General features: G+C 62.8%; 64 protein-coding genes, 1 tRNA gene and 1 pseudogene (2 of these 66 cut by a window edge). 29 read left to right on the top strand and 37 right to left on the bottom strand.

What is annotated here, in order from left to right:
• The 4 genes in view from phaC to ACEWFR_RS17000 are tightly spaced (at most 44 nt apart) and all read right to left on the bottom strand, a layout consistent with a single transcriptional unit that may run on beyond the window.
• Positions 1-897, bottom strand: the 5' portion of a protein-coding gene (gene phaC, locus ACEWFR_RS17015) for a class III poly(R)-hydroxyalkanoic acid synthase subunit PhaC (RefSeq protein ID WP_374062174.1). It extends 591 nt beyond the left edge of the window; the window shows 897 of its 1,488 coding nt (coding positions 1-897); it begins with the start codon at positions 895-897; its stop codon lies off the left edge, out of view.
• Positions 894-1,442, bottom strand: coding sequence for a poly(R)-hydroxyalkanoic acid synthase subunit (locus ACEWFR_RS17010; RefSeq protein ID WP_374062173.1), 549 nt, complete (start codon positions 1,440-1,442; stop codon positions 894-896). The genes phaC and ACEWFR_RS17010 overlap by 4 nt, the downstream gene beginning before the upstream one ends.
• 44 nt (positions 1,443-1,486) lie before the next feature.
• Positions 1,487-1,972 carry a hypothetical protein gene (locus tag ACEWFR_RS17005; protein WP_374062172.1) on the bottom strand — a complete coding sequence of 162 codons (486 nt, stop codon included), beginning with the start codon at positions 1,970-1,972 and terminating at the stop codon, positions 1,487-1,489.
• Positions 1,969-2,298 (bottom strand): AbrB/MazE/SpoVT family DNA-binding domain-containing protein, encoded by a 330-nt coding sequence (locus ACEWFR_RS17000; protein WP_374062171.1) that lies wholly within the window; start codon positions 2,296-2,298, stop codon positions 1,969-1,971. Before ACEWFR_RS17000 ends, ACEWFR_RS17005 begins: the two co-directional genes overlap by 4 nt.
• A gap of 347 nt (positions 2,299-2,645) precedes the next feature.
• On the opposite strand from ACEWFR_RS17000, the gene ACEWFR_RS16995 reads away from it, so the two are divergent.
• The 3 genes from ACEWFR_RS16995 (at position 2,646) to cdd (ending at position 5,283) form a co-directional block, all read left to right on the top strand.
• Positions 2,646-3,284: a MaoC family dehydratase gene (locus ACEWFR_RS16995; RefSeq protein WP_374062170.1), complete on the top strand. Its 639-nt coding sequence runs from the start codon at positions 2,646-2,648 to the stop codon at positions 3,282-3,284.
• A gap of 166 nt (positions 3,285-3,450) precedes the next feature.
• Complete coding sequence (locus tag ACEWFR_RS16990; RefSeq protein ID WP_374062169.1) at positions 3,451-4,848, top strand: phosphomannomutase; 1,398 nt, start codon at positions 3,451-3,453, stop codon at positions 4,846-4,848.
• Between the two features lie 42 nt (positions 4,849-4,890).
• Positions 4,891-5,283, top strand: a complete 393-nt coding sequence (gene cdd / locus ACEWFR_RS16985; RefSeq protein ID WP_374062168.1) for a cytidine deaminase — start codon at positions 4,891-4,893, stop codon at positions 5,281-5,283.
• Positions 5,284-5,301: 18 nt separating this feature from the next.
• On the opposite strand, the gene ACEWFR_RS16980 is transcribed toward cdd, so the two are convergent.
• Both ACEWFR_RS16980 and ACEWFR_RS16975 read right to left on the bottom strand, forming a co-directional pair.
• Positions 5,302-5,895 carry a flavin reductase family protein gene (locus ACEWFR_RS16980; RefSeq protein ID WP_374062167.1) on the bottom strand — a complete coding sequence of 198 codons (594 nt, stop codon included), beginning with the start codon at positions 5,893-5,895 and terminating at the stop codon, positions 5,302-5,304.
• A gap of 27 nt (positions 5,896-5,922) precedes the next feature.
• The gene (locus ACEWFR_RS16975) at positions 5,923-6,354 is read right to left on the bottom strand and encodes a DUF488 family protein (protein ID WP_374062166.1); all 432 of its coding nucleotides are present in this window, start codon (positions 6,352-6,354) and stop codon (positions 5,923-5,925) included.
• Between the two features lie 61 nt (positions 6,355-6,415).
• On the opposite strand from ACEWFR_RS16975, the gene ACEWFR_RS16970 reads away from it, so the two are divergent.
• Positions 6,416-7,237 carry a nucleoside phosphorylase gene (locus ACEWFR_RS16970; protein ID WP_374062165.1) on the top strand — a complete coding sequence of 274 codons (822 nt, stop codon included), beginning with the start codon at positions 6,416-6,418 and terminating at the stop codon, positions 7,235-7,237.
• Between the two features lie 45 nt (positions 7,238-7,282).
• Here ACEWFR_RS16970 and ACEWFR_RS16965 read toward each other — a convergent pair whose 3' ends face one another.
• The 4 genes from ACEWFR_RS16965 to ACEWFR_RS16950 all read right to left on the bottom strand — a co-directional run bounded on the left by ACEWFR_RS16965 (position 7,283) and on the right by ACEWFR_RS16950 (position 9,922).
• Positions 7,283-8,050 carry a mechanosensitive ion channel family protein gene (locus ACEWFR_RS16965; protein WP_374062164.1) on the bottom strand — a complete coding sequence of 256 codons (768 nt, stop codon included), beginning with the start codon at positions 8,048-8,050 and terminating at the stop codon, positions 7,283-7,285.
• A 1-nt stretch (position 8,051) separates the two neighbouring features.
• Positions 8,052-8,864 carry a diadenylate cyclase DacZ gene (gene dacZ / locus ACEWFR_RS16960; RefSeq protein WP_374062163.1) on the bottom strand — a complete coding sequence of 271 codons (813 nt, stop codon included), beginning with the start codon at positions 8,862-8,864 and terminating at the stop codon, positions 8,052-8,054.
• A gap of 753 nt (positions 8,865-9,617) precedes the next feature.
• Positions 9,618-9,702 (bottom strand) — tRNA-Leu (locus ACEWFR_RS16955).
• Positions 9,703-9,748: 46 nt separating this feature from the next.
• The gene (locus ACEWFR_RS16950) at positions 9,749-9,922 is read right to left on the bottom strand and encodes a hypothetical protein (protein ID WP_176548193.1); all 174 of its coding nucleotides are present in this window, start codon (positions 9,920-9,922) and stop codon (positions 9,749-9,751) included.
• Between the two features lie 247 nt (positions 9,923-10,169).
• Between ACEWFR_RS16950 and ACEWFR_RS16945 the strand changes: the two genes are divergently transcribed.
• A complete protein-coding gene (locus ACEWFR_RS16945) occupies positions 10,170-10,478 on the top strand; it encodes a cyclin (protein ID WP_098727410.1) in 309 nt (102 codons plus the stop codon).
• A gap of 176 nt (positions 10,479-10,654) precedes the next feature.
• On the opposite strand, the gene ACEWFR_RS16940 is transcribed toward ACEWFR_RS16945, so the two are convergent.
• The gene (locus tag ACEWFR_RS16940; RefSeq protein ID WP_374062162.1) at positions 10,655-11,119 is read right to left on the bottom strand and encodes a phosphopantetheine adenylyltransferase; all 465 of its coding nucleotides are present in this window, start codon (positions 11,117-11,119) and stop codon (positions 10,655-10,657) included.
• 150 nt (positions 11,120-11,269) lie between these two features.
• Between ACEWFR_RS16940 and ACEWFR_RS16935 the strand changes: the two genes are divergently transcribed.
• Positions 11,270-13,525 carry an NADP-dependent malic enzyme gene (locus ACEWFR_RS16935; RefSeq protein ID WP_374062161.1) on the top strand — a complete coding sequence of 752 codons (2,256 nt, stop codon included), beginning with the start codon at positions 11,270-11,272 and terminating at the stop codon, positions 13,523-13,525.
• Between the two features lie 94 nt (positions 13,526-13,619).
• The gene (locus ACEWFR_RS16930; RefSeq protein WP_374062186.1) at positions 13,620-15,062 is read left to right on the top strand and encodes a PQQ-binding-like beta-propeller repeat protein; all 1,443 of its coding nucleotides are present in this window, start codon (positions 13,620-13,622) and stop codon (positions 15,060-15,062) included.
• Positions 15,063-15,151: 89 nt separating this feature from the next.
• On the opposite strand, the gene ACEWFR_RS16925 is transcribed toward ACEWFR_RS16930, so the two are convergent.
• Both ACEWFR_RS16925 and ACEWFR_RS16920 read right to left on the bottom strand, forming a co-directional pair.
• Positions 15,152-15,619: a hypothetical protein gene (locus ACEWFR_RS16925; protein ID WP_374062160.1), complete on the bottom strand. Its 468-nt coding sequence runs from the start codon at positions 15,617-15,619 to the stop codon at positions 15,152-15,154.
• On the bottom strand, positions 15,612-15,896 hold the full coding sequence (locus ACEWFR_RS16920) for an AbrB/MazE/SpoVT family DNA-binding domain-containing protein (RefSeq protein ID WP_374062159.1): 285 nt from the start codon (positions 15,894-15,896) through the stop codon (positions 15,612-15,614). The genes ACEWFR_RS16925 and ACEWFR_RS16920 overlap by 8 nt, the downstream gene beginning before the upstream one ends.
• Positions 15,897-16,086: 190 nt before the next feature.
• Between ACEWFR_RS16920 and ACEWFR_RS16915 the strand changes: the two genes are divergently transcribed.
• A complete protein-coding gene (locus ACEWFR_RS16915) occupies positions 16,087-16,461 on the top strand; it encodes a 30S ribosomal protein S8e (protein ID WP_374062158.1) in 375 nt (124 codons plus the stop codon).
• 58 nt (positions 16,462-16,519) lie between these two features.
• Here ACEWFR_RS16915 and ACEWFR_RS16910 read toward each other — a convergent pair whose 3' ends face one another.
• Together ACEWFR_RS16910 and ACEWFR_RS16905 are read right to left on the bottom strand one after the other, a co-directional pair.
• The gene (locus tag ACEWFR_RS16910; protein ID WP_374062157.1) at positions 16,520-17,515 is read right to left on the bottom strand and encodes a PhoU domain-containing protein; all 996 of its coding nucleotides are present in this window, start codon (positions 17,513-17,515) and stop codon (positions 16,520-16,522) included.
• Between the two features lie 261 nt (positions 17,516-17,776).
• Positions 17,777-18,004 carry a hypothetical protein gene (locus ACEWFR_RS16905; protein WP_374062156.1) on the bottom strand — a complete coding sequence of 76 codons (228 nt, stop codon included), beginning with the start codon at positions 18,002-18,004 and terminating at the stop codon, positions 17,777-17,779.
• A 186-nt stretch (positions 18,005-18,190) separates the two neighbouring features.
• On the opposite strand from ACEWFR_RS16905, the gene ACEWFR_RS16900 reads away from it, so the two are divergent.
• Positions 18,191-18,868, top strand: a complete 678-nt coding sequence (locus tag ACEWFR_RS16900) for a 2,5-diamino-6-(ribosylamino)-4(3H)-pyrimidinone 5'-phosphate reductase (RefSeq protein WP_374062155.1) — start codon at positions 18,191-18,193, stop codon at positions 18,866-18,868.
• Positions 18,869-18,949: 81 nt separating this feature from the next.
• On the opposite strand, the gene ACEWFR_RS16895 is transcribed toward ACEWFR_RS16900, so the two are convergent.
• Positions 18,950-19,720: an enoyl-CoA hydratase/isomerase family protein gene (locus tag ACEWFR_RS16895; RefSeq protein ID WP_098726168.1), complete on the bottom strand. Its 771-nt coding sequence runs from the start codon at positions 19,718-19,720 to the stop codon at positions 18,950-18,952.
• A 115-nt stretch (positions 19,721-19,835) separates the two neighbouring features.
• Between ACEWFR_RS16895 and msrA the strand changes: the two genes are divergently transcribed.
• The 3 genes from msrA to ACEWFR_RS16880 all read left to right on the top strand — a co-directional run bounded on the left by msrA (position 19,836) and on the right by ACEWFR_RS16880 (position 23,007).
• On the top strand, positions 19,836-20,375 hold the full coding sequence (msrA, locus tag ACEWFR_RS16890) for a peptide-methionine (S)-S-oxide reductase MsrA (RefSeq protein ID WP_374062154.1): 540 nt from the start codon (positions 19,836-19,838) through the stop codon (positions 20,373-20,375).
• Positions 20,376-20,553: 178 nt separating this feature from the next.
• On the top strand, positions 20,554-21,573 hold the full coding sequence (locus ACEWFR_RS16885; RefSeq protein ID WP_374062153.1) for a hypothetical protein: 1,020 nt from the start codon (positions 20,554-20,556) through the stop codon (positions 21,571-21,573).
• Between the two features lie 213 nt (positions 21,574-21,786).
• Positions 21,787-23,007 (top strand): FAD-dependent oxidoreductase, encoded by a 1,221-nt coding sequence (locus ACEWFR_RS16880; protein ID WP_374062152.1) that lies wholly within the window; start codon positions 21,787-21,789, stop codon positions 23,005-23,007.
• A gap of 98 nt (positions 23,008-23,105) precedes the next feature.
• Here ACEWFR_RS16880 and ACEWFR_RS16875 read toward each other — a convergent pair whose 3' ends face one another.
• Entirely contained in the window at positions 23,106-23,465 is a 360-nt protein-coding gene (locus ACEWFR_RS16875) for a helix-turn-helix domain-containing protein (protein WP_374062151.1), read from the bottom strand.
• A 114-nt stretch (positions 23,466-23,579) separates the two neighbouring features.
• Between ACEWFR_RS16875 and ACEWFR_RS16870 the strand changes: the two genes are divergently transcribed.
• The 4 genes from ACEWFR_RS16870 to ACEWFR_RS16855 all read left to right on the top strand — a co-directional run bounded on the left by ACEWFR_RS16870 (position 23,580) and on the right by ACEWFR_RS16855 (position 25,067).
• Entirely contained in the window at positions 23,580-24,269 is a 690-nt protein-coding gene (locus ACEWFR_RS16870) for a cob(I)yrinic acid a,c-diamide adenosyltransferase (protein WP_374062150.1), read from the top strand.
• Between the two features lie 91 nt (positions 24,270-24,360).
• Positions 24,361-24,639 (top strand): acylphosphatase, encoded by a 279-nt coding sequence (locus tag ACEWFR_RS16865; RefSeq protein WP_374062148.1) that lies wholly within the window; start codon positions 24,361-24,363, stop codon positions 24,637-24,639.
• Between the two features lie 12 nt (positions 24,640-24,651).
• Positions 24,652-24,819 carry a hypothetical protein gene (locus ACEWFR_RS16860; protein ID WP_374062146.1) on the top strand — a complete coding sequence of 56 codons (168 nt, stop codon included), beginning with the start codon at positions 24,652-24,654 and terminating at the stop codon, positions 24,817-24,819.
• Positions 24,819-25,067, top strand: coding sequence for a hypothetical protein (locus ACEWFR_RS16855; RefSeq protein WP_374062145.1), 249 nt, complete (start codon positions 24,819-24,821; stop codon positions 25,065-25,067). Before ACEWFR_RS16860 ends, ACEWFR_RS16855 begins: the two co-directional genes overlap by 1 nt.
• A 33-nt stretch (positions 25,068-25,100) precedes the next feature.
• On the opposite strand, the gene ACEWFR_RS16850 is transcribed toward ACEWFR_RS16855, so the two are convergent.
• On the bottom strand, positions 25,101-25,418 hold the full coding sequence (locus tag ACEWFR_RS16850; RefSeq protein ID WP_374062144.1) for a DUF3784 domain-containing protein: 318 nt from the start codon (positions 25,416-25,418) through the stop codon (positions 25,101-25,103).
• A 60-nt stretch (positions 25,419-25,478) separates the two neighbouring features.
• Positions 25,479-26,405, bottom strand: a complete 927-nt coding sequence (locus ACEWFR_RS16845) for a DNA-3-methyladenine glycosylase (protein ID WP_374062143.1) — start codon at positions 26,403-26,405, stop codon at positions 25,479-25,481.
• 146 nt (positions 26,406-26,551) lie between these two features.
• Here ACEWFR_RS16845 and ACEWFR_RS16840 point away from each other — a divergent pair, with 146 nt between their 5' ends.
• Entirely contained in the window at positions 26,552-27,043 is a 492-nt protein-coding gene (locus ACEWFR_RS16840; protein ID WP_374062142.1) for a DUF555 domain-containing protein, read from the top strand.
• Positions 27,044-27,192: 149 nt separating this feature from the next.
• Here the strand turns inward: ACEWFR_RS16840 and ACEWFR_RS16835 are convergent, their stop codons facing one another.
• The 4 genes from ACEWFR_RS16835 to ACEWFR_RS16820 form a co-directional block, all read right to left on the bottom strand.
• Complete coding sequence (locus ACEWFR_RS16835; RefSeq protein ID WP_098726157.1) at positions 27,193-27,432, bottom strand: UPF0058 family protein; 240 nt, start codon at positions 27,430-27,432, stop codon at positions 27,193-27,195.
• Between the two features lie 263 nt (positions 27,433-27,695).
• Positions 27,696-27,875, bottom strand: coding sequence for a hypothetical protein (locus ACEWFR_RS16830; RefSeq protein ID WP_098726156.1), 180 nt, complete (start codon positions 27,873-27,875; stop codon positions 27,696-27,698).
• Between the two features lie 127 nt (positions 27,876-28,002).
• Positions 28,003-28,986, bottom strand: a complete 984-nt coding sequence (locus ACEWFR_RS16825; RefSeq protein WP_374062141.1) for a transcription initiation factor IIB family protein — start codon at positions 28,984-28,986, stop codon at positions 28,003-28,005.
• Positions 28,987-29,202: 216 nt separating this feature from the next.
• On the bottom strand, positions 29,203-29,490 hold the full coding sequence (locus tag ACEWFR_RS16820) for a DUF357 domain-containing protein (RefSeq protein WP_374062140.1): 288 nt from the start codon (positions 29,488-29,490) through the stop codon (positions 29,203-29,205).
• Between the two features lie 107 nt (positions 29,491-29,597).
• Here ACEWFR_RS16820 and ACEWFR_RS16815 point away from each other — a divergent pair, with 107 nt between their 5' ends.
• Both ACEWFR_RS16815 and ACEWFR_RS16810 read left to right on the top strand, forming a co-directional pair.
• On the top strand, positions 29,598-30,914 hold the full coding sequence (locus ACEWFR_RS16815) for a TIGR00341 family protein (protein WP_374062139.1): 1,317 nt from the start codon (positions 29,598-29,600) through the stop codon (positions 30,912-30,914).
• Between the two features lie 57 nt (positions 30,915-30,971).
• A complete protein-coding gene (locus ACEWFR_RS16810; RefSeq protein WP_374062138.1) occupies positions 30,972-32,297 on the top strand; it encodes an FAD-dependent oxidoreductase in 1,326 nt (441 codons plus the stop codon).
• Positions 32,298-32,359: 62 nt separating this feature from the next.
• Here ACEWFR_RS16810 and ACEWFR_RS16805 read toward each other — a convergent pair whose 3' ends face one another.
• The 5 genes and pseudogenes from ACEWFR_RS16805 to ACEWFR_RS16785 all read right to left on the bottom strand — a co-directional run.
• Positions 32,360-32,695: a type II toxin-antitoxin system PemK/MazF family toxin gene (locus ACEWFR_RS16805; RefSeq protein ID WP_374062137.1), complete on the bottom strand. Its 336-nt coding sequence runs from the start codon at positions 32,693-32,695 to the stop codon at positions 32,360-32,362.
• Entirely contained in the window at positions 32,692-33,045 is a 354-nt protein-coding gene (locus tag ACEWFR_RS16800; protein WP_374062136.1) for a MarR family transcriptional regulator, read from the bottom strand. The genes ACEWFR_RS16805 and ACEWFR_RS16800 overlap by 4 nt, the downstream gene beginning before the upstream one ends.
• Before the next feature lie 318 nt (positions 33,046-33,363).
• Complete coding sequence (locus tag ACEWFR_RS16795; RefSeq protein WP_374062135.1) at positions 33,364-33,531, bottom strand: hypothetical protein; 168 nt, start codon at positions 33,529-33,531, stop codon at positions 33,364-33,366.
• Between the two features lie 149 nt (positions 33,532-33,680).
• The gene (locus ACEWFR_RS16790; RefSeq protein WP_374062185.1) at positions 33,681-35,831 is read right to left on the bottom strand and encodes a BGTF surface domain-containing protein; all 2,151 of its coding nucleotides are present in this window, start codon (positions 35,829-35,831) and stop codon (positions 33,681-33,683) included.
• Between the two features lie 144 nt (positions 35,832-35,975).
• Positions 35,976-36,080: pseudogene (locus tag ACEWFR_RS16785) on the bottom strand (surface glycoprotein); the annotation flags it as partial.
• 489 nt (positions 36,081-36,569) lie between these two features.
• Between ACEWFR_RS16785 and ACEWFR_RS16780 the strand changes: the two are divergent.
• The 5 genes from ACEWFR_RS16780 (at position 36,570) to ACEWFR_RS16760 (ending at position 40,818) form a co-directional block, all read left to right on the top strand.
• Positions 36,570-37,250, top strand: coding sequence for a carbonic anhydrase (locus ACEWFR_RS16780; RefSeq protein WP_374062134.1), 681 nt, complete (start codon positions 36,570-36,572; stop codon positions 37,248-37,250).
• A gap of 194 nt (positions 37,251-37,444) precedes the next feature.
• Positions 37,445-37,690: an AbrB/MazE/SpoVT family DNA-binding domain-containing protein gene (locus ACEWFR_RS16775; RefSeq protein ID WP_374062133.1), complete on the top strand. Its 246-nt coding sequence runs from the start codon at positions 37,445-37,447 to the stop codon at positions 37,688-37,690.
• On the top strand, positions 37,687-38,073 hold the full coding sequence (locus ACEWFR_RS16770; protein ID WP_374062132.1) for a PIN domain-containing protein: 387 nt from the start codon (positions 37,687-37,689) through the stop codon (positions 38,071-38,073). The genes ACEWFR_RS16775 and ACEWFR_RS16770 overlap by 4 nt, the downstream gene beginning before the upstream one ends.
• A gap of 846 nt (positions 38,074-38,919) precedes the next feature.
• Complete coding sequence (locus ACEWFR_RS16765; protein WP_374062131.1) at positions 38,920-40,266, top strand: APC family permease; 1,347 nt, start codon at positions 38,920-38,922, stop codon at positions 40,264-40,266.
• 306 nt (positions 40,267-40,572) lie between these two features.
• Positions 40,573-40,818 carry a type II toxin-antitoxin system RelE/ParE family toxin gene (locus ACEWFR_RS16760; protein WP_374062130.1) on the top strand — a complete coding sequence of 82 codons (246 nt, stop codon included), beginning with the start codon at positions 40,573-40,575 and terminating at the stop codon, positions 40,816-40,818.
• Positions 40,819-41,201: 383 nt separating this feature from the next.
• Here the strand turns inward: ACEWFR_RS16760 and ACEWFR_RS16755 are convergent, their stop codons facing one another.
• From ACEWFR_RS16755 to ACEWFR_RS16740, 4 genes are all read right to left on the bottom strand, one after another.
• Positions 41,202-41,618 carry a PIN domain-containing protein gene (locus ACEWFR_RS16755; RefSeq protein WP_374062129.1) on the bottom strand — a complete coding sequence of 139 codons (417 nt, stop codon included), beginning with the start codon at positions 41,616-41,618 and terminating at the stop codon, positions 41,202-41,204.
• A 9-nt stretch (positions 41,619-41,627) separates the two neighbouring features.
• The gene (locus tag ACEWFR_RS16750) at positions 41,628-41,858 is read right to left on the bottom strand and encodes a hypothetical protein (RefSeq protein ID WP_374062128.1); all 231 of its coding nucleotides are present in this window, start codon (positions 41,856-41,858) and stop codon (positions 41,628-41,630) included.
• Positions 41,859-42,113: 255 nt separating this feature from the next.
• Positions 42,114-42,449: a chorismate mutase gene (locus tag ACEWFR_RS16745; protein WP_374062127.1), complete on the bottom strand. Its 336-nt coding sequence runs from the start codon at positions 42,447-42,449 to the stop codon at positions 42,114-42,116.
• On the bottom strand, positions 42,446-43,318 hold the full coding sequence (locus ACEWFR_RS16740) for a shikimate kinase (RefSeq protein WP_374062125.1): 873 nt from the start codon (positions 43,316-43,318) through the stop codon (positions 42,446-42,448). The genes ACEWFR_RS16745 and ACEWFR_RS16740 overlap by 4 nt, the downstream gene beginning before the upstream one ends.
• A 132-nt stretch (positions 43,319-43,450) precedes the next feature.
• On the opposite strand from ACEWFR_RS16740, the gene ACEWFR_RS16735 reads away from it, so the two are divergent.
• Positions 43,451-43,882, top strand: a complete 432-nt coding sequence (locus tag ACEWFR_RS16735; protein WP_374062124.1) for a DUF5796 family protein — start codon at positions 43,451-43,453, stop codon at positions 43,880-43,882.
• On the top strand, positions 43,882-44,127 hold the full coding sequence (locus ACEWFR_RS16730) for a hypothetical protein (protein ID WP_374062123.1): 246 nt from the start codon (positions 43,882-43,884) through the stop codon (positions 44,125-44,127). The genes ACEWFR_RS16735 and ACEWFR_RS16730 overlap by 1 nt, the downstream gene beginning before the upstream one ends.
• A 22-nt stretch (positions 44,128-44,149) precedes the next feature.
• On the opposite strand, the gene ACEWFR_RS16725 is transcribed toward ACEWFR_RS16730, so the two are convergent.
• Positions 44,150-44,284, bottom strand: coding sequence for a hypothetical protein (locus ACEWFR_RS16725; protein ID WP_374062122.1), 135 nt, complete (start codon positions 44,282-44,284; stop codon positions 44,150-44,152).
• A gap of 273 nt (positions 44,285-44,557) precedes the next feature.
• Entirely contained in the window at positions 44,558-45,457 is a 900-nt protein-coding gene (locus tag ACEWFR_RS16720) for a ribonucleotide-diphosphate reductase subunit beta (RefSeq protein ID WP_374062120.1), read from the bottom strand.
• Between the two features lie 86 nt (positions 45,458-45,543).
• Here ACEWFR_RS16720 and ACEWFR_RS16715 point away from each other — a divergent pair, with 86 nt between their 5' ends.
• The gene (locus ACEWFR_RS16715; protein WP_374062119.1) at positions 45,544-46,179 is read left to right on the top strand and encodes a helix-turn-helix domain-containing protein; all 636 of its coding nucleotides are present in this window, start codon (positions 45,544-45,546) and stop codon (positions 46,177-46,179) included.
• Positions 46,180-46,294: 115 nt separating this feature from the next.
• Positions 46,295-48,529: an AAA family ATPase gene (locus ACEWFR_RS16710; RefSeq protein ID WP_374062118.1), complete on the top strand. Its 2,235-nt coding sequence runs from the start codon at positions 46,295-46,297 to the stop codon at positions 48,527-48,529.
• Between the two features lie 42 nt (positions 48,530-48,571).
• On the opposite strand, the gene ACEWFR_RS16705 is transcribed toward ACEWFR_RS16710, so the two are convergent.
• Genes ACEWFR_RS16705 through ACEWFR_RS16695 form a run of 3 tightly spaced genes read right to left on the bottom strand, consistent with a single transcriptional unit; the run spans position 48,572 to position 51,658 of the window.
• Complete coding sequence (locus tag ACEWFR_RS16705; RefSeq protein ID WP_374062117.1) at positions 48,572-49,729, bottom strand: TrkA C-terminal domain-containing protein; 1,158 nt, start codon at positions 49,727-49,729, stop codon at positions 48,572-48,574.
• Entirely contained in the window at positions 49,726-51,108 is a 1,383-nt protein-coding gene (locus ACEWFR_RS16700; RefSeq protein WP_374062116.1) for a hypothetical protein, read from the bottom strand. The genes ACEWFR_RS16705 and ACEWFR_RS16700 overlap by 4 nt, the downstream gene beginning before the upstream one ends.
• A gap of 34 nt (positions 51,109-51,142) precedes the next feature.
• On the bottom strand, positions 51,143-51,658 hold the full coding sequence (locus ACEWFR_RS16695; RefSeq protein WP_374062115.1) for a hypothetical protein: 516 nt from the start codon (positions 51,656-51,658) through the stop codon (positions 51,143-51,145).
• A gap of 74 nt (positions 51,659-51,732) precedes the next feature.
• On the opposite strand from ACEWFR_RS16695, the gene ACEWFR_RS16690 reads away from it, so the two are divergent.
• Positions 51,733-52,556, top strand: partial view of an ATP-binding protein gene (locus tag ACEWFR_RS16690; protein ID WP_374062114.1) — the 5' portion only. The gene runs 256 nt beyond the window's last position; only the first 824 of its 1,080 coding nucleotides appear in the window; it begins with the start codon at positions 51,733-51,735; the stop codon falls past the right edge of the window.

The raw sequence follows: 52,556 nt of genomic DNA, 5'->3' as shown, positions 1-52,556 counted from the left end.
GAGGACGGGCATGTCGATATTCGTGATATCGACGTGTTCGCCGCCCAGCTCGAGTTCGTTCTCGTAGAGCTTGTTCTCCTGGTAGATATCCCGGATGAACTCCTCGTAGGCGACGCCGGCCATGTCGATACCCTCGTCGAGCCAGCGCTCCATGCGAGCGAAGTTCTCGACGAAGTCCTCGTCGTCCATGTTGTCGTAGAACCGGACGTACTTCGTCACGTTGTTCGCGACGGGATCCATCAGTGCGAACCCGATATCGAGGAACTCCGCGGGAACGTTGCCGAAGGTATCGGTGACCCGTTCGGGGTCGTAGTAGTCCTCGCCACCCCAGAGTTCGAGGACGCCGCCGTCGCCGTCGAAACAGAGGCCGGCGGCCATCAGCGCAAGGTTCTCGACTTTCTCGGGGTACAGCGAGGCGTACATGGCCGACTTCGTGCCGCCCATGCAGTAGCCGAGGATATTGATCGAATCCCGCCCGGAGCGCTCGCGGACGACGTCGACGCAGTTGTCGATGTAGCGGTTGACGTAGTCGTCGATGGACAGCGAGCGATCCAGCTTGGAGGGCTCGCCCCAGTCGATCAGGTAGACATCGAAGCCGGCCTCGAGCAGCGTCTGGACCACGGAGCGGTCGGGCTGGAGATCGAGGATGTACGGCTTGTTGATCAGCGCGTAGACGATGAGGATGGGAACGCCGTGTTGCTCATCCGTCATCGGCTCGTAGTGGAGGAGCTCGAGTTTGTTCTCCTCGTAAACGACCTCGCTGGGCGTCTGCCCGACGTCGATGTTCTCGACGGTTTCGGTGCGCTCGGGCACGACCTTCGTCTTCTCGGCCAGATTGGCGGTCGCCTCCCAGGCCTGCCGTTGCACGTTCAGTGCGGTTGCGAAGGGGTTGTTCATTGCTTGTCTTCGACGTGCTCGAGCACGCGGTCGAGTTTCTGCTCGACGGCGTGCTGGCGGCGCTCGAGTTCGACGAGGCGGTCACCGATTTCGACGACATCGCCTTCGGTCGCAAAGCCCAGCGAGTTGAGCGTCTCCTGGGCGGCCTCGTCGGCCTGTTCCTGAAGCTCGAGGACGTCGCCGACGGTCTCGCCGGTCATCTTGGCGAAGGCGGTCGTCGACATGACCTCCTTGAACGCCTCGTTCGCCGTGTTGAGCCAGATGTCGCGGAACTCCTCGATATCGACGTCCTCGCCCTCGAGCTGATCGTTCGCCCGCTCGACCATCTGCTGGGAGGCGGTCATCCACGTCTCGTAGGCGCGAGCGTAGCCCTCGACGCCGTCGGAGATCTCGGTGTCGTCGCTGGCCTCGCCGACGGTCTCCGACCAGCTCTCGACGAACTGCGCCTGCGCTTCCATATTGTCCTCGAGGGCCTCGAGGAACTGCTCGTTCCACTGTTCCGCGAACGCGTTCCAGTCTTGCATCGGGGGTTGTGAGTCTGACATGGGGTGAAAATTGACGGTTGTACGGTAAAAAACTGCGCCCGGATCTACGCCGAGACGTCGAACTCGTCGGCGGCCTCTTCGACGTTTTCGGCGACGGCACCGACGTTCTCCTCGACCTGCTCGTGGGCCTCGAGGTAGGCGTCGAACGACGTGTCGACGACCTCGGAGTAGCTCTGGGCGAACTCCTCGTAGGCGACCTCGGACTCCTCGAGCGCTTCGAGGTAGGCGTCGATCGACTGCGACTGGGCCTCGGTGGCCGAGTCGAAGCCGTCGTCGACGAGTTCGCGGAGTTCGCCGAAGTCGGCGGCCTCCTCGGGCAGCGACGCCTCGAGGGCGTCGAAGTAGGCGTGAATTGCGCCCTTGGTCAGTTCGGCGTTGGACTCGGCGAGCGAACTCGAGGTCTCAACGGCGTCGGCGAAGGCGCTGATCGAGGTCTTCTGGGCCTCGAGGGCGTCGTGGGTGAGGGACTGGCTCTGTTCGATTGCGGTGCGCTGTGCGTCGAAGACTGCGGTGAATGGGTTCTGTGTCATGATTGATCCTCTCGGTTGCGTTTGACGGGAACGACGATCGTCTGGACGATATCGCCCTCTTTGATGTCGAGGGCTTCCCGTTCAGGGCCGGGAATGCTGATCCGACCGCCGCTCTGGACGCGGGCCTTGAACGTCGCCGTGCCCATGTTCATGGGACCGAACGCCGAGGCGTTCTCGAGCGGGTTCGCTGACGTGGCCTGCAACAACTGTTTCATCATCTCCTGCTGGGATTCGGCGACCTGCTCGCCGGCTTCCTGCATCTCCTGCATTCCCTCCGTAAACATCGCGGGTGGGAACCAGGGCGATCGGTCGGAGTCGTCCGTCATCAACAGTATATTGGATCGCAGACACCATAAGGCTTTCCACTAGATACCATCTAATGGTAGAGAGTGGTTTTGGCTGGATTGGTCCACCGATTACTGACTCGAACGAGCGACGGCCGCGATCAGAACCAGACCGTAGCGATCCAACTCAAACACCGAAATCGGACGGAATCGCGCCATCAAGAAAGGGTTACTGCAGATTCAAGTCAGTAAAACGGTGGTCAACGACCCCACCCTACTTCGCTCACCCTGACGGGTTCGCTCGTTCCTTGAGGAAGGGGACTCCGCGCTACCGCTTCAGTTGAAACAGCCAAAGAAGTCATATATGCGCCACGCCTAGCCGCCCGTAGATGTCACACCAGAACGCTGGCGAAGACAACCTCGCTGCCATGACGAACGCGTGGTCGGCGATGACGCGAGGGTTTCTTCGAACTGCGACTGCGGCGAATCGTGCCGCCGTCTCCGCGATGCTTCCAACCATCGACGGCGAGAGCGGCTCGGAAACGAACAGGACCGCCCCGCCGATCCCGTCGGTCGAGTACTCCGATCTCGACTGGCAGTTCGATCGCACCGTCGACGATCCCGATCACATCAGCGTCGGCGACACCGTCACGTTCGAGAAGGCGCTCACCGACGCGGATGTCCGCGCGTTCGCCGCGGTCAGCGGCGACACGAACCGCCTCCACCTCGACGACGAGTTCGCCGCCGATACCCGCTTCGGCGAGCGCATCGTCCACGGAACACTCGTCTCCGGGCTCATCAGCGCCGCCCTCGCTCGGCTCCCCGGACTCACCATCTACCTCTCACAGGACCTCGAGTTCAGCGGCCCCGTCGGCGTCGGCGACCGGGTGTCAGCCCGCGTCGAGATCGTCGAAGACCTGGGGAACGAGCAGTACCGCCTCGAGACGGTCGTCCGCGACGAGGACGACGACGCGACCGTGATCGACGGCGAGGCCGTCGTGCTGATTGACGACCTGCCCGCGGAGTAGCGTTTTTCATCGGTTCGAGCCAGCGTTTTCTGCGATACACTGAGACGGACTCCTGTCAGTCAGTTCCGGCGTACCCGCGACCCGCCATGCGGGTGTGCCGGGACACAGTGACAGCAAACCGGCTGACAGCAGTGCTGCTAAGTAGCTCCTCGCGGAACGGCCGGGCATGAGCCTCTTCGGAACTGCAGGAATTCGCGGCCCGGTCGAGGACGTTTCGCCCTCGCTCGCGCTCGCCGTCGGTCAGGCTGCCGGTGACCCCGGCGAAACGTTCGTCGTCGGTCGCGACGGCCGGGAGACGGGACCCGCGCTCGCGGCGGCGATGGAGGCCGGCCTCGAGAGCGCCGGGGCCGATGTTCGCCGGCTCGGACAGGTACCGACCCCGACGCTCGCCTTCGCCTCGCGCGGGCGACGCGGCGTGATGCTCACGGCGAGTCACAACCCGCCCGCCGACAACGGCATCAAACTCTTCGCCGACGGTGTCGAGTACGACGGCGACGCGGAGCGGACAGTCGACGACCGCGTCGCGAGCGAGGGCACGCGACTCGCTCGCTGGGACGAGTGGGGCGAATCCGAACGCCTCGCCGTGCTCGATCGGTATCTCGATGCCGTCGAGGGCTACATCCGCGAGCGCTTCGGTGACCGGACTCCGAACGCCGAGGACGCACCGCCGGACGAACCGCTCGCGGGGCTTCGGATCGCCGTCGACTGCGGCAACGGCGTGGGCGCGCTCGCGACGCCACAGGTCCTCGAGCGACTCGGCGCGGATATCGTCGCGATCAACGCGTCCGTCGACGGCCACTTCCCGGGCCGCGAGAGCAAACCCACGCCGGAGACGCTCTCGGAGTTTACCGCGTTTCTCGACGATGGCAGCTTCGATCTCGGACTTGCTCACGACGGCGACGCCGACCGCCTCGTCGTCCTCGGTCCCGACGGGTCGGTGATTCACGAGGACACCGTCCTCGCCGTCGTCGCAGCACGCTACACGGCCGACAGCGACGCCGATGATCCCGTCGTCGTCACCACGCCCAACGCCTCCGCGCGCATCGATGAACGGGTTCGCGCGGCCGGCGGCAGGGTCGAACGCGTCCGACTGGGGTCGCTCCACGAGGGAATCGCGCGCGAACGCTCTCGAGGAGGCGAGGACACCGAGCTCGTCTTCGCCGCCGAACCCTGGAAACACATCCACACCGCCTTCGGCGGCTGGATCGACGGCGTGGTCAGTGCCGCGGTCGTCGCGGCGCTCGTCGCCGACGCCGGCGATACCGATCGACTCCGGGACCCCGTTACCGAACGCCCCTACCGAAAGGTCAGCATCGAGTGCCCGGACGCGGCCAAAGCCGACGTGATGACCGCCCTCGAGACCGAGCTCCCCGCGGCGTTTCCGGAGGCGACGGTCGACACGGACTACGGCGTCCGCCTCGAGTTCGCGGACGCGTCGTGGCTGCTCGTTCGACCGAGCGGAACGGAGCCGTACGTCCGCCTCTACGCGGAGAGCGATTCCGTCGACGCCCTCGTCGACGACGCGCGTTCGGTCATCGAAACGGCCGTCGAGAAGCGCCGGTAACCGGTCGACATTTTTTGGTAGCCGCCCGCCGAACCCGTCGGCATGGACGAGCTTATCACCGCCGCTCGCGACGTCCAAGACCGAGCACACGTTCCCTACTCCGAGTACCGGGTCGGTGCTGCCCTCGAGACGGCCGCCGGCGAGATATTCGTGGGCTGCAACCTCGAGAACGCAAACTTCAGCAACAGCCTCCACGCGGAAGAGGTCGCGATCGCGGAAGCGGTCAAGAACGGCCATCGGGAGTTCGCCCGGCTGGCCGTGAGTTCGGGCCGCCGCGACGGCGTCACGCCCTGCGGAATGTGCCGGCAGACGCTTACAGAGTTCTGCGACGACGACCTCGTCGTCTACTGCGACGAGGGCGAGGGGGAGGAGCCGACCGAGTACACGCTCGGCGAACTGCTGCCGAACACGATCAGTCAGGAAACGCTCGAGTAGCGGCGATCTGTTCGTTGCTCAGTACTGCCGTTCGAACGCCAGCGGACCGGAGACAGTGTAGTACGGCCCGCCGAGCCGTCCGACGGTATCGAGATCGCGCATATCGATCTGGCTGTCGGTCAGGAGGTCGTCGTCGACGTGGACGTACTGAACGTCGCCGAGAATCATCAGCTTGTCGTGGACCTCGATCGAATCGTGGAGTCGACACTCCATCGAGACGGTCGCGTCCGCGACGCGCGGCGCTGAAACCGTTCGCGACTCGCCGCGTTCGATATCGACGAGACCGAACTCGCTCTCGTCTTCCGGAAGGGCCGCGGAGGTGTGGTCCATCCGCTCGATATCGGCTTCGGTGACGATGTTGACGACGAATTCGCCGCTCTCGAGAGCATTGCGAGCCGTATCCTTCAGTTCGCTTCGCTCTCCGTTCGGCGTGTTGAACAGCACAGTGGGCTCCTTCAGTGAGACGTAGTTGTAGGAACTGAACGGCGCGAGGGTATCGACGCCCGCGTCGCTCACCGTACTGATCCAGGCGATCGGTCGCGGGGTGACGACGGTTTTGACGAGCCGTGCGATCTCGCCGTCCGTTCGGTTCGCGGGCGCGAATTCGTGCATCGACTCGTCGATACGCGGCCCGGCTACTCAAGTCTGCGTCTCGAGGAACTCCCCGAGAATCGTCCGGTGACACCGCTTCTTCTCGGTGTTCTCGTAACAGACCAGCGCCAGCGACTCGCCGGACGCCAGCCGGTCGTCCAGCGCTGTGAGCGCTGCTCGCGCGTCGTCGTCGGTCTCGAGGTACTCGCGATACGCCTCACCGAACCCGACCTGGTCCCACGCGGCGTTGTGAGCCCCTTCCTCACAGAGGCCCTGCATTTTCATGTCCTCCTCGGCGTCGTGCATGGACTCGAGCAGGTCGACCGGTGGGCCGAGTTCGGGCCGATTCTCGTCGACGGTCGCGTGAAACCACGACGTCGGCCGTCGAACGACGCCCACGCGCGTCGCGTCCGGCGGCAACTCGACCAGTTTGTGCTGGATCGCAGCGACGTAGGTGTCCGTCAGCGTCCCTCGGACCATGCCGGACCGGTACGCGCGCCCCGCATTTATATACAGCGTCGCCTCGAATCGAGGCTATTCAATGTCTCACGACAGCGAAGACCCGAACGCCGACGTTCAGTATCACCTCGAGGTCGGTCCCGACGACGTGGCCGAGACCGTGCTCCTCCCGGGAAACCCCGAGCGCCTCGAGAAGATCGTCGCGTTCTGGGACGACTACGAGATGCGGGCCCACCACCGCGAGTACCGAACGGCGACGGGTGAGGCCGACGGAACGCCCATCTCGGTCACCTCGACCGGCATCGGCAGCCCCTCCGCTGCGATCGCCGTCGAGGAACTGGCTCGAGTCGGCGTCGAGACGTTCATCCGGGTCGGCTCCTGCGGTGCGATCCAGCCCGAGATGGCCGTCGGCGACCTGGTGATCACGACCGGCGCGGTCCGCCAGGAGGGGACCAGCGACGAGTACGTGCGCGAGGACTACCCGGCCGCCGCGGATTACGAGGTGGTCTCCGCACTCGTCGCCGCCGCCGAACGGCTGGGCTACGAGTATCACACCGGCGTGACGATGAGCGCGGACTCGTTCTACGCCGGCCAGGGCCGGCCGGGGTTCGACGGCTTCGAAGCCGCCGGCGCCGACGACCTGGTCGATGAACTCAAAGCGGCGAACGTCACCAACATCGAGATGGAGGCCAGCGCCATCCTCACGCTCGCGAGTCTGTACGGGCTCCGGGCCGGCGCCGTCTGTACCGTCTACGCCAACCGCGAAACCGGCGAGTTCCGGACCGAAGGAGAGTCCCGCGCCGCCGAAACCGCGACGCTCGCGACCCATCTGCTGGCGAAAATGGATGCCGTCAAACGGGAGAAAGGCGTCGACCGCTGGCACGCCGGCCTCTCGCTCGAGTAGCACTTCGGAATCGAATAGCCGTCCGGAATCGACGAGTTCACCGTGTCAATCTCGCATCCGGATGATGCCGTTCTCGAAGATCTTGCGGTTCGGGACGATGTACTCCTCCGAGTCGTCCTCGATCTTGGTGACGAACAGGTCGACCTCCTGAACGATGCCCGTCTGGTCGCCGATTCGGACCTCGTCGCCGATCCCGTAGGGCTGGTTGAGAAGGAGATAGATACCGGCGGCGCTCGAGACGAGGAAGTCTTTGAAGGCGACGGTACCGACGATGACGATCCCAATGGCGTACACCGTCAGCAGGATCAACAGCGCCAGCACGTGAACGCCGATCTGGCCGAGCGCGATGATGAACGTGACGTACAGCACGGAGTACTTGACCAGTTTCGGGATGACCGACACCTCGGGGAGCTTGACGCCCCGCAGATACTCGCTGACGATCAGTTCCGACTTGTCCGCGACGATGAATCCCAGAATGAGCACGAGCACGGCGATGAACAGCTGCGGGATGAACTCGGTGACGCGGAGCCAGAACGCATCGGTGTCCAGCAACTGTGCGATGTGGATCGCGGTGAGCACCGCGATACCGTAGATGAACCAGGAACTCAACCGGGCGACGATCTCGACCGTCGAGGTCCCGATCGACTGGGCCGTCCGCTCGAACGGTGTTCCTTCGACGGCTTCCGGGACGCCCGAGGCCGAGAGCAACTCCTCGTTGAGCCTGCCGACGAGATAGCCGACGACGAGCCCGAGCGCGAGCACCGCCGCGGCGATGACGGCCGGCTCGTTGACGAACGGCTGCCAGTCCACCATATCAGTACGCCTCCGGATCGACCTCCAGAATGAGTTCACCGCCCTTGAACGCCCGGACAAGCCCGTCGCTTTCGGACAGCACGATCGCGATCGCGTTGGTGTCCCGCGTGATCGCGCCGCCGGCCATGTGCCGTGCGCCCAGTCCTTTCGGAATGTCGACCCCCTCTGCCGACGGCTCGAGGTAGCGATACGCCGAAACGATCTTGCCCGCATCAGAGATGATAAACGCCCCGTCGAGCCGCGAGAACTCCTTTAACATGACGTTCACGATTGGATCGCCGACGTGGACGTGAGATTTCTCGAAGGGGTTGTATGAAAGCGGGCGGGACTTGTTCATCACCTTCCCCGCGTCGCCGACGATGAACAGCGCGCCGACGGGTTTCCCCTTCTGGCCCTTCTGCCCCAGTTCGATCGCCAGCTCGAGGACCGCCTTGACCACTTCGGGGTCCGCGCGGGACTTGGCGAAGATGTCGTAGATCCCGGTGTGGTTTTCCACGTCAGCACGGACGCGAGAGACCGTATCGATTCCGTCCCCGAAGACGCTCGTCGCACAGGCGAGTTCGTCACCGTCTTCGATCACGCCCTGTTCGAGCGCACCCTCGAGTCCGAATCGGATCCGCTCGGAGATGTCCTCGAACTCGAGGGGGAGTTCGACGAACGTCTCCGCACTCACGGCGTTTTCGGTGCCGACGACGACCACATCGAGGTCTTCGACGGCCACGAACCGCTCGTAGTACGAACCGCTCGGTGAAAAGAGTACGACGGCATCGACACTCGCGAAGAGATCCCCGAACACGTCGTCTATCCCGGCCATTGATACTACAACTCGGTCCTGCGCGAATAAGCGTTATGGGGCGTCTGACGCTCGTCTGCCGATTCTATCCGAATCCTGCCGAATTCAAAACATCTGTCATTACTTCGCCATTCGATTCGGGACAGCCCACGGGAGGCGACTGATCGCACCCCGTCGTCGTCCTTCACCCGGTTCTCGGTTCGCGAGAAGAGTTTCGATCGATATCAGCGTCGGCTCACCTCGCCGAATTCGGCCTCGAGCAACGGTATCAACCGTCACGGTCTCCGTGTTCCCACTCCGCTCCACGATCCGTTCAGTGCGCACGGCTCGCTTCGGTCACTGGTCGCGAACTCGAGACCTCACTGTGCTCGCGTCTCGCAGTGCGCGAGACCGGATCGGACCACGGTCGCAGCAAAGCTGCTCCCTGATTTGAATCGTCGTCGCGATGCGTCTCCTCGCGAAATTGCTCGGAGAAGCATTCGCGAGACCGGATTCGAACCGCGAGGACTTCGCTTCGCTCGTCCCCTGGGCCACGAATCCGCTGGCTGCATTCTCCGCTCACGAAGTTGTTCGCGGAGAATGCGCGGGACCGGATTCGAACCGGAGCAAGACGATCGCTCTCGCTTCGCTCGAGCGCTGCGACTTGCAGGATTCGAATCCGCTCCTGCTCCCTCACTCGTTTTCTCACTTCGTTCGAAAACTCGTTCAGTGCTCACGGCTCACTTCGCTCACCGTTCGCAAAACCGAGACGCTCACTACGATCGCGTCTCGCAGTGCGCGGGACCGGATTCGAACCGGCGGACCCCTACGGGACAGCGTCCTAAGCGCTGCGCCGTTGGCCTAGCTTGGCTACCCGCGCCCGGTCCCGACTTTTCTCGAGTCGAGTAAGTAGCTGTCGGTCCACGTCAAGGGCGCTTCACCGGCTCTTCCGGCGACCAGTCCGGCGGGACGATAAACGTCACGTGCTCCGGATCCCGAAGCTGGTGGAGCTCCGCGGCCTGCTCGGCCAGCGACCGCTCCCGATACGGCATCTCGAGTCCGCAACCGGTACAGACGAGTTTGCAGGTTGGCTCTTTCATGGGGCGTCGTGAACCGACACCGACGGCTGGCGTCGAGTACCGCTTCGGTTGACGGCTGGTTTAGTAGTTGTCACCTAGTGAAAACGTCTGAGAACGGCCGGTTTTCCGGGATATTCGTAGCGAACCGTTGCCATCCGTAGTACTCCATTGGGCGGCGACGGGGATCGTGCCGGGATCGTATCGGCCGGCCGGCGAAATCGCGCGGTCGGACCACACGTTTATCCCGTCCGATCCGATACTCCGACGTATGCACAGCGCCCGGGATCGCATCGAATACGAACCGTGGCTCGAGGAACTCGAGACCGTTGCCGACCGGCTCGAGCTGACGACGGAGGCCCGTTCGTGTGCCGCCGATCTCTTCCTCGCAGACGTTCCAGACGCCGATCGCTCAAAGCGAGCGGTGCTCGCTGCCAGTCTCTACGCCGGCTCGCTCGTCGCCGGTGACGGTCGCACTCAGGGCGCAGTCGCCGACGCTGCCGATGTCTCCCGACTGTCGATCCAGTCCCGCTGGAAGGAACTGCTCGAGTCGGCCGGGCTCGAACCGCCCCGCTGGTAGCGCTCTCGTACAATCACCGTTTCCCGGCGCAGTGGTGGACTGATTCGGCATAAGCTGATACTACGAGCGCGATCCGACGCGGGTTTTCCGGACAATCGGTTCACGTGACAGGAGACGGTTCACGTGACAGGAGACAATTCGTCCGCTCGCTCAACGGGAGCCGATAATCGGGCCACTCAGTCGTCGATGACGGTCCCGTGCTCGTCGATCTCGCCCGTGACGATCCGGGTGCTCGAGATGATGTCGCCGTCGTCCGCGACGAGGTGTGGAACGACGACCACCTCGAGCGGGTCGTGCCCGTTCTCGCGGCGGATCTCGTTGATCCGTTTGCCGCCCTCGCGGGTTTCGGGGGAGACAACGAGATAATCGAACTGCGGTTCGGTCGCGATTCCCGTCGGGGACTCGAGCATTCGAATCTCGAACTCGCGGTTGTGGTCAGCCGCGATCGAATCGAGTTCGGCAGCGAGTGCGTCCTTGCGTTCGTCGAACGATCGGACGTGTCGATCGACATCTCGCGACTTCGGTGCGAGTTCGTCGCTGGTCAATCCGACCGTCACGTCCCCGAGTTCGAACGCCCGTTCGAACAGCCGTCGATGGCCGTCATGAACGGGGTCGAAGGTCCCACCAAGCGCGACGTCCATACCCCACCTCACTTGCGCGGTGCGTATAAAACGGTCGAATCAGCGCATCTGCTTGCGAGGAATTTATGTCCCCCGCACAACCGGGGGTTTCGACAGCTGTCGAAACTCGCCTTCGCATTGTTTTTAGTAGTCCCCCGCAGTGTCCCCGGTATGGGATTAGATGAGGATTCACTGGAGTATCACCGCACCGATCCACCCGGAAAAATAGAGATTTCGACCACGAAACCGACGAATACGCAGCGCGATCTCTCGCTCGCGTACTCGCCGGGCGTCGCCGCGCCGTGTCTCGAGATCGACGCGGACGAAACCGACGCGTACCAGTACACGGCCAAGGGCAATCTCGTCGGCGTCGTCTCGAACGGCTCCGCCGTGCTCGGACTGGGCGACATCGGCGCGCAAGCGTCGAAACCGGTCATGGAAGGGAAGGGCGTCCTGTTCAAGCGCTTCGCCGACATCGACGTCTTCGACATCGAACTCGACGAAGCCGATCCCGACAAACTCGTCGAGGCCGTCAAGATGATGGAACCCACCTTCGGTGGCGTCAATCTCGAGGACATCAAAGCGCCCGAGTGTTTCACCGTCGAGGAGCGCCTGCGCGAGGAGATCGACATCCCGGTCTTCCACGACGACCAGCACGGCACCGCCATCATCTCCGGCGCGGCGCTCATCAATGCCGCCGACGTCGCGGGGAAGTCGCTCGAGGAACTCGAGATCGTGTTCTCGGGAGCCGGCGCGAGCGCGATCGCGACGGCGCGGTTCTACGTCTCGCTGGGCTGTAAGAAGGAGAACATCACGATGTGTGATTCCTCGGGGATCATCACCGAGGAGCGCGCGGCGGCGGGCGACGTCAACGAGTACAAACAACAGTTCGCCCGCGACGTGCCCGAAGGGGGGCTCGCGGACGCGATGGAGGAGGCAGACGTCTTCGTCGGCCTCTCGATCGGCGGGATCGTCTCCCAGGAGATGGTCCAGTCCATGGCCGACAACCCGATCGTCTTCGCGATGGCCAACCCCGATCCGGAGATCGGTTACGAGGACGCCAAAGACGCCCGCGACGACACCGTCATCATGGCGACCGGCCGCTCCGACTATCCGAATCAGGTCAACAACGTCCTCGGGTTCCCCTTCATCTTCCGCGGCGCGCTCGACGTACGTGCGACCGAGATCAACGAGGAAATGAAGGTTGCCTGCGCCGAGGCGCTGGCCGAACTCGCTCGTCAGGACGTTCCCGACGCGGTCGTCAAGGCCTACGGCGACGAGGCGATTCAGTACGGCCCGAACTACATCATTCCCAAACCCGTCGACCCGCGGGTGCTCTTCCGCGTCGCACCGGCGATCGCTGAGGCCGCGATGGAGTCCGGTGCCGCGCGCACCGAGATCGACCTCGAGGCGTACGAGGAGGAACTCGAGGCCCGCCTCGGGAAATCGCGCGAGATGATGCGCGTCGTCCTCAACAAGGCCAAGAGCGACCCCAAGACGGTCGCGCTCGCGGAGGGCGAAAACGAGAAGATGATCCGGGCGGCCTACCAGATCCAGGAGCAAGGGATCGCCCTCCCGATCCTCATCGGGGACGAGGACGAGATCAAACAGACGTCCGCGAACCTGGGTCTCGACTTCGATCCGACCGTGGCCGATCCGACCGTCGGCGACTACGAGGAGTACGCCGACCGGCTTCACGAACTCCGCGCGCGCAAGGGGATCACGCGGAGCGAAGCCGGCGAACTCATCGAACACGATACCAACTACTTCGGCAGCGTGATGGTCGAGCAGGGCGACGCTGACGCGCTCCTGACCGGCCTGTCCCATCACTATCCGTCGGCGCTCCGACCGCCACTGCAGGTGATCGGCACCGCCGACGACGTCGACTACGCCGCCGGTGTCTACCTGCTCACGTTCAAGAACCGCGTCATCTTCGTGGCCGACGCAACGGTCAACCAGGCTCCCAACGAGGACGTCCTCGCGGAGGTTACCAAACAGACCGGGAAACTCGCGCGGCGGTTCAACGTCGAACCGCGCGCCGCCTTGCTCTCGTACTCGAACTTCGGCAGCGTCGACAACGAAGGGACACGTAAACCTCGAAAGGCGGCCTCGATGCTGCAAGACGACCCTGACGTCGACTTCCCCGTCGACGGGGAGATGCAGGCCGACACCGCCGTCGTCGAGGACATCCTCGAGGGGACCTACGGCTTTTCGGACCTCGAGCAGCCCGCGAACGTACTGGTCTTCCCGAACCTCGAGTCGGGCAACATCGGCTACAAACTGCTGCAGCGCCTCGGCGGCGCGGACGCCATCGGGCCGATGCTGGTTGGCATGGACGAGCCGGTTCACGTCCTCCAGCGGGGCGACGAGGTCAAGGACATCGTGAACCTCGCCGGCGTTGCGGTCGTTGACGCCCAGCAGGAGTGAGACGGTGAGCGAGCACGCGGCTGACCCACGGGACAACGCCGGTCGGAACGGAGACGCCAATCAGGCGATCCATAGGCCTGACTCCAATCAGGCGATCCACGAGGCCGAATCTGATCGGGCGGTCCCCGGAGCCGACTCCGATCGGAGCACCCCCGAGGCCGGCGGTGCTCGATTCACCAGACGACAGCTTCTCAGTACCGCGGGAACTGCCGGAGCAGTCGGTCTCGCCGGTTGTGTCGGCCGACAGTACCGGTCGCCACCCGACTGCTCCGCCGTCGCCAGCGCCGCCGGCAACGCGGACGGCTACGTGCCGCTGCCGGCGGACGACGACGTGTCGATGTTCCGTCGCGGACTACGACGGTACGGCTACTACCCCGAGGAAACCGTTCCGTCATCGGTAACCGTCGACTGGTCGTTCCCGGTCAACCGTATCGGTCATACCGCGGCCAAATCGACGCCCCGGCCGACGCCCGACGGTGAGACAGTGCTGATCGCCGGCGACGACGGTCGGATTCACGCCGTCAGACCAACCGGGGAACACCGCTGGAAGCGCGAGACCGGGGCCGGCAGAAGCCTCGGCTTCCACGGGACGCCGGCGATCGCCGACGGCACCGCCTACATCGGCGGCTACGACGGCGAACTCTACGCCGTCGACATCGACTCCGGACGCACGATCTGGCACACCCGAATGCGCGAGTTCGGCGATGCGATCGCGATCGGCTCGAGCCCCGCGTACGTCGACGGCTCGCTCTATCTGCTCACCGAACACAAAAACCCCGCCAGCGGCGCGCTGTGGGAGGTCGACGCCGCGACCGGGAATCCGACCTGGAGCGACGACCGCATCTGGGGAATGCCCCATCCCTCGCCCGCGATCGACTGCGAGGCGGGCCGCCTCGTCACCGGCTCCAACGACGGCGTCGTCTACTGCTGGGAGTTTCCCTCCCTCGAGTTCGCCTGGTCGTTCCAGGCGGGCGGTGAGGGTGGCCCCGACGGGGAATCGATGGCGGGCGGTCGATTCAATCTCGGTGCGCAGATCAAGGGGACGATCCCGACGTACGACGGCGCGGCGTTCGTCGGCTCCTGGGACGGCCGGTTCTACCGCCTCGATCTCGCCGACGGCAGCGAGGAGTGGTCGTTCGACACTGGCGACGTCGTCATGTCGAATCCGGCGATCGATCCCGACCGCGGAGTCGTCTACGTCGGTAGCGATAGCCACTACGTCTACGCGCTCGAGGCCGCGACAGGCGACGAACTGTGGTCGACCGACGTCGACGGCCACGTCATCGGCTCGATCACTGCCACGGCCGAAACGATACTCGTCGGCTCCTACGACACCCACCTGTACGCACTCGACAGAGAAACCGGAAACCGGCGCTGGCGAGTCGAAAACCGCGGCCACGTGACCAGCGGCGCGATCCCCCGCGACGGCCGGATTTACTACGCCGAGCGCGGCGTCTTCTCGAACTACTACGACGATGACGAGGAGACGGTGCTCGAGAAGCCCGGCCGTGCGTACTGTCTGGTTCCGGACGACTGACGACCGTCGCTTCTCAGTACGTGGGGGAATCAAGGAGAAAGCCCTGCCCTGAAGATCCGGGAGGAGACCGATTACAGTGAAGAACGAAATCAGGTTTCGAGAAATCTATTCAATTCGTTAAATTCGTCGGATGAGAGAATGACTTCGGTAGCGAACGCATCGAACCGCTCGAAGTCATAGTCAATTGTCAGAACGGTGTCCACTTCTTCTTCGATCGCCACCTGGGCAGAGTATCCGTCCCAGCCACCGATATTCGCACTGCACGCTCGAGCGAATCCACCGCGTACGATCTCGTCGGGCATTCGGTCGTACCAGTGAATTCGCTTTGCATCCATGAAATTCTCTAGAAGTCGAGATGCATCCTCGTTCGATTGTCCGTAGTACGTCGTCAGGACAGTGTGTGCTCCGAATAGCGCAGGATACGGCACAACGGCTTCTATGTCACCGGCGATGGCATCTCGGATATACGAGAGCGCAGCATCACGAACCGGGGTCTCCGTGTGTGCGAGAGCGATCACTCCGACATCGAACAGATAGGGGCCACCTGCGTCACTCATCGCTGTCTTTCTGTGCCCCTCGCTGAACAGCGTCTCTGTGCTTCTGGGCGACCGGATCGGAGCCTTCGTCGAGCGGAGTCGTCTCCCCACCGTGAGAAGACGTTTCCTCGACGAGTTGTTCCATACGGTCGATAATCCGTTCGGGATCGTCTTCGGGCTTGACGACCGCTTTCCCGTCTTCCTCGCGGATCTCGACTTCGGTACCGGGAGTGATACCGAGGCGCTCTCGAACCTCCTGTGGAAGGACGATTCGTCCCTTTGAATCCACTTTCGCCATATTCCCACATAGAGTGGGACCGATGATAACCGTTCTGGTGAGAGCACCGATTCCGTTCCTGACTCCAAATAGAGAAACCGTCCCACCACCGATGATCGCCAGAAAGGTGGGAGTCGACATCCTCGTGGCGCGCTCACAGCGGGAATTTCGTAGCAGTGCATTCAAGTAGACGCCAAGATTTTGATTGGGTATGCAAGATCAGGGACGCTCTACGCGCAAGCGAACCGGTGGCCGACTGAAGAACGTTCGAAATCGCCGCAAGGACGAACTCGGTCGACTGCCGACTGAGACCGAGGTCGGCGAGCCGCGATTCCGGACCGTCGACGTCCGCGGTAACGGGACGAAGACGCGAGCGCTCGCCACGAACGTCGCGAGCGTCAACAAGGGCGACGAGACGGTGCCCGCGGATATCGAGGACGTCGTCGAGAACGACGCTAACCCGAACTACATCCGTCGTAACATCATCACCAAGGGAGCCGTCATCGAGACGAGCGAGGGTCGAGCCCGCGTCCGGTCCCGGCCCGGTCAGACCGGTCAGGTCACCGCCGTTCTCCTCGAGGAGTAGCGATCAACGGGTTTCGGTCGGTTTTTGCACACTGTGCTCGAGCGGCGCTGCCGCGGATTTAGGGCCGCGGTGCCGCCTTCTGTAACGCCGTCTCGGCAATGTTGCCGCCGTAGTCGGCGCTTCTGGACAGCGAGTCGACGATCAGCCCTAGCGACTGGGCCTGTGCTGGCTCGAGATCGCGGAGCTTGTCGTCGATCTGGCGGGTGTGTTCGTCGATCTCGAGGACGGCCGCGAGCGCGTCGTGGCCCAGCCGGGTGGCCTCTTCGGACTCGTCGGCGAACAGCGCGTCCATCGACTGGTCGAAGACGCTTGTGGCTTCGGCGTGGAGTCCGTGGAGGGCGTCGGCCACGTCGGCGGGAAGCTCGTCGAGTTTGAGCGCGATGTCGCTGATCTTGACGGCGTGGTCGGCGATCCGCTCGAGCTGGCGGGCGCTCGAGTGAAAGTCGAAACAGGCCTCGCGCGAGACGCCCAGTTCCTCGACGGCGCGGGGCGATCGCAGCGTCGCACGGAAGATCCGCGAGACGACGAGCCAGAGCCGGTCGACGTCGTCGTCGCGCTCGATCACGTCGCGAGCGATGTCGTCGTCGTTCTCGATCAGTGCGGTCACCGCGTCCTCGAGCATCGATTTGGCGATCAGGCGCATCCGCGTGATGGCGTTGACGATCGACAGCTCCGAGGAGTCGAGGAGGTCCTGGATGACCACGCTATCGCTGGTTTCCTCGAGCACCTCGACACCGACGAGTCGCTGGGTCGCATCGCGGATCGCGCTGCGCTGATCGGTCGTGATCCGGCCCGCCTCCAGCGAGATGACGTCAAAACCGCTGACGTACATCGTCATCACCGCCCGCATGAGCTGTTCGTCCGCGAGCCCGGAGACATCCAGCGTCCCCTCTTGGCGGCGTGTTTCGCGTTCGGGAGTGAGAAGTAGTTCGTCGTCCTCGGGATAGAACTCGACCGTCGTCCCGCTGCTCACGTCGTTGGCCGTCGCCCACGTTTTCGGCAGCGAAACGGTGTACGTCGACCCGCCAGTCACCTGGACTTTTCGCGTCTCCATACGCAGCCGTTTCTACTGCAACAATATAAATCTAACAGTCTATAGAGAAATATGGATAGTGAGGATACCGGCGCATTGGCCGCCCTATACTGTATTTTTGCTCCCCATCAGATTGTATGGCTCCATCGAAGATAGTTGACAAACGTAGGTCTATATAGACCACATATCGGATTGTATCCTCCGGAACCGACGGGTAAACGCTGATCTCGGCGACGCAAACCGAGCGAGCGATACGCGGGGCAGATCCAGGACGATTCGTCGCTATCGCACGTCGGCGAGGTCGACGAACGCCCGAACGTTCGCCGATATCCACGTCGTCAACTGGTCGGCCTCGGAGCACTCGCGCGGCGCGATCGTACACCGGTCGGGACGGCCCTCGTATCGGACGACGATCGACTCGAGTGCAGGCGCGTCGCTCTCGTGCTGTGCGACCGCGGCGAGTCTCCGTCGGGCGGACCGGTCGTCGTGACCGCTGGTGGATCCGTTCATGGGTTCGAGGGATCGTGTATGCGATCCGAGCGACGACACAAAGCCACTGCTAGTTGTGGTATTGAGGGATCTATAGGGGTATCCGAAGGCGGGGAGAAGGGTGGCTCTCGGGAGGCGGCCATCGTGACGCGGCCCAGAGATCGTCGAGACACGAGATTTCTTTACGATCGACCGCCCACCACGGGTATGCACGTCGTCGTCAACGCCGCCGCGAGTGCGGACGGCAAACTCTCCTCGCGCCGGCGCGAACAGATCGCGATCAGCGGCGAGGCGGACTTCGCACGCGTCGATCGGCTCCGGGCAGCGAGCGACGCCGTCGTGGTCGGCGTCGGAACCGTCCTCGCGGACGATCCGCACCTGACCGTCAAGGACGAGGAGTTGCGCTCCCAGCGCCGAGAGGACGGCCGCCCCGCGAATCCCGCGCGGGTGGTCGTCGACTCGAGCGGTCGAACCCCGGCAGACGCGGCGATCCTCGACGACGCGGCGACGACCTACGTCTGTCTGAGCGAGGCGGCACCCGTCGATCGCCGCATGGCCCTCGCCGACCACGCCGAGTTGGTTACGGCGGGTGAGAAGCGTGTCGACCTCCTGCGAGCGTTCGCGACGCTGCAAGAGCAGGGTCTCGAGCGGATCATGGTCGAGGGTGGCGGCGAACTCATCTTCTCGCTGTTCGAGGCCGGACTGGTCGACGAGCTACGGATGTTCGTCGGCCCGACGATCATCGGCGGCCGCGACGCCCCGACGCTGGCCGACGGCGAGGGGTTCGTCGCCGACTTTCCGACGCTCGAGCTCGCGGACGTCGACCGGCTCGACGACGGTGTCGTGCTGACCTGGCGAGTCGACGAACGCGATAGTAGCCACTGAAAGTCAATGCACACATGATCGCACGACGACGTTGCGATCAGTGTGTAAATCGTTTCAGTGGCTACTATAGAGAGACTCGAGTCACTCGAACTCGGGATCGCGATCCTCGACAAACGCCGCCATTCCCTCGCGCTGATCGTGCGTGCCAAAGAGGCTCGCAAAGGCGCGTTTCTCGTACGCGAGCCCGCTCTCCTGGGAGCCCTCGAGCCCCTGATTAAGTGCCTGTTTTGCGGTTCGCATGGCGAACGCTGGCTGTGCAGCGAGCCGGTCGGCCAGTTCGCCGACGACGCTCTCGAGGTCGTCATCGGGGACGACCTCGCCGAACAGCCCCGCCTCTGCCGCGGAGTCGGCGTCGAGCCGTTCGCCGAGGAAGATCATCCGGCGCGCGGTCTCGTCGCCGACCAGCCGCGGCAGCCGCTGGGTCGCTCCCCAGCCCGGAATGATACCGAGATCGATTTCGGTGTTGCCGATCAGCGCCGATTCGGCCGCGACCCGCAGGTCGCAGGCCAGCGCCATCTCGCAGCCGCCGCCGAACGCGTAGCCGTTGACCGCGGCGACCGTCGGCGCGGGAAACGCCTCGAGCGCGTCGGCGACGTCGTGGCCGAGTTCGCCCCACTCCTGTGCCGCTTCGGCGGAGAGATCCCGCATGTATTTGATGTCCGCGCCGGCGATGAACGCGTCGCCGGCCCCCGTCAGGACGAGAACGCGCGCGTCTTCGTCCGCGGCCGTCTCGAGCGCCTCGCCCATCGCCTCGAGCGTTTCGACGTTCAAGGCGTTGAGCGCGTCGGGGCGGTCGACGGTCAGTGTTGCAACGTCTCCGTCCCACTCGAGTCGGACTGTGTCCCAGGACATACCGCGGCGTTCGACTGCCACCGGCATATCGTTTCGCACGGCCGGGGCGATCGAACGCTGCCCGCGACCGCAGTCCCCCGTCACACCTTTCCTCGCTCGCACTCTACTGGGAGGTATGGAACGAGCCACGTTCGGCGGCGGTTGCTTCTGGTGTACCGAGGCGGCGATGAAGGAACTCGAGGGCGTCGAGTCAGTCACGTCCGGCTACGCCGGCGGGCACGTCGAGGATCCGTCGTACCGCGAGGTCTGCTCCGGAAACACCGGCCACGCGGAGGTCGTGCAGGTGGAGTACGATCCCGACGCGATCGGCTACGACGAACTGCTCGAGGTATTCTTCGCCACCCACGATCCGACCCAGCTGAACAGACAGGGACCTGACGTCGGAACCCAGTACCGCTCTATCGTGCTGTCTCACGACGAAGACCAGCGGCGGCAGGCCGAAGCCTACATCGAGGCGCTCGACGAGGAGTACGACGACGACGTTGTGACCGAACTCGAGTCCCTCGAGACGTTCTATCGCGCCGAGGAGAAACACCAGGACTACTTCGAGAAGAATCCGAACGACGCCTACTGTACGATGCACGCAGCCCCGAAAGTCGAGAAGGTTCGCGAAAAGTTCGAACGGAAGACGAAATCGGCGGGCGAAGCGCGCTAACGGCGCGCGCCGCGGGCTGTTGTCGAGTTATTACGAGCACGCTGCTGTCGGGCTCTCACGAGCACACTGTCGCCGAATTCTCACGAGCGCACGGATTCCGAGCGACCCCGAGTATTCTCACAGGCAGCCGACCACCCCGGCGTTATTTGAGACTTTTCAGCAACGCTCTAGAGTGGGAATGCCGTTCACAAAATACTCGATACAGAGCGTCCGCAGGGGGATCCGGAACCCGGAACTCGTCTGGACGGAACTCTGCAAGTACCTCTGGTCGGCCCACCGGACCGTCTTCGAGCTTCGTCACGGGAGCGGTATCGATATCATGGCCGAAGACTGGGACACGCTCATCGTCCTCGACGCCTGCCGGTACGACGCCTTCGCCGCCCGGAATCGACTCGACGGGACCCTCGAGTCCCGGCTGTCCGCCGGCTCGAGCAGCCCGGGGTGGATCGACGCGAACTTCGCGGGAAAGACCCACCACGACACCGTCTACGTGAGCGGGAACGCCTTCACGGCCGATATCGGAGACGACGTGTTTCATGCGATCTATCCGGTACCGCCGGAGCCGGTCGCGGAGTCGTCGGCCGTCGACGCGAGCGACGTCCTGGATCCCGAGTTGCTGGAAGACAGTTACGCGATCGCTCCGGAAACGGTCGTCGAGCGAGCGCTCGAGGCCCACGAAAAACACCCGAATAAGCGGTTGATCGTCCATTTCCTCCAGCCCCACGTCCCGCTCATCGGTGAGACCGGCCTCGAGATCTACCAGCGGATCGCCGCCGAGGGCGATCTCTCGGCGCTTTCGCGCGGCGGCCGAGGCGACCGCTTCGGTGCGTTGAACGTCCAACTGTACGACATCATCGAGAGCGACGAGTTCGATATCGACGTCGCCGATCTGCGTCGCGCGTACGTAGAGAACCTCGAGATCGTTCTCCCGTCCGTCGATCGATTGATTCGGGAACTGGACGGGAAGTCCGTCGTCTCGGCCGATCACGGCGAACTGCTCGGCGAACGACTGCTCCCCTTCACGAGCCGAAAGTACGGCCACTTCGAGTACCTGGCCGCGGAGCAGTTACGACGAGTGCCGTGGCACGTCGTCGACTCGGACGATCGCCGACGGATCGTCGCGGACGCGCCGATCGAGTCCGCTCGAATGGACGAGGAGGAGGTGACGGAGAAGCTCCGGGTCCTGGGCTACCGGTGAGGAGACCCGTTTTGGCACCGAATTTCGAGGGGGAATCGGACGACATGGGTTGGGGCTGACGCCTCGAGTCGGGAGGCGGCTCGAGCAACCACGGGTCGGCCTCGATATCGGCCCGCTGCCATCCGTTTTTCGTCCGTATCTGGGCCGTCGCTACCGAGCCCGCTGTCCGTCGAACAGTGAAAGGTACGTCCGTTCGGGGCGCGTCGTTCGAATATGGACGATCGAACGGACGTTCTCGTCATCGGCGGCGGTGCGACCGGAACGGGAATCGCTAGAGACCTGGCGCTGCGAGGCGTCGATGTCACGCTGGCCGAGCGAGGCGGACTGTCGTCGGGCACCTCGGGGCGGTCACACGGACTGCTCCACAGCGGCGCTCGCTACGCCGAGGCCGACGGGAGGGAGGCGCGGGAGTGCCTCGAGGAAAACCGCATCCTCCGGGACATCGCTGGCGACTGTATCCGAGAGACGGGAGGGTTGTTCGTGCAACTGGCCGACGACGATCTGGCCTACTTCGAAGCGAAGCGCGACGCCTGCGAGGACGTCGGGATTCCGACCGACGTGATCGACGGGGAGAGCGCTCGCGAAGCAGTCCCGGGCCTCGCCGCGGACGTCGAACGGGCCATGCGGGTCCCGGACGCGGTCGTCGCTCCCTCCCGGCTGGTCGCCGCCAACGCGGTCGACGCCAGCGAGCACGGCGCTCGAGTCCGCACGCACGCACCGGTCACGTCGATGACCGTCGAGGACGACCGGATGACGGCCGTCACGCTCGGCGGCGACGCCGGCGAGACGCTCCGGCCGCGATACGTGGTGAACGCGACCGGGCCCCACGCGGGCCGCGTCGCGGAGATGGCCGGCGTCTCCGTTTCGATGCGACCGACACGGGGCGTCATGGTCTCGGTCGAATACGACGGCCTCGAGCCGGTGGTAAATCGCTGTCGCGAGCCCGACGATGGGGACATCGTCGTCCCGCACGACGGCGAGGTCGTCCTCGGGACGACGAGCGTTCCGGTCGACGATCCGGACGACTACGAGCGGGCCGACTGGGAGATCGAACGGACGGTCGAGGAGTGCGCGGCGATGCTCCCGTCAGTCGCCGAGAGCGAGCGCGTTCGAACGTGGTGGGGCGTCCGCCCGCTGTACGAACCCGACGAGGCCGCTCGCGGCGGTCGCGGCATTTCGAGGGGGTTCCACCTGCTCGAACACGCCGACGAGGACGTTGAAAACTGCTGTAGCGTCGTCGGCGGGAAACTGACGACCTACCGCCGGATGGCCGAGGCGACCGCCGATCTCGTCTGCGACCGGCTCGGGGTCGACGCCGATTGTGAGACCGCGGAGCGGCGACTCCCGAGCGCATCGGACCCCGCACGGCTCGACGAATTCGTCCGGCGGTTCGACGGGCAGGGACCGACGGACGAGGATCTCGTCGGCCGATAAGGGGGACCTCGTCGGTCGGTCGTGATCGGTTTCATGGTCAGGAAGCCGAGACGCCGGTCTCGAGGATCCCGGTGAGCGGAGCGCACGAAGCGGCGCGTTCAGAACTCTCGCTTCGCGTTGGACCAGATACTCAGCTCGGCCGACCGATCGATATTGGCGTACAGCTCGTTGTCGTCGTCGAGTCCGATCGAGATCCGATTGAGATTGGCGACGTACCGTGACCGCTGGTGGCCGCCGTGACGGACGCCGACGGTTTCGTCGACCAGCCCGGCCTCGGTCAGCGCGTCAAGTTTGCGATACGTCGTCGAGAGCGGACGATCCGTCGCCTCGGCGATATCGGGGACGGTCATCGGCTCCTCGAGCACCGCGATGATCTCCCGACAGGAGTCGTCGTCGAGCGCGGCGATCACCCGCTCGAAGGCGGGTGCATCGTCGGACGAGGAGAATTCGAGAGACATTGGCTGACCGCAGGTTAGGAGCGAGCCCTAAAGACACGTTTGGTTAGGCGTGTCACGCTATCGACACGCGCCGAGTGGACCAACTACATGTACGCTCGGTCCGACCGATCGCGTATGAACGACGACCAGAGATCGGACTCGCCGATCGAGAACACGCCGGGACAGGGACGGACGCCGGAACCCGAGCGGATCGAGCCGGCCGCACCCGAGGAGTTCGGCCTCGTCCAGGTCTGGTGGGGCGACGGGAAAGGGAAAACGACCGCGACACTCGGCATGGGGCTACGCGCCGCGGGCCACGGCTACCGCGTTCACATGCTCCAGTTCATGAAGGGCGGGGCCTCGAGCGTCGACGCGGTGCGCGGCGAGTACAACGCGATGGCCATGCTCCCCGGGCTGAGCTACGAGAACCTCGGCCACTACGGCTGGCACGGGATGGCAGACGGCAGCGACGAGGCGGACCACGAGGCCGAAGCGCAGGCCGGCCTCGAGCGCGCCCATGAGCTACTCGAGGCGGCGGGAGCGACCGACCTCGACAAGCCGATCGACCTCGACGCGGAGCCGGAAGCGGGCGTCCACATGCTACTCCTCGACGAAGTCCTCTACGCCGCGGATCGCGGCCTGCTCTCCGAGACGGACGTTCACGACCTCATCGACGCGAAGCCGGACGGCCTCGAGCTCGTGTTATCAGGCAGCCACACCGAGCCGTCGTACCTGACGGATCGCGCCGACCTGATCACGAACGTCCGAAAGGTGAAACACCCGATCGACGACGGACAGCGGGCGCGACGCGGCACCGAGTTCTGAACGGAATCGGCGGTCGTCGAGTGCTGCTGTGAGGGCCTGCCGCTGCTCGAGCGGACCCGGATTTTTGGCGGTTGCGGTCGATGACTCGCACATGACAGACCGAAGCCGCGCACACGTCTTCGTCTCCGGAACCGTCCAGGGCGTCTACTACCGCGCGAATACCCGCGATACGGCCCGTGACGAGGGCGTCGACGGCTGGGTGCGAAACCGCGAGGACGGCCGCGTCGAGGCGGTCTTCGAGGGCCCCGAGGCCGCGGTCGAGTCGATGATCGAGTGGTGTCACGAGGGCAGCCCCGCGGCCGATGTCGAGCGCGTCGAGGCCGACTACGAGGAGCCGCGGGGCGAGGACGGGTTCGAGATTCGCTACTGAGACGAGGGAAGGATGACAGTCGAGGGAATCGAGCGGCGAAGCGACAACGGGACGATCCTCGAGCCCCTATCACGTCCAGTGACCGTACGGCATCGAGACGGCAGTCACTTCGAGAGCGAGGAGGGCTATCGGGCGCGGCCGCTGAAGCGAGACCAGCCCACGCTCGGGGAATTCTGCTAATGGGAATCATCGACCGCTTCGAAGAGGAGTATCTCGACGTCTCGAGTAGCCATGCGTCGGTTCGGGAGTTGCTCGAGTTGCTCGTCGGTGCAGTGCTGTTCGTCGTCGGTGCGAGCGCGCTGGCGTACTATCTGCTCGGTCAGCAACTAGCGATGTGGGTCGCGGGAGGACTCGTCGTCATCTTTGCGATCACGCTGGTCTCACAGGCCTACTGGGCCGTTACCGGCCGAGAGGACTACGAGGAGTAGTGGACGGCTGGGCCTCGCCGCTCGCTCTCGCCCTCACTCGGCGGTTTCGTAGCGCCGAGCGCCGCGGATCATCCGGGCGGTCAGGAGTCCGACACCGACGACGAATGCGATCCAGATCGCCTCGGAGCCGCCGAACGGCTCCGTATACTCGACGATCGCGACAAGCAAGACGAGCGCGGCGACGTAGAGGGCGTTGGTACCGATAAAATTCGCCAGTCCGTCCTCGTCTGCGACCCGGTCCGGGTCGTAGCCCGCGATCAGTCGAACCATCCCGAAGTACTTGATGAGGATTCCCAGTGTGGCGATGAACACCGCCGATGCAAGGAGGCCGATGACTGTGCCTGTCGCCATACGGCAATAATGACAATCCATTCATAAAAATCGTCCCGGGTGTCTCGTTCGGCACCGTCCCTATGCGCCGGTCCGGAGGTGATGAAAGACGTAGGTCTGGGCGTACCCCGCGTACTCGCCCCCGAGCCGTTCGCGAAGGGCTCGAGAGGTGTCGGCGTAGGTCCCGCGGTCGCAGTCGGGATAGTACTCCTCGATCGCCGACTTGATCCAGGTGTCAAGCGGGACGGCCTCGTCGAAGTCCAGCGAGAAGAGGAGTACGCAGTCGGCCACCTTGTCGCCGACGCCGACGAACCGCGTCAGGTACTCCCGTGCGTCCTCGTACGGAAGATCGCGCGCCTCGGCCGGATGAGCCTCGCCGCCGGCGACCATCTCGGCGGTCCGGACGACGTAGGGAGCGCGGTATCCCAAACCGAGCTCGCGGAGTTCAGCCTCGGTCGCGGTCGCGAGCTGTTCCGGCGTCGGAAACGCGTGATACGTCTCGCCGTCGAAATCGATCTCGTCGCCGTACTCGCGGGCCAGCGTCGAGACCATCGTGTGAATCCGTCCGACGCGCATCTGGGCCGAGCAGATAAACGAGATCAGGCAGCCGAAGGGCGGATCCGCGACCAGTCGCATTCCGCGGTGGGCCTCGTACGCCTCGCGGAGCAGCGGATCGTCCGGTCCGGCCGCGACGATCGCCTCGAGATCGTCCGCAAGGCGCAACAACCGGCGCACAGGCGATTCGGCATCGATCGTCGACTCCCACTCGAGGTCGCCGTCGCGGATCCGGACGCGGATCACGTCACCGGTGGACCCGTTGGCGGCATCCGAGCCGCCGGATACGGCGTCCGAGCCAACGACCGTCGAGTACCACGCGCCGGGGGCCACCGTGTCGGTATACATCTCACCGTCTTCTCGCCGCCAGAGGTAGCTCTGTCCGCTCTCGAGGGTTCGGTACAGATCGAGTCCGCCAGCGAGTTCGTCGATTGGGATCGTCCCCGTTTCCATTCGGTCGCACCTTGGATCCCGCGGGCCCTTTGCCTTTCGAACCGACGCTCTGACCGACTTGGTCCGCGATCCACGCCCGACAGCCACACGGCGATAGTCCCGCCGTGGGGCGAACCTTCTTACTGGAGGGGATGCAATGTCTGTGTATGGATTGCAGGGTTGTGGTCGAAGCTGCCGTGCCGGTCTTCGACGTCGAAACGGCGGACGAGGCGATCCGAATCGCCATCTCGAAGACGGGTGAGATGTTGAACCCTGACCTGAACTACGTCGAGATCAACATGGGCGAACGCACCTCCCCGTCGGGAGAGGAGCTTCCCCCCGCGTTTATCGCGGCCGACGAAGCGCTCGTCGCGCTCGAACTGGAGATGACTGTCTTCAACGTCGAGCGTGAGGAGCACGCCTCGCGGATCGCACGAAAGGAAATCGGCCAACTCCTCGAGAACATCCCGCTCGAGGTCATGCACGTCGAGGTTCTGGACGACGATGAGGATGCGAACGATTCGGCCGACGAAGAGACGACCGCTCCCGACGACGAGTCGACCACCACGAATTCGACCGGCGACGCCGACGAGAACGACACAACCGAGGACGACGCGGACGACGAAATCCTCCCCGAGTTCGAGGACCTGGTCGAGTAACGGTTACTCCGGCCGCTTGGTCCACGTCTACTACCGAATTGCACATCCACAGGTCCGCTATTTGTCGGTGATGATCTCCTCGAGCAGAGAGCGATGCGCCGAGTCTTGCCAGTCGGCGGTGTCGATGGTCCAAGGATACGTCGAGAATCTCAGTCCGCAGTTGCGGCGACAGCTTCTTCCTGCTCACCTTCCCGCATGTTCATCGTGATTCCCCCAGCAAGCGCAAAAACGGCGGCTTTATGATCTGTTTTCGATTTGTGGATCGATGTCGGTCGAATCCCCTTGGCTTCGTACTCGCCGAGATCGATCTCACAGTTATCCCACTCTGCACACTGATTGGATACCTCCGCGAGAAGTCCGTGAAGGTGAATGAGCTCCTGCTTCTTCATACCATCCTCTTCTACCCACTGCAGGGTTATATTATTATCTTGAGTTGCGTTAACACGCGACCCGTGTCGGCCGAGTGGTGTGTCATCGGCGGAGACGATTCGAATGCGGTGCCTACGCGAACGGAGTCAGACGATGGGAGTACGGTACGACCGTATTTACGGGCGTAATAGCTGCTTTCGCTATAGTTTTTGAAAGGCTATCGACGGAACGTAACGGATACCTACTTCGGAGCACCGGCGGCGAAAATGCGGTTTCGATCGGCCTATCCGAGCTGTTTCAACGTCTGGAGATCGCGATCCGTCCGCATGAACTCGGCGGTACGATGAGAGGCGTGACAGTTCGGACAGTGAAACATTTCGGCGGGCGTCGGGAGTTCGTCCGGAGAAACCTGCCAATCTTTCGTACATTCGGGGCACAACAGCTGGACGGTCGTTTTATCCATGCTACATATGTGCACACGAGGGGTCAAAAACGTTGTCGCAGTCTCGCTCGGTCGAACGCACCACCCGCGTCGGTACGACGCGACAGATGACAGCCGTCACACGACGTTTCAGTCGTCGATTTCGGGTTTACGCGGGTGCGGCCGTGTCCGACGCCTCGAGCAGTTCCTTGTAGCGGTTCCGGATGGTGACTTCGGAGATGCTGGCGACCTCGCTGACCTCGTTCTGGGTGACCTTCTCGTTGGTCAACAGGGCGGCGGCATAGACCGCGGCGGCCGCGAGGCCGACCGGCGACTTGCCGCTGTGGACGCCTTCCTGACGAGCCGACTCGAGCAGCTCCCGTGCCATCCGCTCGGTCTCGTCGGAGAGATCGAGGTCGCTGACGAACCGGGGCACGTAGTGTTCGGGGTCGGCCGGCTTGACCTCGAGGCCGAGTTCCCGAATGATGTAGCGGTAGGTGCGGGTCAGTTCCATCTTTTCGACGCGGGAGACGGCCGAGATCTCGTCGAGGCTGCGCGGCGTGCCGGCCTGTCGGGCGGACGCGTACAGCGACGCAGTCGCGACGCCTTCGATCGAGCGGCCCGGAAGCAGGTCCTCCTCGAGCGCGCGGCGGTAGATGACTGACGCGGTCTCGCGGACGTTCTCCGGGAGGCCGAGCGCGCTTGCCATCCGGTCGATCTCGCCGAGGGCCTGCTTGAGGTTACGCTCTTTCGAGTCGCGAGTGCGGAATCGCTCGTTCCAGGTGCGCAGGCGCTGCATTTTCTGGCGCTGGCGGCTCGAAAGCGCGCGGCCGTAGGCGTCCTTGTCCTGCCAGCCGATGTTCGTCGAGAGCCCCTGGTCGTGCATCATGTTCGTCGTCGGCGCGCCGACGCGGGACTTCTCGTCCTTCTCGCTGGCGTCGAAGGCTCGCCATTCGGGGCCGCGATCGATCTCGTCTTCCTCGACGACGAGGCCGCAGTCTGTACAGACGGTCTCGGCGTGTTCGTCGTCCGATACCAATCGGCCGCCACACTCCGGACAGTGCTCTTGCTCGTCGGAAACCGCCGTGGTTTCCTCCGCTTCGGTTTCGGTCTCTCGGTCGTTCGTATAGGTTCGGATGCTGGTATCTGTCATAGTGTATCGGGTGAGTTACTTGGGGCTCCCGGGTGGGGTAACCAGAAGAAACCCGGTCGCCGCAGCTAACATAGAGTTAGGCCGTAAGGCATATAAAGGTTTCGCCTACTTTATAAACTAATCGCAATTACTGGTATATATGTTCCGGTTACATAGTTATTAATCGTGTTGGATAGCAGGGGCGGGATACAGGTTCCACACGTCGAGTGAATTCCGCTACTCGACGGTGAAGAGGTGGCCCTCCGTCGGCACATCGAACAATCCGATGCGGGCCCCCGCATCGAGCCACGCGTGGCCGTAGGAAAACGACGCCAGCGCATTGACGAGATCGCCCCGCTCTCGAAAGTGGGTCCCGTCCTCGAGATACGACGACGCCATCTCGTAGCAGTCGGCGGCCGCTTCCGCCATCGGGGTCCCCTCCGGCGGCGCGATCGTCGCCGCCTCGAGCGCCTCCGCGAGTAACTCGCCGTACCGGTTCGTCTTCTCCTCGAGATCGGCAGCCATGGTCGATCCTCGTCGCTCGGCCCCGTAAGTGCGTCGTCGCGTCCGCGTCGAAGCCGCTCGGGTTAACTACCGTATACGTATGGCCCGGCCCATCGTGGCTCTCGAGAGTGCGACTACTCCAGGTGTTCGTCCCGGACGACACGCGGGACGAAGCGCTCCGGGTACTGGAAGACGAAGACATCGATTACGTGTTGACCGCCGAGAACAGTGACCGGTCAGACGGCGATCTGGTCACGTTTCCGCTCCCGACCCAGGCCGTCGACCATGTGCTTACGTCGTTGCGCGAGGTCGGCATCGACGACGACTTCATCGTCGTCTCTTCGATCGAGACCGCACGCACCCCGCAGATAGAACAACTCGAGGAGCGCTACGTCAACGGGGAGGAGGCGGACGACAGCATCGCTCGCGAGGAGATTCGGACGCGGGCGCTGAACATGACTCCCAGTCGACTCACCTACTACGCGATGACGGTCCTGAGCGCGATCGTCGCGACGGCGGGCCTGTTGCTCGACTCGCCGGCGATCGTCGTCGGGTCGATGGTCATCGCCCCGCAGGTCAGCGCGGCCCTCACCGGCACCGTAGGGCTCGTCCTCGACGACCGGGAGATGGTCCGGGGCGGGCTCTCGTCGCTGACGATCGGACTCGTCGTCGCGATCGTCAGCGCCTTCGCGTTCGCCTGGCTGGTGCGCTTCAGCGGAGCCGTCCCCTCGACGATCGACATCACCGCCATCACTCAGGTGCAAAACCGAATCTCACCGGGTCTACTCGCCCTCATCGTCGGCTTCTGTGCGGGGGCAGCGGGCGCGTTCGGCCTCGCGACGGCGATCCCCGTTTCACTGGTCGGCGTGATGATCGCCGTCGCGTTAATCCCGGCCGCCGCCGCGGTCGGCATCGGGCTGGCTTGGGGCCATGCACCCGTCGCGCTCGGCGCCTTCGTTCTGGTCGCCGTCAACGCCGCCTCGATCCTTCTGGCGGGACTCGTCGTGTTCTGGTACCTCGGCTACCGACCGCTGAACTGGACGGCGGGAACGCTCCGCGGAAACGTCTCCCGGGACCGCGTCGGCACCCTCGCCGTCGTGCTCGTCCTCGGCGCGGTCGTCGTCGCCGGTGCCGGTATCGTCCTCGGCCACCACGTCGCCTTCGACAACGAGGTCAACGAGGAGATCAGAACCGTCCTGAGCGACGAGGAGTACGACGGGCTCGAGCTGGTCGAAGTGCGGACCGAGTTCAACGACGGCGGCCTCGTCAGCGACGAGACGGGCGTCACGGTCGTCGTCCAGCGGCCCGCGGACCAACCGTATCCCACCCTCGTGGAATCGGTTCAAACGGCGCTCGAGGACAGAACCGACCGCGAGATCACGGTCTCCGTCGAGTTCGTCGAGGGCGCAACGACGGCGGACGACACCGAAAGTCCGTCACAGTAAGCGGGATCGATTGCTGAGAGCACAAGCGGTTTAGGCACTCTATTCGAAACACGAGATATGAGCGACCAGCCACGCGTCGAGATCTATACCAAAATGGACTGTCCGTACTGCGAGAAGGCCAAAGACCTCTTCGACAGCAAGGACATCGAGTACGACACGTACAACGTTACCGGTGACGACGAACTGTTCGAGGAAATGGTCGAGCGTACGGACGGCCGCAAGACCGCCCCCGAAGTGTTCATCGATGACGAACTGATCGGCGGTTGGGACGACACCAGCGCGCTCAACGAGAACGGCGAACTCGACGAGAAGCTCGGCATTGCCGATGAAGCTGATAGCGACATCGTCGAACACCGCACGATGATCATCGCCGGGACCGGCATCGCCGGGCTGACCGCTGCGATCTACGCCGGCCGCTCGAACAACGAGCCGCTGGTCATCGAGGGCGACGAACCCGGCGGGCAGCTCACCCTGACCACCGACGTCGCCAACTACCCCGGCTTTCCCGACGGCATCGGCGGCCCGGAGCTGGTCAACAACATGAAAGAACAGGCCACCCAGTTCGGTGCCGAGCTGAAAAACGGCATCATCGAAACGATCAACGACTCGAGTCGCCCCTTCCGGGTCGAGCTCGCGGACGGCGACGTCTACACCGCCGACGCCGTCATCGCCGCTTCGGGTGCCAGCGCCCGCACGCTCGGCATCCCCGGCGAAGACGAACTGATGGGCTACGGGCTCTCGACGTGTGCGACCTGTGACGGCGCGTTCTTCCGCGGGGAGGACATGCTCGTCGTCGGCGGCGGCGACGCCGCCATGGAGGAAGCCACCTTCCTCACGAAGTTCGCCGACACCGTCTACATCGCCCACCGCCGCGAGGAGTTCCGCGCGGAGGACTACTGGATCGACCGCGTCCACGAAAAGGTTGAAGACGGCGAGATCGAGATCATGAAAAACACCGAACTGACCGAGATCCACGGCTCGCAGGAAGGAGGCGTCGACCACGTCACACTCGTCGAAAACGACAAGGGCCATCCCACCGACCGCCTCGAGGACCCCGAGACCGAGGAGTTCGAGTTCGACGTCGGCGCGGTCTTCTTCGCCATCGGCCACACTCCCAACACCGACTACCTCACCGAGACCGGCGTCGAGATGGACGCCGACGGCTATCTCAAGACCAAAGGGGGCGAGGGCGGCGGCCAGACCGCAACCCACGTCCAGGGCATCTTCGGCGCCGGCGACGTCGTCGACTACCACTACCAGCAGGCCGTGACTGCGGCGGGGATGGGGTCGAAGGCGGCACTGGACGCCGACGAATATCTGGAAGATCTAGAGCGAGCCGGCTCGAGCGTCGAGGAAGCGGAGCCGGCGGCGGCGGACGACTGACGGTTTTTCATCGGAACTGCATTTGACTCCGCGTTTCTGGATTCATCTTCGTTGTCCACGCGTCAGTAGAGGCCGAGATAGGAGACGAGAGTAGCGACAGCGTCGTCAACGACTGCTTCGTCCAGCGTTCCGAGTTCCCGATCGATAGCGGCTGCATCGATCGCCATCACCGACCACGGTAGAATCGCACTCTCGTCCGGGAGTCCGCCGTTGACCATGTCAGCGTCGACGATTGGAATCCGTTCGTCGTACCACGTCTTCGTCGAAAGCGTGAGACAGATGTCTTGATCCCCGTGAAACGGCATTTCTGCGGTATTGAGTACGAGCCAGGGACGAGCCATTTCCGGCCCTTTGAACGGATCGTCACCGTAGACAATCGTGCCGCGACCGTACGTCATCGATCGTCTCGCTCGGCGGCATGTTCGACCCACTCCTCGCGATCTTCCGGCCCGTAGCGCTCGTTAAATAGTCGATTCGCTCGGTGGATATCGTACGCCTTCCGCAGCCGTTCCGTGTCGTTCGTGACCGCCCAGTACGACCCCTTGTGGCGGACGAGGTCCCGCTCTTCGAGTCGAGCGAGGACGGTATTGATCGAGTTCCGGTTGATATCCGTCCGGTCGGCAATCGCTGTTGCCTTCCAGGCACGATCATCGTTTTCGAAGAGGAACACGAGTACCCGCTCGGGATTACTCATCTCCTCGAGTTCCTCCTCGCTGCGTTCATTGAAACGGTCGATATCGATGGACATAGTGGGTACTAGCGATGCCGAGCATATAGTTGTACCCTCTGTACCTGATGTATGGTACTTCCGTGCGTACCCACTGGTAATTGGTCGATATGAACTCGAGGAAGACAGAGATAGGATTTCGAGCGAGCCGACTCGAGCGTCGAGGAAGTGGAGCCGGCAGCGGCGGACGACTGAGCTTCTTCGAGCGGGAGAGCGACTGTCGGTTCTGTCATACCTAATTTTGGACTTCGCTTGGTCGAACGGGAATTCGATTCGCGCCAGACGGACTGCGTTCTCGAGTCTCCATACCTGATACCATCGTACGCCGAGACGTAGCGATCACTCGTCTTCGAGGTCTTCTGCTCGAGCGGGTTCGATCACATCAGTTCTTGCAGCGATCAACGCTTCCGCAGACGGACTCGGATCGATCGCGAGTCGAAACCGCGCCTCATCGAACGCATCGTCAGCATCGGTCCGTGACTCGAGTCCAGTGTCTCGTCTCCTCAAAGAGCCACGCTTCGGACTGATACGAGCGCGTGTCCGAGCGGCGTTAGTGAGTCGAGGGGAGCCACATCGGTCGCTGTCGCTGGTCGGTGTAACGTCCGATAAAAGAAACCGCGGAAATTAGGGCCGGCCGAAGCCGGTAGTTCTACAGCTTAGTTCTGGCGGCGGAGTGCCAGCATGGCAGCGCCGAGGAGTGCGACGAGAGCGACGCCGACACCGAAGCCGGGCGTACCATCGTCACTGTCGTCTCCATCGGAGCCGTCGTCACCGTCGGAGCCGTCGGATCCGTCACTACCGTCGGAGCCGTCGTCACCGTCGGAGCCATCGGATCCGTCACTACCGTCGGAGCCGTCGGACTCGCTAACGGTCAGCGTACCGGAGTCACTGGCGTCGCCAGCGGAGGTACTCCAGCTGATGTCGCCTGCGGAGCTGGTGTCGAAGTCTTCGCTGACTTCGTGCGTGCCACCGGCTTCAACAGTGATCTCTTCCTGAACGACGGTCTCGTCGCCCATCGTGACAGTGAAGTTGACAGTACCCTCGGCGTCGCCGTCGTTCGTGACGGTCACGTCGAGCGTGGCGTCTTCACCAACTTCGACCTCAGAGGGTGCGACACCCTCGACGGAGATGTCTGCTTCAGGTTCGGGTTCGGAAGCGACGATGACCGCGTCGACTTCACCAGTGGATGCCCCGTTGACACCTGCACGAGCGAATTCGAGTTCTTCGCCGGCTTGACGGTCGCTGAAGTCCCAGGACGCGGAGGCCATTCCATCATCACCGATGACAGCCTGGCCGTCAGCGACGTACGTCGGGAAGCGGAGTCGGTAGGTGACTTCCGTACCGGGTGCAACGTTCGATTCGACGGCCACTTCCGAGTCCTCACTGTTCTCGATCGGGAGCTGGTCGTCCTCGTTGAGTTCACTGCTGAACTCAATGTTTCGCTCTTCAACATCGAAGTCCTGATCGAGGCTTTCCTCGCTGTCTTCTTCGACGTATGCGTTGTCCTCGGACACCGTGAAGTCAACATTCCAGGTTTCGTCGGTACCAACGTCGCCATGCGCGGTGACGTCGGCAACAACGTAGAACGTGTCATTCTCGGCATCAGGGACGATTTTGGCGTTGCCGCTGTCGATGAGTTCGTTAACCGAGAACTCAGGGGCGTCGCCGTAAGTTGGGTCTTCCGTGTCCGAGAAGTTCATCGTGAGACCGTCAGCCGTCGACAGGTTATCGTCACTGTCGGTGAGGTATCCGTAGACACCCGAGGCTTCAACCTCAGTGATGAGGAGGTCGTTCTCAGCGACGGAATCAGTCTGGGTTGCATCCTCGAGAATGTTGTCGAGGTCATCAGAGACACTGTAGCTCGACGGGGCGGTCCACGTGGTCAGATCGTCCGTGGATCGCTCGTTCAGGATGAGCACTGCAGCGTCGGTCTCGTCAGCACCGGTGGCTGGGTCCTCGGTGTAGGATTCCAGTTCGAAGTCCGAGGCAACCAGTCGGTTGTTATTGATGCCGTTGTCAAGCGACGTGACTTCCACGTCAGCTTCCTCTGACGTGAACACGTCAGGGCCGCCGTTCGTACCCATCGTCGTCTCGTTTGCACGGTACGTGTTGAAATCGACTGTCACTTCTTCAGCGTCGTCGTAGTTGGACAGTTCGAGCGTGACGTCATAGTAGCCACCCTCTTCTGAGAGGTTAACGTACGTGGTGTCGGTCGAGCTGGTCGGCTGGACCGTGAACTCGGCGTTGTCACCAATGTGCTGTTCGTAGGTGTTGGAGTCGAAGACAACGTCTTCGTCCGCAGGACTCTGGTATTCGATCTCGACACTGTCACTCGCAGTGGTGTCAGCGGCGGTGAAATCGAACGAGTAAGTACCTGCATTGAATTGGCTGCTGTCGAGGTTGACATCAACTTCATCAATGCTGTTCACACCTTTGATGACGATCTCGTCGCTTTCAAGGTAGCTGTTAGCGCTGTCGTTCTCCACCGTGTTATCGGTGTGACGGAAAGCGTGCTCGAGCTCGTCCTGATCGAGGTCGTCAGATGTTACGACGACATCGTATCCACTGCGCTGGGAGTCGAGTTCAACGGTGACGTTGGAACCGAGCGTCGCAGGCGTGTCAGTTAGGACGGTCGAGTCGAGACTCTGCTCGTCAACACGGAACTGCGCCACGACATCGCCATCTTCGGTAATGTCGTAAAGGCCATTGTTGAACCGCGTTGTATCGATCTGGAAGGAATCATCAGTATCTTCGACGGAAATCTGTCGCTCAAGATCCTGCGTATCGTTGTTGAGGATCTCGAACATGTAGCTACCATCGAAGGTACCGGTTGAGTCGTTATAAGTCCCGCTAAATTCTGCATCCGTATCATTAGCGGTTACGTTAACTGTCTGTCCTTGCCAGTAGCGATCGTTATCGCTGAATGTCTGTTCGTTATGGTTGCTTGCTGCGACGGCACCAGTGAAGGAGGCCGTCATTGCCACAACGGAGAGGACCATTAGCGCTGCCAGGACGACTGCACGTCCCTTTTTGCGATAGTCCGTTTCGCTTGTCATTATGTATTGTTAGTTTTCGTTTGTGTTAGTTAGCGCGCGATTCACCTGGAGAGCGAGTCCACCCCAGCACCGTCCGACCGGGCTGTTTGGTCGACTCACACCGGGTAGGGGTAATCAGTTCTTTAGACAACTCCGTAATAAGCTTTCTGTCTCACATATTATGAGGGCGACATGTGTAAAAAGTGTATTACCGCCCGACTGCGACGGGGCCGTAGCGAAATGCGAAGAACGTTTTGGCCGATCGAAACAGTTCATCTTCAGTGATAGTCGCTCGAGCAATCCGCTCTACCGAGATGGTAACCCGATGCTACCCCCGTCGATCGCGTCGCTCGACTGGGGCGCGATCCGCCCTCGCGTGAGGTCTCGTGGGAGGAACCATGTTTGTCAGGTCTGCGGAACACAAGTGGCGATTACGACCGGGGCATCGGAGACCCCGCCAGTATCACAGGAAAACTAGGAATTATAGTCCGGACCGTCCTTCGGCTACCCATGCACCGCGAATTCATCGAGTTGCTCGAGGCAAACACCGACCACGCCGAAACGCACAAATCGCAGTTCGACGACGTTCAGGAGTCCCAGGAACCGGGCGTCGTCACCGTCTGCTGTTCCGACTCGAGGGTCCTCCAGGATCACATGTGGGGCAACGACGAACCGGGCCGGATCTTCACGTGCGGCAACATCGGCAATCGCGTCGTCCAGCGCACGGACGCGGGCGACGTCGTCTCCGGCGACGTCCTCTATCCGGTTGCACACACCGGCACGGAGACCATCGTCGTCGTGGGTCACACGGGCTGCGGTGCTGTGACAGCGACCTACGACGATCTGACCGACGGCCTGTCCGAACCCGACGGGATCAGTCACTGCCTCGAGCTCCTGAAGCCCCACCTCGAGCCGGGGGTCGAACTCCTCCCCGACGACGTCGACCGAACGGCGGCCATCAATCGGCTCGTCGAGTACAACGTCGATCGACAGGTCGAGTTCCTCGCTGAAAGCGACGATATCCCGGCGACCGTCGACATTATCGGTGTCGTCTACGACTTTCAGGACGTGTACTCGGGCAATCGCGGCGAGGTCCACGTCATCAACGTCGACGGCGAAACCGACGTCGACGCGCTCCGGGAGGAGTATCCGGACCTCGAGTCGCGGATCGAACGCCGCTGGGAGTACTGAGACGGACTCCTGTCAGTACGGTCGCTGGCTGAGTCGAACTCGCCGAAAACGGATTGGTGTAACGGGACTCTCGCTGTTCACCGTTATTCAAATGGATGAAATACACCATACATACGATTGAAACGTTTTGATGAGTACCATCAGCCATACGCTAGTGGTAAGATTCTTTTGTCCATGGTAACCTAGTCGCAGCTATGTCAGCAGAGACGGATGGACAGGGACGGCTATATCTCCCAAAAGAGGTGCGCGAGAAGTACGGCCAGAAGTATCACATCGTCATGTACGAGGACAGAATCGAGTTGATTCCGGTCGCGGATGACCCACTTGCCGCTATCCGCGAGGCGGCAGGCGAGCTTCACGATGCATCAGTCGAGGAAATTCGAGAGAACATCGAGGCGGAGGCGAAAGACGAGGCTGAGGAAGCCGGCGGCGACAGATGACGGTGTACGTCGAAACGGATTTCCTGCTCGCACTCGCCAAAGACACGGATTGGTTACAGGGCTCCGCTGAGGATGCACTCGGCGAGTACGACATCGAAACGTCACCGTTCTCGTATCTCGAACTCCTCCTCGCCCGAGAACGCTACGAGTTCGACTACGTTCCGCTGGTGGCGAACCTGCTCGAACTCGTACCTGTGCGGAACGAGGAAGAGAAACAAGTAGTTCTGAAAGCTGTCAACTACTACGATGAGGGAATGACGCCGTTCGACGCCTTCCACGCGGCGACTGCAGAAACGCGAGGGATGGACGTACTCTCCTCTGAGAAGGACTACGAAGATATCGAGGTAGAACAAGTCCCACTCGAACCGACCGACGAGGAATAACTCCAGACGGAGGATATAGTCACAGCTGAACGAAACGTGGTACTCGTAGTGGTTGTCGTGGCCACGTGTGCAACAGACCTGCGTCGAATCTTCCAGTTGCTCATTAAGTCTGAATTTCGTATGGTGGCGTCGAGAATCGACCGACCTCACTAATACGTAGCTATAGTAGCCACTGAAAGTCATTGCACGCCTGATAAAATGGCAGCTATACGACCAGTGTGTGAATCGTTTCAGTGGCTACTATAGCATGTGGGCAGAGGCGATCCCGATGCGTCTCTACCAAGCCGTGAGAGAAGTGGCCACAGTAGACGCTAATTCCCGTGTATAACTCGGTATAGGCCGGCTAGAGTTATTCGGCGACTGTATCGAGAAGCAGTCTCCTGATCCGCGTCGTACTTGCTGAGTTCCTCTGTTGAGTTCTGATTCCCTCTGAGTCATAAAGCGGTTGCTGCGGTTATTGAAAAAGTAGATCACTAACTGTAGTCCAAGACTACTGTTCCGAACAACGGAACGAGAGTGACTAACTAAGTGGAGAACCGACGGACCCAAAATTATGAGCGCCCTGACTACCCGTCGTGTAGATGGAGAAGTACTTGGAAAAGCAACGGGTTCGCTCTGGGCCAGGGCCGTTGTTATGCTCGGGTTGACTGCACGTCAAGGATGGGGTGAGTGGCACGATCTCCTCTCCGATGTGTATCTGGGCTATGACTCGAGCAATCAGGGGTTGGTAGTCGGTGCTGTCTGGGCGTTCGCAGATGGGGTTTGTCGGCGCGTATCTTCTCGCCTGGTTATATAATCTGTTCAGCCAATCCGAAGACTAGACCAAACTACTGACCACGATATCGTATGACTTCGCTTCGCTCCCTACTGCGGCGAAACCGTTCAGAAAAACTTGGTCTCGTAGAGGTCGTTGCGATGGGCGTCGGGGGCATGGTCTCGGGTGGAATCTACGCCGTGCTCGGCATCGCGATGAGACAAGCGGGCAATGCTGTTCCGCTCTCGTATCTCATTGCGGGCGTCATCACGCTCCTCACTGCGTACTCGTATCTCAAACTCACGTTGCACTACGAGGAACACGGTGGAGCGTTCACGTTCGTCGAACACGCAACGGACAACGTGCATATCGCAGGCTTCGTTGGCTGGGTTCTCGTCGTCGGGTATGTCGGTGTGATGGCGATGTACGCGTTCGCCTTCGGTGCGTACACGCTCACTGCTGCACAGGCTATCGTCGGAATCGAACTGCCACAGTTCCTTCGTCCAATCATATCGGTTCTCGTGGTCGGGGCCTTCGTCGGGCTGAATCTCTCCGGCGTTCACGAGACCGGCCTGTTCGAGGACATCGCCGTCTACATTAAAATCATCATCCTGCTCTCGCTTGCCACGCTCGGAATCGCCTTCTACGGGGGTGATCCCATTTCGATTGACTTTTTCAATAAAGGACATCTTAGTCCCATCACAGGCTTTGCGATTATCTTTGTCTCGTACGAAGGCTTTCAGCTGCTGGTCTACGACTATGACGACATCGAAAACGTCGAGCAGACGCTTCCAATCGGGATGTACGTTTCAATCGCAATTGCCATCCTGATTTACGTCTCGGTGTCGTTCATGGCCACGCTCCAGCTATCCCCCGAGCAGCTCATCGCCCACGAGGAGACGGCACTCGCGGCTGCTGTTTCGAACATTCCACTCCTGGGCGCTGTCGGATTCGTGCTCGTGATCCTGTCGGCGATGAAGAGCACATCTTCAGGGATCAACGCGACGCTCTTTGGTACCTCTCGGCTCGTCCACGAGATCGCAACTGAAGGTGCCATTCCCCGGTTGTTCTCCTTCCGCAACCGCGAGGGAATCCCCGTCTACGCGCTGCTGCTGATGGGTGGGCTGACTGCGGCTTTCGCCGCACTGGGGACACTCAAGCAGATCACCGAGTTCGGCTCAGTCGCCTTCCTGATCGCTGACGCCGTCGCGAACTTCGTCAACCTCCAACTCGCCGACGAGACGGGATCGAACCGTCTCTTTCCCGCACTCGGCCTAGTTGGTACGGTAACCGCGATTCCGATCGTCCTCTATCACCTCTATCGGACTGACACCGAATTACTGCTCTGGATCGTCGGTATTTTCGGCTCTCTCTTCCTGCTCGAGTTCTTCTACATAGAGCGCTATTCGTTCGACCCTGAGATCCATGGCGAACGGTGATCAATCTCAGATCAGCTCATCGAGGCTGAAGCGGAGGTCTCACCACGACATACCCTCTCTCCAGCACGACTATGTAACGAATTCTAGAATACGTCGCCACTGTTAGAGCTCTGCTCTACCGAGTATGCGCTGCAGAACTCGTTTTCCATGTTCAGCACGCTACGCTCGACAGGGAACTGGACGGTACCAGTCCCAGAGCGACAGTACTCTCCAAGCAGGCGCTTGAAGACCTGCTGGAGAGTAAATGACAGTTCGAGGAGGGCAAGACGGTGAGTGCAGAAGAGGCCCGCAAACAGTCCGGCACGGATGAGTGAGGAGTGGACGTGGGAGTTCTCGAACCGAGCGGCGGACGGACTCAGAGCACTCGACGACGTGGTTTCGGACGAGTTCCGCAACTCGCCCGACTTCGCCAAACCGTTGACCAGCGTGAAGCCGTGGCAGTCGTTACGGATCGGTGACTACCGGGCCATAGTTCGGTTCGACCGCGAAAACCAACGAATACAGGTCGGTATGGTCGGTCACAGGTCACCGATCTACGACGAATTTCCGTAAAGACGAGGCAGAGCGGCTCAGCGATAGAACTGTAACATCAGTCATCCACCGCGAATTCGGAGAACAGCTACTGGAAGGTATCGTAGCCATTGCAAGTCACTGCACACCTGATCGCACGACAGCTGTGCGATCAGTGTATAAATAGTTGCAGTTGTTACTATAATTCCGTAACCGGACAGGCGATACACGGTCTAAAACAGTCGTTTTCAGTTACCGTTTCTCACGCTGCTCTACTTTATTCAGGTGACTTAAATATACTAGTAATTTAAGCGAAAATATCTGCTAGTCACAAACTCATACTGTCGGGTACAGCACATAGCGACCTTCACTAGACGATATATAAACAAACCCACCGTGGCGTACAATCGGGAAATACCGGTTAGCTAGCGCGTGTCGAACGACCTAGTCACGTCGGTTGTCAAGTGGGTATCGACGATATCTTGCTCGTCAAAATCAGTGTCGTCGCTCCAGATGTCTGCATCACTGGCAAGAGCACAGGCGACGTACAGCACGTCGTCCGGATCAGTTTCACTGATCGCTGCTTCGGTCTTTTCGATGTGCGGATAGAACTCGTCGGCGGGGACGACCTCAATGTACTGAGAGAGAAGATCGACGAACTTAGCGACTCGCTCTGGACTCATGCCGGACTTCTCGACGATCAACTCCGTGTAGTTCTCGATCTCGTCGTGGACGAACTCGGGTGTCAAAAGGTCGGCTTCGAGCGTGACAATGAGTTCACGAGTTTTCGAGTCAGCGATGAGCGCGGAGATGACGACGTTGGCATCGACGACCAGCTTCATTCGTCGAAACTACTCCGATTCCTCATCGGCGCGCTCGCGTGCGCTCTCGTTGATTCTGTCGGCGATGTCGGCGACATCGCTCTCGGTGAGTTCACTTCCGGACGTGAGTTCGTCCATCACCTCGAGTGTCTCGACTTTTTCCTGGATGGCCTGTCGGGTGACCTCGCTCCAGTTGATCTCCGGGTGTCTCTCCATCCGGTCTTTGAGGTCGTCGTCGACATTGACGGTGATACTGGGCATACAAGAAGCTATGTATACACAGAATATTGTGTCTTTGGGTCAAAATACAGCAACAAGAACTGACCGCCAGCTTCGCGGTGGTTCTCTCGCCAAGACTGGGCGGGAGACGTGAGCGGAGTTGGTAGAGTGTTCAATACGGACGGGTATCCGATCTTCCGGCTGCTCGTCGAGTCCAAGATTCCCAAGGTGGCGTCAAAAACCGACACGTAAATCCACTAATGCGCGGCTAGATGTGCTCTAACAACCGCTTTTCGACTACCGGCTCTCCCGCTGCTCGACCTTGTTCAGTTCGATCAACAGCCGGAAGATAGCCTTCACCAAATTCGCATCGACGTCGAACTGCTCGGCGTTGTCGCCGGCCCGCTCCATGACCTGTTGTTCCTGTTTCTCGTCGGTCGTCGGCAGCCCCTGTTCGTCCTTGACCGCAGCGATCGTGTCCGCGACGTAGGTTCGCTGAGCGATCAGTTCGACGATCTCCTGATCGATCGTCCGGATCTCCTCGCGAAGTTCGTCGAGGTCCATCTCTTCGGGCGTACGATCCTCCTCGTCGATTCCGCCATCCGTCACCGTCTCAGTGTGCTCTCGAGTCATGTCGTTCGTGTTCCGTCCGTTCGCGTTTGCAGTAGTCGTGTCGTTCCGTCGCGCTCGTCCCATCGCGGTTTCACTCTCTCGAGCGTCTCCCGCTCGCCGACGGCGACGTAGCTCGGTCCGGTTCCGGAGAGCGAAACCCCGGTAACGTCGGGTAAGACGTCGATCATCGGTCCCGTCGAGAACTCGAGTGCGCCACAGAAAGCGAAGCCGTTGACGGTCATGGCCTCGCCGTAGCGTCCCTCGAGCGCGAGTTCTTCGACGAGGTCGGCCATCGGAGCGACGCGCTCGCAGGCCGACACGTCGGCGTCCGCACTGTAGGACTGTTCGGGCGGCGTATAAACCAGTGCGTGCCAGTCGACTTCTTCGCGGACAAGCAGCGCGTCGGCCGTATTGTCGGTCACCGTCACGCCGCCGAGCATGCTCGCGCTGGCGTCGTCGAACGCGCCCGTCGCCGTCACGCCGGCCTCGCGGGCCGCCTGAACGCCGAGTCGGCAGGCATCGATCCGTTCGACCGAATCCGCGACCTCGAGGGCGTCGAGCGTCGCGAGCACCGTCGCGTTGGCCGCGGCGCTGGAACTCTTCAGTCCGGAGGCCATCGGGACCTCGCTCTCGGTATCGATGCGCGCACCCACGTCGGTCTCGTCCAGCCCGGCCCGCTCGGCGTACTCGACGATCGTCATCGCGGCACAGCGCTCGACGAGCGTCGTGTCAGCCTGGGGCTTGCCGGCGATCGTACCGACGATCTCGCCGTCGTTCGTGAGCTCGACGGATGCCGTCGTCTCGAGGTCGATCGCGAACGCCGATCCGGTTCCGGTCGCGAGTGCGTTAAGTACCGTCCCGGCTGCGGGGGCGACAGCGCGGCCATCCATACACGGACACTCTCAGCAGGCGTACTTACGGCTAACGATCCTCGAGACCGACCGATGGAGAAACCGCTCCTTTGCGAAGCGATGAGACCGGAGAACGCACCGTTTTTCCCCGATCCGACCGAAGCGGAGACCATGAGCGCACGGAACAACGTCGCCCCCAGTACGATCGGCGTCGATCTCGTCGACGGTGGCGTCGTCGTCGAGTACCACGACGGTCGAGAGGTGTTCTACCACGGTCCGCCGGAACCCGTCGACGGACCGCTGACGACGCCGCCGGGGAAGGAAGTCCACGTCCTCGTCACTGACCCCGACGGAGTCGAGGGCGTCATGACGTACGTCAACGATCGCAACACGCACGATGACATCCTCGAGACGACCGGCGTCGGCCGCGTGATGCTCGAGCGTGACGACGAGGAGGAACTGTTCCCGGGCGTCACCGTCGCGACGGAAGCCTACTCGGTCCGCGTCGAAGCCGACCTCTCGGTCGTCGACGGCCGCGTCTTCGTCTTCGCCGAGGACGAGATGAGCGAACACGCCTACGAACTCGTCGAGGCGACCGACTGATGCCACTGCAGAAACCCTGGCGCGACCTTGAGCGGGAGACGGTCGCCGCCGCGCCGGACCGGCCCGGCGTCTACGAACTCGGCGACGCCTCAGGAACGGTACTGGCGGTCGACCATGGCGTTCTTCGGGACGAACTCAAGAGCGTGCTGGCATACGGCGACGGCGACCGCGTCCGGTGGACCGAGGCTCATACGCTCGAGCAGGCCCGCGAACTCGCCGACGAGCACCGCGAGCGCCTCGAGTGAGGAGCTCCGGCTCCCGGCTGAGTCACTGGATGTAGGACGGATTGCTGTCGTCACACCGCGACTCGTGTTCCGTCGCGTCCGACTTCTCGTCGAAGAGGAGCCCGCAGGTCTCGCACTCGTACCAGGTAGTGTCGTCGCGTTCGGTCTGGACTACCATGGTAGAGGATGGAACACGAACGACAAAAGGCGTTTCTCCGGTGGCTGCAGCGAGACCGAACGACGACAGGGAGGGAGTATTGTCACCAACCGGGAGTTCCGTGATTCTCGACTCGGTCGCGTCTCTCGGTCCTGTATTCCGACTCGATGAAGGTCTACGATACTTCCGATAGTAGCCACTGAAGGTCACTGCACACCTAATCGCATAACGACGTTGCGATTAGTGTGTAATTCGTTTCAGTGGCTACTATAGCCCCCTCACGAACCGCTGTCGTCAGGCGTCGAGTTCGGTCAGTTCCTCGACGTCCGGAATCTGCTCGCTCGCCGTGGTGATCTGGCGCATTCGCTGTTCGTGTTTCGTGTACGCGTAGTCGGCGAGGTCGGAGGGACTCGGACCGGGACCCCCCTCGGAGCTGGCCCCATCGTCGCTCGTCAGACTCTCCTGGACGAGCGGCACCAGTTCGTCGACCGTCTCGCGGAGGAGGTCGGGATCGACGTCGCCCTCGCTCACGAGTTCCTTGAGTTTCGCCATCCCGAAGCCGACGTGGCGTCCCTCGTCACTGCGAATCAGTTTGAGCCCCTCGACTAATCCCGGCAGATCTGGGAGTTCGGGTTCGTTCTCACCGTACGCGAGGGTGAGTCCGTAGTAGCCGGTCTGGGCCAGAATCCCCTCGATCGTCAGGTGATAGTGACAGTGGGCCTTCGCGCGGTTTTCCGGCGTGTCCGCCTCGAGGAGGAGTGCCATCGCCCGCTCGTTGCGCTCGAACAGTTCGTCGTAGGGCTCGTTGAACCACTTCTCGTCGGTCGGCGACGAAAGCTCCTGCCCGCGACGTTCCTCTTCGGTGTGAATTACTTCGCGCCAGTACCGATCGAAGAAGTCGGTGTGTTTGGACTCCTCGTAGAGCTGCGTCGTGATGAACATCTGGTCGCCGATATCCTCCAGGACGACCGCCAGCGGCGCGAGATCCTCCGTCACCGACTCCTCTCCCGCGCCGAACAGCGCGAGCGACTGCTTGAGCCCCCTAAAGGCCGGCTCGGGGAGCTCGGCCGCTCCCGCTACGTCCGCCGCGAGATCGATCTCGTGGGGATCCCAGTGCTTCTCAACCGCATTTCGGTAGTAGTTGTGCGATCGGGTTCCGGTCTCGAGTTGCATCGACGGCTCGTTAGTGACCATTCTCACCCGAACAGATGCATCGCTGTCCGATTAACCTATATCTCACGTATTAGGGCATTTAAGTGGGAACGGATCGAAGAGAGGGTATGGGCCTCATCGCCGAGTTTCAGGTAAACTCCCCAGACCTGCCGCTGACGGGCGCGGTGGCGGCCGTCCCGGAGATTACAGTCTACATCGACCGCATTCTCGTCGACGATCCCGATCGACCAGTCGTCCTCTGCCGAGCGGTCGACGACGCCGACGACGAGTTCGGGCCCGCGCTCGAGGACGATCCCACCGTCGAGACACACACGGCGGTAGACGGTGCGGGCGGCGGATCGACGCACCGGATCAGGTTACGCGATCCGCCGCTCCCCATCTACCGCAAATACGTCGAACTCGGAACCACGCCGCTGGGCGGGATCGTGACCGTCGACGGCTGGTGGGCCCGAGCGCGGTTCCCGGACAGGGAGGCGCTCGCGGAGTACCGAATATTCTGTACGGATCGGGGCGGAACGTTCAAACTCGAGCGACTTACTCGGGAATCGTCGAGCGACGATCCGCCGTTCGGACTCACCCCCGAACAGTACGAGGCGCTCGTCGCAGCCCGCGATGCGGGCTATTTCGACGTCCCGCGAGAGGCATCGACGGAGGAGATCGGCGATCGACTGGGGATTTCGGCACCGTCGGCGTCCGAGCGACTCCGGCGCGGAATCGACCGGTTGCTGGAAAACGCGCTGTAGCCGCGAGCGACCGACGGCACCGCCTCGGAGCAACCGACAACGCCTCGGATTCAGTGTGCATGCAGCGGCGTCCGATGGGACAATTCTCAAGACGACCGGCCCGAAAGGAACGGGTATGAGTTCGTCGGAATCGGACGGCGTCACGTTGTCGGTTCGCGCTGCCGAAAAGGGGGACGCCGGCCGGGGCGTCGCGCGAATTCCCGAACCGGTGCGGCGACAGCTCGGCATTCTCAGCGGCGACGCCGTCGTGATCGATGGCGAGGAGTCCACGGTCGCCAAGATGTGGCCCGCGGATCCGTCGGTCCCCGACACCGCCATTCAGGTCGACGGTGATACCCGAGCGAACACCGGCGTTCACGTCGGTGACACGGTTACCGTCCGGGCGAAAGACAAGTCGACCATCGCCGACGCCGATCGGGTGACGCTCGTCGCGCCGCCGGGACTCGCCGAGAGTCAGCGACGAGCCGCCGAGAGCAGCGCGGCGGAGAAACTCCGCAATCGACCGGTCCGTGCGGGGGAGCAGGTTCGGATCGAGGGGATCGATCAGCAACCGTTCCGGGTCACCGACACGGATCCCGACGGTGACGTTCGAATCACGAGCACGACGACGGTTCGGCTCGCCAACCTCGAGTCTGGACCGGACGCCACTCCGAGTTCGAGCACGACGGAATCCACCGGTCGCGGCCGACAGTCGGACGGATCAGCCGGGGCGCCGACCGGTTCCGACTCCCAACTCGAGACCGAAACGGCCGAACTCGAGCCGGGATCCGGCGTCACCTACGAGGACATCGGCGGCCTGGACGAGGAACTCGAGTTGGTTCGCGAGATGATCGAACTCCCGCTGTCGGAGCCGGAACTGTTCAGACGCCTCGGCGTCGAACCGCCCTCCGGCGTCCTGCTGTACGGCCCACCCGGCACCGGGAAGACGCTGATCGCACGCGCCGTCGCCAACGAGGTTGACGCCGAGTTCGTGACGATCTCGGGGCCGGAGATCATGTCGAAATACAAGGGTGAATCGGAAGAACAGCTCCGAGAGACGTTCGAGAAGGCTCGCGAGGAGGCCCCGACGATCGTCTTCTTCGACGAGATCGATTCGATCGCCGGCACGCGCGACGACGACGGGGACGCCGAAAATCGGATCGTCGGCCAGCTACTAACGCTGATGGACGGCCTCGACGGTCGCGGCGAGGTGATCGTCATCGGCGCGACCAACCGCGTCGACGCGATCGATCCCGCGCTCCGGCGCGGCGGCCGCTTCGACCGCGAGATTCAGATTGGCGTCCCCGACGAGACGGGCCGCCGGGAGATCCTCGAGGTCCACACCCGTGGGATGCCGCTGGCCGACGACGTGGATATCGACGCGATCGCACGCCGGACCCACGGCTTCGTCGGTGCGGATCTCGATGCGGTGGCGAGCGAAGCCGCGATGGCAGCCATCCGCGATCGGCCGACCGAGACCGACGACCGCCGCGAGTGGAACCGAAATCCGACCGTCCGAAAGAACCACTTCGACGCCGCGCTCGCGTCCGTCGAACCGTCGGCGATGCGCGAGTACGTCGCCGAGTCGCCGACGACCGACTTCTCGGACGTCGGCGGTCTCGACGAGGCAAAGCAAACCCTCCGGGAGTCGGTCGAGTGGCCGCTGACCTACGATCGACTCTTCGAGGAGACCAACACCGATCCGCCCTCCGGCGTTTTGCTGTACGGCCCGCCCGGCACCGGGAAAACGCTACTCGCGCGCGCACTGGCGGGCGAGACCGACGTCAACTTCGTCCGGGTCGACGGCCCCGAAATCATCGATCGCTACGTCGGCGAGTCGGAGAAGGCGATCCGCGAGGTGTTCGAACGCGCCCGCCAGTCCGCCCCGTCGATCGTCTTCTTCGACGAGCTCGACGCTATCGCGGCCGCTCGAGGCGACGGCCACGAGGTCACCGAGCGCGTCGTCTCGCAGCTCCTGACCGAACTCGACGGAATGCGAGAGAACCCTAATCTCGTGGTCCTGGCCGCGACCAACCGGAAGGATCAGATTGACCCGGCGCTGCTCCGACCCGGTCGACTCGACACCCACGTCTTCGTCGGCGAGCCCGACCTGGACGCCCGCGAGAAGATCCTCGCGGTCCACACGCAGGGCAAACCGCTCGCCGACGACGTCGATGTCAACGAACTCGCGGCCGAACTCGAGGGATACACCGGCGCGGATCTCGAGGCGCTGGTCAGAGACGCCTCGATGCGGGCGATTCGAGAGGTGGCCGCGGAGTCAGACCCCGAAACGGCCAATGAGCGGGCCGACGAGGTCCGAATCGAGCGACGACACTTCGAGGTCGCGCGGGACTCGACCGACCGAACGTGAACCGAATCGATCGTCATCAGGCCGTTACTCACAGCCGGACTGTCAGTGCATGGTACCCGCCTCGTTCGGCGGGAGGGAGGCCAGTTCACCGGCCGTTCCGAGCACGGAGAGTTCGTCGCCGTCCCGTAGCGTCTCGTTATCGTCCGGAAACGGAATCACCTCGTCGTCGCGGACCACGACGAGAACGATCCCCGATAGCCAGCCGACGAACACGTTGTCGAGGGTGCCGCCGTCTTCGACCGTGACGGATCGCACCGTCTCGTCGGCGGCACGGAGCACGGAACACAGCCCGTCGCCGTCGTTCGGCGGTTCCGACCGCGTCGTCAGTCGATAGCTCGAGCCGGAATCGGCGAGTCGGTCGGCGGCGTCGGCGTCGACTGTGATCGTCGCCACATCCCCAGCAGTGGCCCGTACCATTCCGGTCGCCGCGAGTCGACTCGAGTCCTCTTCGGATGTCCAGACCTCGATCGGATCGCCGACGCTTGCGGTCGGTGCCGGATCGGTACGGATCGCCATCGCGACGGTTCCCGTCGGAAGGCTCGACCCGATTCGAGAGCGAGTGCCGCCGATCGCGAGCCGCTCGACGGTCCCGTCTGCTCCGACCGTGATCGACACGTGGCCGAGACCGTAATCGCGCTCGAGGCGGGTCGCGAGTCGAGAGCGAAGTGCCGATTCGTCGCTGATCTGGGGGACCAACACCGTCCTGCCGGCGAGATCTCGTTTGATCGACGGATCAACCGGCGGATACCCCGCCGCATCATCGATTCGTTCGGGTAACTGGATCGCTATCGAGAGCCGCGCCGATCGGACGAGTGAGGCAATCTCGCCGGTGGCCGCCAGCCGGGTGATATCGAAGACGTCACGCGCGACCTCGTCACCGATTCGTCGGCCGATCTCGGCGGCGATCGCACTGACGACGACCGCGCCGAGGACGTACGTCGCGGTCGCGTGGTGGACGAGCGGCGTTTCGTCGATGATCGTCGCCTGCTCGAGACCGGCGGCGTTCAGCCAGCCCGCAACGACGGCGAGTCCGGCGAACGTGCCGACGCCGACCGGAGCCCCTCGCGTACTCACGGCCCGATACCCGAACGCAACTGTGGTCGTGACGATGCCGGCGATCAGTGCGAACCCGAGTATATTGATCAGTGCCGTTTCGGTCCACTCGGAGACTGCCGTCTGCAAGACGACGAATTCGGTCACGATTCACCCTCCAGTGCCGGGATAACGGTCGAACGCGGCGTCGGTTCGCACTCATCGTCGATCCGCCGCTGTAACTCGATTCGCTCCCCGACGACGAACACGTCGTCCCGGTCGTCGAGCGTCGCCACATCGGGGTCGAGACACCACGTCTCCCGTTCGGCGACCGGATCGATGCTCGTCGGCCCCGTGCCGTCGCCGTCGGCGTTGGGGCGGCTCGCCGCGAGGACACGGATCGTCTCGTCGGTCGCTCCGTCGCCCGTATCGACGGATTCCCTCACCGCACCGAACGATACGCGACGAACCGAGTAATCCGCTCGCTCGAGCCGGGACAGAGCCTGGCGGTCGGCGTCCAGTCCACTGGCGGGGACGGCGATTCGGGCGCGATCAGCAGTGAGTAGCGAGTCGGCGTCGGCGGACGGAACGGCGACGGTAACGCGACCCTCGCCACCGACCGTTTCGGCGGTCGGGCGCGGGACCGCGTTCGTCGCCCCAACTGCTGGACGGCTCCCGTTCTCGATTGTCTCTCCCTCGCTGAACCCGGCTCCGGAATCGGTGGCTGGCCTCGATACTGGGAGATCGTCCGAGAGCGACGGGCCAGCTTGTCCGTGCCCGGACTGATCGCGTCGACTGGCGCTCAGAACGGTCGCCGTCATCGACTCGCCTCGAACGTGGACGGCGACATCGTCACCCGATCGCAGTCCAGTCGGAAGGAGCGCCGAAATCGAAACAGCGCGCCAGCCATCGGGCACTGCCGTCGCGGTATCGCCGGATTCCGGTGCGGCGGCGACGGTCGCCCGGCCGCGCCCGTCGATCGACACGGCGACGGCAGCCAGTTCGTACTCGGTTCGGAGTCGCGTCTCGAGTCGCGTCTCGAGCGCAGACAACGGAAGATCGGCGGGGAATCGCCACGTGTCCGCCTCGAGTGCCTGCCGAACGTCGGGCGACAGCGACTGATAGCCGTCGATATCACGAATTCGCCCCGTCGTTCGGACCGTCACCTGTCCCATCGCATCGACCGAGTCGATGGCCGCAGCGGCGAGCGACCGGTTTCGCTGGGTCGGCCGCCCGGCTCCGAACGGAAGTTCCGACGCGACGCGCTCGCCCTGACTGGCCGCGGACACCGTCAGGATGGCAACGACGAGCGTCCCGGTTGCGAGGCGGGGAAGCTGCGTTCGAACGAGACCAGGCTCGAGCACGCCGACGAAGTAGCCGTTGAGGGCGGCGAGCGCCACGCCGAGCGCGACGCTCGCGGGCAACGGCAGCCTCGAGCCGCGGGCGCTGAAGACAGCACCGAGGGCTCCGGCAGCGATCGCGGGGCCGATCCCGACGACCAGTCCGAACGCGATACCGATGATGAGTTCGGTCGTCGTTTCGATCATCGGTCGTATCGGTCATCGTTCGTCTCGATCATCGCTATCGGGAGACGACCCGAATGCTCGGATTCGGCTGTTCGTCGATGTAGTTACTGTCGGACGGCGGGATCACCTCGAGCTGGATCGTTCCCATGTCCTGATCCGCTCGAAGGCTCTGCGAGCCGTCGAAATCGAGTTCTGCGTGGTTGTCATCGCCGGTCGGTTTGTCGAGAACACCGTCTAGCTGGGCGGAGTCAGCGGTCGCGACGATGGTCGCGTCCGAGACGTTGTTCCCGTTTTCGTCCATCGCGTAGACGTCCACTTTCGCGTCGCTGCCGGTCGCATCCGCATCGATCACCTGATCGGCGTCGGCGATTTTCACGGTCACCTCCGTATCGCCCACGCTGCCGATTCCGCCGAGCATGTTCAGCATGATCGCCAGCGCCGCGACGCCGACGACCAGCGCGATCACCAGCCGAATCGGGAGTCCTTCGATCGCGCGATCGTCTCGAGCGAACGACGACTGCGACCGGTTCGTTCCATCCGTCGAATCCGAGTCGGTCCGTTTCGAAGTCACGCCTCGCTTGGCCGCGGCTTCGCATTTAAACGGTGGCTCGTGGCTTCAAATACGATGCCGCAGCAGTTCCCCCCGTGAGTTTCGTACTGGGCCGCGACGGCGATCGCGAGGCTGGCCCCGTCGGTCGCCTTGGTTCCTACCGAGCGCTCGACGGCAGCGACGGTGCGCCCCTCCACCTCGATCTCGACGGGCCACACGCGATGTTGCTCGTTGGCAAGCGCGGCTACGGGAAGTCCTACACGATGGGCGTTATCGCGGAAAATCTGGCTCGATCACGCGGCGTTGCGCCCGTTCTCGTCGATCCGATGGGCGCGTTCGACACGCTGGCGGAATCGGCCGACGGCGAGGCAGTGCCGGCCAGCGTCGTCGGTGAACCGACCGTCACGGCCGCCTCCCTCGATCCCAGATCGTGGTGTGAACTGCTCGGCCTCTCGCCGGAACGCGGTGCTGGCAGCCTGCTCTGGCGGGCCGCACAGAACGAGTCGACGATCGAGGACATGCTGGCACACGTCGCGTCCACCGATGCCTCGAGGGTTGCAGTGCGCGCCGCGACCAACCACTTGCGCCTCGCCGACTCGTGGGGCGTCTTCGACCCCGACGGACTCGATGCGACGGCCCTCGGCGGGCCGGAGATATCGGTCGTCGACATCTCGGGGCTCGCGGCCGCACCGATGAACGCCGTCTGTCGCGGCGTCGCGGAGGCGCTGTACCGAGCGCGGGTCCGCGAATCGATCGATCGGCTCCCCTGGCTGTTGCTCGACGAGGCCCACGCGTTCTTCGACGGCGTGGCCGAACCCGCCCTCGAGACGATCCTCACGCGGGGCCGTGCGCCTGGCGTCAGTCTGGTTGCCGCGACCCAACGACCGAGTGCCGTCCCCGAGGTCGGCATCTCACAGTC

The sequence above is a fragment of the Natrinema sp. H-ect4 genome (assembly GCF_041894845.1).
Classification (GTDB): Archaea; Halobacteriota; Halobacteria; order Halobacteriales; family Natrialbaceae; genus Natrinema.
This window is presented reverse-complemented; position numbering and strand designations above follow the sequence as displayed.

Excerpts from the sequence above, each read along its gene's own strand:
- ACEWFR_RS17010 (WP_374062173.1), bottom strand. The coding sequence starts at position 1,442 with ATGTCAGACTCACAACCCCCGATGCAAGACTGGAACGCGTTCGCGGAA.
- dacZ (WP_374062163.1), bottom strand. The coding sequence starts at position 8,864 with ATGGCCGGGATAGACGACGTGTTCGGGGATCTCTTCGCGAGTGTCGAT.
- ACEWFR_RS16970 (WP_374062165.1), top strand. The coding sequence starts at position 6,416 with ATGTCTCACGACAGCGAAGACCCGAACGCCGACGTTCAGTATCACCTC.
- ACEWFR_RS16805 (WP_374062137.1), bottom strand. The coding sequence starts at position 32,695 with ATGACGTACGGTCGCGGCACGATTGTCTACGGTGACGATCCGTTCAAA.
- ACEWFR_RS16810 (WP_374062138.1), top strand. The coding sequence starts at position 30,972 with ATGAGCGACCAGCCACGCGTCGAGATCTATACCAAAATGGACTGTCCG.
- ACEWFR_RS16730 (WP_374062123.1), top strand. The coding sequence starts at position 43,882 with ATGCCACTGCAGAAACCCTGGCGCGACCTTGAGCGGGAGACGGTCGCC.
- ACEWFR_RS16825 (WP_374062141.1), bottom strand. The coding sequence starts at position 28,986 with ATGACAGATACCAGCATCCGAACCTATACGAACGACCGAGAGACCGAA.
- ACEWFR_RS16860 (WP_374062146.1), top strand. The coding sequence starts at position 24,652 with ATGACAGTCGAGGGAATCGAGCGGCGAAGCGACAACGGGACGATCCTC.
- ACEWFR_RS16845 (WP_374062143.1), bottom strand. The coding sequence starts at position 26,405 with ATGGAAACGGGGACGATCCCAATCGACGAACTCGCTGGCGGACTCGAT.
- ACEWFR_RS16800 (WP_374062136.1), bottom strand. The coding sequence starts at position 33,045 with ATGTCCATCGATATCGACCGTTTCAATGAACGCAGCGAGGAGGAACTC.
- ACEWFR_RS16975 (WP_374062166.1), bottom strand. The coding sequence starts at position 6,354 with ATGGTCCGAGGGACGCTGACGGACACCTACGTCGCTGCGATCCAGCAC.
- ACEWFR_RS16865 (WP_374062148.1), top strand. The coding sequence starts at position 24,361 with ATGACAGACCGAAGCCGCGCACACGTCTTCGTCTCCGGAACCGTCCAG.
- ACEWFR_RS16870 (WP_374062150.1), top strand. The coding sequence starts at position 23,580 with ATGAACGACGACCAGAGATCGGACTCGCCGATCGAGAACACGCCGGGA.
- ACEWFR_RS16735 (WP_374062124.1), top strand. The coding sequence starts at position 43,451 with ATGAGCGCACGGAACAACGTCGCCCCCAGTACGATCGGCGTCGATCTC.
- ACEWFR_RS16920 (WP_374062159.1), bottom strand. The coding sequence starts at position 15,896 with ATGGCGAAAGTGGATTCAAAGGGACGAATCGTCCTTCCACAGGAGGTT.
- ACEWFR_RS16740 (WP_374062125.1), bottom strand. The coding sequence starts at position 43,318 with ATGGATGGCCGCGCTGTCGCCCCCGCAGCCGGGACGGTACTTAACGCA.
- ACEWFR_RS16770 (WP_374062132.1), top strand. The coding sequence starts at position 37,687 with ATGACGGTGTACGTCGAAACGGATTTCCTGCTCGCACTCGCCAAAGAC.
- ACEWFR_RS16995 (WP_374062170.1), top strand. The coding sequence starts at position 2,646 with ATGTCACACCAGAACGCTGGCGAAGACAACCTCGCTGCCATGACGAAC.
- ACEWFR_RS16855 (WP_374062145.1), top strand. The coding sequence starts at position 24,819 with ATGGGAATCATCGACCGCTTCGAAGAGGAGTATCTCGACGTCTCGAGT.
- ACEWFR_RS16925 (WP_374062160.1), bottom strand. The coding sequence starts at position 15,619 with ATGAGTGACGCAGGTGGCCCCTATCTGTTCGATGTCGGAGTGATCGCT.
- ACEWFR_RS16895 (WP_098726168.1), bottom strand. The coding sequence starts at position 19,720 with ATGTCCTGGGACACAGTCCGACTCGAGTGGGACGGAGACGTTGCAACA.
- msrA (WP_374062154.1), top strand. The coding sequence starts at position 19,836 with ATGGAACGAGCCACGTTCGGCGGCGGTTGCTTCTGGTGTACCGAGGCG.
- ACEWFR_RS16715 (WP_374062119.1), top strand. The coding sequence starts at position 45,544 with ATGGGCCTCATCGCCGAGTTTCAGGTAAACTCCCCAGACCTGCCGCTG.
- ACEWFR_RS16875 (WP_374062151.1), bottom strand. The coding sequence starts at position 23,465 with ATGTCTCTCGAATTCTCCTCGTCCGACGATGCACCCGCCTTCGAGCGG.
- ACEWFR_RS16900 (WP_374062155.1), top strand. The coding sequence starts at position 18,191 with ATGCACGTCGTCGTCAACGCCGCCGCGAGTGCGGACGGCAAACTCTCC.
- cdd (WP_374062168.1), top strand. The coding sequence starts at position 4,891 with ATGGACGAGCTTATCACCGCCGCTCGCGACGTCCAAGACCGAGCACAC.
- ACEWFR_RS16940 (WP_374062162.1), bottom strand. The coding sequence starts at position 11,119 with ATGGACGTCGCGCTTGGTGGGACCTTCGACCCCGTTCATGACGGCCAT.
- ACEWFR_RS16790 (WP_374062185.1), bottom strand. The coding sequence starts at position 35,831 with ATGTTCGAGATCCTCAACAACGATACGCAGGATCTTGAGCGACAGATT.
- ACEWFR_RS16760 (WP_374062130.1), top strand. The coding sequence starts at position 40,573 with ATGAGTGAGGAGTGGACGTGGGAGTTCTCGAACCGAGCGGCGGACGGA.
- ACEWFR_RS16950 (WP_176548193.1), bottom strand. The coding sequence starts at position 9,922 with ATGAAAGAGCCAACCTGCAAACTCGTCTGTACCGGTTGCGGACTCGAG.
- ACEWFR_RS16830 (WP_098726156.1), bottom strand. The coding sequence starts at position 27,875 with ATGGATAAAACGACCGTCCAGCTGTTGTGCCCCGAATGTACGAAAGAT.
- ACEWFR_RS16945 (WP_098727410.1), top strand. The coding sequence starts at position 10,170 with ATGCACAGCGCCCGGGATCGCATCGAATACGAACCGTGGCTCGAGGAA.
- ACEWFR_RS16840 (WP_374062142.1), top strand. The coding sequence starts at position 26,552 with ATGGATTGCAGGGTTGTGGTCGAAGCTGCCGTGCCGGTCTTCGACGTC.
- ACEWFR_RS17005 (WP_374062172.1), bottom strand. The coding sequence starts at position 1,972 with ATGACACAGAACCCATTCACCGCAGTCTTCGACGCACAGCGCACCGCA.
- ACEWFR_RS16720 (WP_374062120.1), bottom strand. The coding sequence starts at position 45,457 with ATGGTCACTAACGAGCCGTCGATGCAACTCGAGACCGGAACCCGATCG.
- ACEWFR_RS16965 (WP_374062164.1), bottom strand. The coding sequence starts at position 8,050 with ATGGTGGACTGGCAGCCGTTCGTCAACGAGCCGGCCGTCATCGCCGCG.
- ACEWFR_RS16915 (WP_374062158.1), top strand. The coding sequence starts at position 16,087 with ATGCAAGATCAGGGACGCTCTACGCGCAAGCGAACCGGTGGCCGACTG.
- ACEWFR_RS16885 (WP_374062153.1), top strand. The coding sequence starts at position 20,554 with ATGCCGTTCACAAAATACTCGATACAGAGCGTCCGCAGGGGGATCCGG.
- ACEWFR_RS17000 (WP_374062171.1), bottom strand. The coding sequence starts at position 2,298 with ATGACGGACGACTCCGACCGATCGCCCTGGTTCCCACCCGCGATGTTT.
- ACEWFR_RS16700 (WP_374062116.1), bottom strand. The coding sequence starts at position 51,108 with ATGATCGAAACGACGACCGAACTCATCATCGGTATCGCGTTCGGACTG.
- ACEWFR_RS16765 (WP_374062131.1), top strand. The coding sequence starts at position 38,920 with ATGACTTCGCTTCGCTCCCTACTGCGGCGAAACCGTTCAGAAAAACTT.
- ACEWFR_RS16910 (WP_374062157.1), bottom strand. The coding sequence starts at position 17,515 with ATGGAGACGCGAAAAGTCCAGGTGACTGGCGGGTCGACGTACACCGTT.
- ACEWFR_RS16980 (WP_374062167.1), bottom strand. The coding sequence starts at position 5,895 with ATGCACGAATTCGCGCCCGCGAACCGAACGGACGGCGAGATCGCACGG.
- ACEWFR_RS16745 (WP_374062127.1), bottom strand. The coding sequence starts at position 42,449 with ATGACTCGAGAGCACACTGAGACGGTGACGGATGGCGGAATCGACGAG.
- ACEWFR_RS16835 (WP_098726157.1), bottom strand. The coding sequence starts at position 27,432 with ATGAAGAAGCAGGAGCTCATTCACCTTCACGGACTTCTCGCGGAGGTA.
- ACEWFR_RS16990 (WP_374062169.1), top strand. The coding sequence starts at position 3,451 with ATGAGCCTCTTCGGAACTGCAGGAATTCGCGGCCCGGTCGAGGACGTT.
- ACEWFR_RS16880 (WP_374062152.1), top strand. The coding sequence starts at position 21,787 with ATGGACGATCGAACGGACGTTCTCGTCATCGGCGGCGGTGCGACCGGA.
- ACEWFR_RS16850 (WP_374062144.1), bottom strand. The coding sequence starts at position 25,418 with ATGGCGACAGGCACAGTCATCGGCCTCCTTGCATCGGCGGTGTTCATC.
- ACEWFR_RS16905 (WP_374062156.1), bottom strand. The coding sequence starts at position 18,004 with ATGAACGGATCCACCAGCGGTCACGACGACCGGTCCGCCCGACGGAGA.
- ACEWFR_RS16725 (WP_374062122.1), bottom strand. The coding sequence starts at position 44,284 with ATGGTAGTCCAGACCGAACGCGACGACACTACCTGGTACGAGTGCGAG.
- ACEWFR_RS16780 (WP_374062134.1), top strand. The coding sequence starts at position 36,570 with ATGCACCGCGAATTCATCGAGTTGCTCGAGGCAAACACCGACCACGCC.
- ACEWFR_RS16775 (WP_374062133.1), top strand. The coding sequence starts at position 37,445 with ATGTCAGCAGAGACGGATGGACAGGGACGGCTATATCTCCCAAAAGAG.
- ACEWFR_RS16750 (WP_374062128.1), bottom strand. The coding sequence starts at position 41,858 with ATGCCCAGTATCACCGTCAATGTCGACGACGACCTCAAAGACCGGATG.
- ACEWFR_RS16755 (WP_374062129.1), bottom strand. The coding sequence starts at position 41,618 with ATGAAGCTGGTCGTCGATGCCAACGTCGTCATCTCCGCGCTCATCGCT.
- ACEWFR_RS16935 (WP_374062161.1), top strand. The coding sequence starts at position 11,270 with ATGGGATTAGATGAGGATTCACTGGAGTATCACCGCACCGATCCACCC.
- ACEWFR_RS16710 (WP_374062118.1), top strand. The coding sequence starts at position 46,295 with ATGAGTTCGTCGGAATCGGACGGCGTCACGTTGTCGGTTCGCGCTGCC.
- ACEWFR_RS16820 (WP_374062140.1), bottom strand. The coding sequence starts at position 29,490 with ATGGCTGCCGATCTCGAGGAGAAGACGAACCGGTACGGCGAGTTACTC.